Annotated in this window: 40 protein-coding genes; 13 read left to right on the top strand and 27 right to left on the bottom strand. The window is 72.0% G+C overall.

Features of this window, described 5'->3' with window-relative positions; genetic code table 11:
• Window positions 1–173: 173 nt before the first annotated feature.
• From VF746_10320 to VF746_10285, 8 genes are all read right to left on the bottom strand, one after another.
• Window positions 174–503 carry an MmcQ/YjbR family DNA-binding protein gene (locus tag VF746_10320; protein ID HEX8692806.1) on the bottom strand — a complete coding sequence of 110 codons (330 nt, stop codon included), beginning with the start codon at window positions 501–503 and terminating at the stop codon, window positions 174–176.
• 59 nt (window positions 504–562) lie between these two features.
• Window positions 563–1789: a bifunctional 3,4-dihydroxy-2-butanone-4-phosphate synthase/GTP cyclohydrolase II gene (locus VF746_10315; GenBank protein HEX8692805.1), complete on the bottom strand. Its 1227-nt coding sequence runs from the start codon at window positions 1787–1789 to the stop codon at window positions 563–565.
• A 123-nt stretch (window positions 1790–1912) separates the two neighbouring features.
• The gene (locus tag VF746_10310; protein ID HEX8692804.1) at window positions 1913–2545 is read right to left on the bottom strand and encodes a riboflavin synthase; all 633 of its coding nucleotides are present in this window, start codon (window positions 2543–2545) and stop codon (window positions 1913–1915) included.
• Between the two features lie 126 nt (window positions 2546–2671).
• Entirely contained in the window at window positions 2672–3784 is a 1113-nt protein-coding gene (gene ribD, locus VF746_10305; GenBank protein HEX8692803.1) for a bifunctional diaminohydroxyphosphoribosylaminopyrimidine deaminase/5-amino-6-(5-phosphoribosylamino)uracil reductase RibD, read from the bottom strand.
• Window positions 3785–3912: 128 nt separating this feature from the next.
• Window positions 3913–4533: a hypothetical protein gene (locus VF746_10300; protein HEX8692802.1), complete on the bottom strand. Its 621-nt coding sequence runs from the start codon at window positions 4531–4533 to the stop codon at window positions 3913–3915.
• A 235-nt stretch (window positions 4534–4768) separates the two neighbouring features.
• Window positions 4769–5266 carry a DUF1572 domain-containing protein gene (locus VF746_10295; protein ID HEX8692801.1) on the bottom strand — a complete coding sequence of 166 codons (498 nt, stop codon included), beginning with the start codon at window positions 5264–5266 and terminating at the stop codon, window positions 4769–4771.
• 42 nt (window positions 5267–5308) lie between these two features.
• Window positions 5309–5671 carry an MmcQ/YjbR family DNA-binding protein gene (locus VF746_10290; protein HEX8692800.1) on the bottom strand — a complete coding sequence of 121 codons (363 nt, stop codon included), beginning with the start codon at window positions 5669–5671 and terminating at the stop codon, window positions 5309–5311.
• A 123-nt stretch (window positions 5672–5794) separates the two neighbouring features.
• Window positions 5795–6862: a hypothetical protein gene (locus VF746_10285; GenBank protein ID HEX8692799.1), complete on the bottom strand. Its 1068-nt coding sequence runs from the start codon at window positions 6860–6862 to the stop codon at window positions 5795–5797.
• Between the two features lie 281 nt (window positions 6863–7143).
• Here VF746_10285 and VF746_10280 point away from each other — a divergent pair, with 281 nt between their 5' ends.
• The gene (locus VF746_10280) at window positions 7144–8256 is read left to right on the top strand and encodes an IS110 family transposase (protein ID HEX8692798.1); all 1113 of its coding nucleotides are present in this window, start codon (window positions 7144–7146) and stop codon (window positions 8254–8256) included.
• Window positions 8257–8585: 329 nt separating this feature from the next.
• Here the strand turns inward: VF746_10280 and purM are convergent, their stop codons facing one another.
• The 6 genes from purM to VF746_10250 all read right to left on the bottom strand — a co-directional run bounded on the left by purM (window position 8586) and on the right by VF746_10250 (window position 16131).
• Window positions 8586–9620 (bottom strand): phosphoribosylformylglycinamidine cyclo-ligase, encoded by a 1035-nt coding sequence (gene purM, locus VF746_10275; protein ID HEX8692797.1) that lies wholly within the window; start codon window positions 9618–9620, stop codon window positions 8586–8588.
• Complete coding sequence (locus VF746_10270; protein HEX8692796.1) at window positions 9613–10536, bottom strand: PfkB family carbohydrate kinase; 924 nt, start codon at window positions 10534–10536, stop codon at window positions 9613–9615. Before VF746_10270 ends, purM begins: the two co-directional genes overlap by 8 nt.
• A gap of 19 nt (window positions 10537–10555) precedes the next feature.
• Window positions 10556–12262 carry an arginine--tRNA ligase gene (gene argS, locus VF746_10265; GenBank protein ID HEX8692795.1) on the bottom strand — a complete coding sequence of 569 codons (1707 nt, stop codon included), beginning with the start codon at window positions 12260–12262 and terminating at the stop codon, window positions 10556–10558.
• A gap of 4 nt (window positions 12263–12266) precedes the next feature.
• Window positions 12267–12596 carry a zinc ribbon domain-containing protein gene (locus VF746_10260; protein ID HEX8692794.1) on the bottom strand — a complete coding sequence of 110 codons (330 nt, stop codon included), beginning with the start codon at window positions 12594–12596 and terminating at the stop codon, window positions 12267–12269.
• A gap of 594 nt (window positions 12597–13190) precedes the next feature.
• A complete protein-coding gene (locus VF746_10255) occupies window positions 13191–14753 on the bottom strand; it encodes a M20/M25/M40 family metallo-hydrolase (protein ID HEX8692793.1) in 1563 nt (520 codons plus the stop codon).
• 49 nt (window positions 14754–14802) lie between these two features.
• The gene (locus VF746_10250; GenBank protein HEX8692792.1) at window positions 14803–16131 is read right to left on the bottom strand and encodes a DUF4384 domain-containing protein; all 1329 of its coding nucleotides are present in this window, start codon (window positions 16129–16131) and stop codon (window positions 14803–14805) included.
• 951 nt (window positions 16132–17082) lie between these two features.
• On the opposite strand from VF746_10250, the gene mfd reads away from it, so the two are divergent.
• From mfd to VF746_10205, 9 genes are all read left to right on the top strand, one after another.
• Entirely contained in the window at window positions 17083–20439 is a 3357-nt protein-coding gene (gene mfd / locus VF746_10245) for a transcription-repair coupling factor (protein HEX8692791.1), read from the top strand.
• 229 nt (window positions 20440–20668) lie between these two features.
• Window positions 20669–22189 (top strand): peptidylprolyl isomerase, encoded by a 1521-nt coding sequence (locus tag VF746_10240; protein ID HEX8692790.1) that lies wholly within the window; start codon window positions 20669–20671, stop codon window positions 22187–22189.
• A gap of 354 nt (window positions 22190–22543) precedes the next feature.
• Window positions 22544–23842: a peptidylprolyl isomerase gene (locus VF746_10235; GenBank protein ID HEX8692789.1), complete on the top strand. Its 1299-nt coding sequence runs from the start codon at window positions 22544–22546 to the stop codon at window positions 23840–23842.
• Window positions 23839–24135, top strand: a complete 297-nt coding sequence (locus tag VF746_10230; GenBank protein HEX8692788.1) for a S4 domain-containing protein — start codon at window positions 23839–23841, stop codon at window positions 24133–24135. The genes VF746_10235 and VF746_10230 overlap by 4 nt, the downstream gene beginning before the upstream one ends.
• Window positions 24132–25079, top strand: coding sequence for a 4-hydroxythreonine-4-phosphate dehydrogenase PdxA (pdxA, locus tag VF746_10225; GenBank protein HEX8692787.1), 948 nt, complete (start codon window positions 24132–24134; stop codon window positions 25077–25079). The genes VF746_10230 and pdxA overlap by 4 nt, the downstream gene beginning before the upstream one ends.
• Window positions 25080–25321: 242 nt before the next feature.
• Entirely contained in the window at window positions 25322–26092 is a 771-nt protein-coding gene (ftsE, locus tag VF746_10220) for a cell division ATP-binding protein FtsE (protein HEX8692786.1), read from the top strand.
• Window positions 26092–26949 carry a permease-like cell division protein FtsX gene (locus tag VF746_10215; protein HEX8692785.1) on the top strand — a complete coding sequence of 286 codons (858 nt, stop codon included), beginning with the start codon at window positions 26092–26094 and terminating at the stop codon, window positions 26947–26949. The genes ftsE and VF746_10215 overlap by 1 nt, the downstream gene beginning before the upstream one ends.
• On the top strand, window positions 26946–28232 hold the full coding sequence (locus VF746_10210) for a peptidoglycan DD-metalloendopeptidase family protein (GenBank protein ID HEX8692784.1): 1287 nt from the start codon (window positions 26946–26948) through the stop codon (window positions 28230–28232). Before VF746_10215 ends, VF746_10210 begins: the two co-directional genes overlap by 4 nt.
• 373 nt (window positions 28233–28605) lie before the next feature.
• Window positions 28606–29757 carry a hypothetical protein gene (locus VF746_10205; GenBank protein HEX8692783.1) on the top strand — a complete coding sequence of 384 codons (1152 nt, stop codon included), beginning with the start codon at window positions 28606–28608 and terminating at the stop codon, window positions 29755–29757.
• Between the two features lie 83 nt (window positions 29758–29840).
• On the opposite strand, the gene VF746_10200 is transcribed toward VF746_10205, so the two are convergent.
• Window positions 29841–30263, bottom strand: coding sequence for a hypothetical protein (locus tag VF746_10200; GenBank protein HEX8692782.1), 423 nt, complete (start codon window positions 30261–30263; stop codon window positions 29841–29843).
• On the bottom strand, window positions 30260–34558 hold the full coding sequence (locus VF746_10195; protein ID HEX8692781.1) for an RHS repeat-associated core domain-containing protein: 4299 nt from the start codon (window positions 34556–34558) through the stop codon (window positions 30260–30262). The genes VF746_10200 and VF746_10195 overlap by 4 nt, the downstream gene beginning before the upstream one ends.
• A gap of 181 nt (window positions 34559–34739) precedes the next feature.
• Between VF746_10195 and moaC the strand changes: the two genes are divergently transcribed.
• Both moaC and VF746_10185 read left to right on the top strand, forming a co-directional pair.
• Complete coding sequence (moaC, locus tag VF746_10190) at window positions 34740–35234, top strand: cyclic pyranopterin monophosphate synthase MoaC (protein HEX8692780.1); 495 nt, start codon at window positions 34740–34742, stop codon at window positions 35232–35234.
• Between the two features lie 161 nt (window positions 35235–35395).
• Window positions 35396–35968 (top strand): transglycosylase SLT domain-containing protein, encoded by a 573-nt coding sequence (locus VF746_10185; GenBank protein HEX8692779.1) that lies wholly within the window; start codon window positions 35396–35398, stop codon window positions 35966–35968.
• Window positions 35969–36262: 294 nt separating this feature from the next.
• Here VF746_10185 and VF746_10180 read toward each other — a convergent pair whose 3' ends face one another.
• The 10 genes from VF746_10180 to VF746_10135 form a co-directional block, all read right to left on the bottom strand.
• On the bottom strand, window positions 36263–36808 hold the full coding sequence (locus VF746_10180) for a hypothetical protein (protein ID HEX8692778.1): 546 nt from the start codon (window positions 36806–36808) through the stop codon (window positions 36263–36265).
• A 107-nt stretch (window positions 36809–36915) separates the two neighbouring features.
• A complete protein-coding gene (locus VF746_10175; protein ID HEX8692777.1) occupies window positions 36916–37443 on the bottom strand; it encodes an O-acetyl-ADP-ribose deacetylase in 528 nt (175 codons plus the stop codon).
• Window positions 37444–37509: 66 nt separating this feature from the next.
• Window positions 37510–38259 (bottom strand): isochorismatase family protein, encoded by a 750-nt coding sequence (locus tag VF746_10170; GenBank protein HEX8692776.1) that lies wholly within the window; start codon window positions 38257–38259, stop codon window positions 37510–37512.
• 178 nt (window positions 38260–38437) lie between these two features.
• A complete protein-coding gene (locus tag VF746_10165; protein ID HEX8692775.1) occupies window positions 38438–39643 on the bottom strand; it encodes a hypothetical protein in 1206 nt (401 codons plus the stop codon).
• Between the two features lie 79 nt (window positions 39644–39722).
• Window positions 39723–40889, bottom strand: coding sequence for an NUDIX domain-containing protein (locus VF746_10160; GenBank protein ID HEX8692774.1), 1167 nt, complete (start codon window positions 40887–40889; stop codon window positions 39723–39725).
• Between the two features lie 149 nt (window positions 40890–41038).
• Complete coding sequence (locus tag VF746_10155; GenBank protein HEX8692773.1) at window positions 41039–41818, bottom strand: alpha/beta hydrolase; 780 nt, start codon at window positions 41816–41818, stop codon at window positions 41039–41041.
• A 59-nt stretch (window positions 41819–41877) separates the two neighbouring features.
• Window positions 41878–42546: a YceH family protein gene (locus VF746_10150; GenBank protein HEX8692772.1), complete on the bottom strand. Its 669-nt coding sequence runs from the start codon at window positions 42544–42546 to the stop codon at window positions 41878–41880.
• A 113-nt stretch (window positions 42547–42659) separates the two neighbouring features.
• The gene (locus VF746_10145) at window positions 42660–43241 is read right to left on the bottom strand and encodes a dihydrofolate reductase family protein (protein HEX8692771.1); all 582 of its coding nucleotides are present in this window, start codon (window positions 43239–43241) and stop codon (window positions 42660–42662) included.
• Between the two features lie 229 nt (window positions 43242–43470).
• On the bottom strand, window positions 43471–43935 hold the full coding sequence (locus tag VF746_10140) for a gamma-glutamylcyclotransferase (protein ID HEX8692770.1): 465 nt from the start codon (window positions 43933–43935) through the stop codon (window positions 43471–43473).
• A 2-nt stretch (window positions 43936–43937) separates the two neighbouring features.
• The gene (locus VF746_10135) at window positions 43938–45362 is read right to left on the bottom strand and encodes a peptidylprolyl isomerase (GenBank protein HEX8692769.1); all 1425 of its coding nucleotides are present in this window, start codon (window positions 45360–45362) and stop codon (window positions 43938–43940) included.
• A gap of 884 nt (window positions 45363–46246) precedes the next feature.
• On the opposite strand from VF746_10135, the gene VF746_10130 reads away from it, so the two are divergent.
• A complete protein-coding gene (locus VF746_10130; protein HEX8692768.1) occupies window positions 46247–47122 on the top strand; it encodes a TonB family protein in 876 nt (291 codons plus the stop codon).
• 437 nt (window positions 47123–47559) lie between these two features.
• Here the strand turns inward: VF746_10130 and VF746_10125 are convergent, their stop codons facing one another.
• Complete coding sequence (locus tag VF746_10125) at window positions 47560–47880, bottom strand: hypothetical protein (GenBank protein ID HEX8692767.1); 321 nt, start codon at window positions 47878–47880, stop codon at window positions 47560–47562.
• Window positions 47881–48264: the final 384 nt, after the last annotated feature.

Raw genomic sequence — 48264 nt, 5'->3', positions numbered from 1 at the left:
CTCCGGGTCTGACTCAGGAACGGGCTCTCTCGCACCAATGAGCTTACCGACCTCTTTGCCGACGCCACCCGCCCAATTTATGCTCCCACACCCGTTTCATCCTCCCTGGTCGCGCGCAGCGCGGTGGTAGACTCAGGATGACAGCGTTGGAGTGCCCGCGCGGTATTCCACACTCACGCACTTCCCCTCAACCGCTTCGGCGCGGTCCGCCGCCACGCCTCGACGACGATGCCGCGCACGACGTCGGGGTCGGCGGTCTCCAGTTGAGCCGTGACCCAGCCGTAGCGCCCGGTGTAGTGGGCCACGGCGAAGGTTTCCGGGTCCGACGCGATCAGCATCGCCTGCTCCTGCGGCGAGGTCTTCACCCCCGCCTCCCGCCCGTCCTCCGAGAGCGTGGCGAAGATCTTGTCCCGCACCCGGAAGGTGGGGTGCCCCCACGTCTCCCGCTCCTCCGCCCCCGGGAGCGACAGCGCCACCCGCCGCACCTCCTCCGCAGTGATCATCGTACTCCCGTACTCTCGTACTTTCCGCACTTCGCACCCCGCACTTCGCACTTCGCACTTCAATCCGCCGCCTGCTCGTCCCCGCCCGGGAAGAGATGCCCCAGCTTCTCGCGCTTGGCGCGCAGGTAGTGGTCGTTGTGCGGGTTGGGGCGGATCCCCAGCGGCACCTGCTCCTCGATGGAGAGCCCGTAGCCGTCGATGCCGACGATCTTCTTGGGGTTGTTGGTCAGGATGCGGATCGACGACAGCCCCAGGTCCAGCAGGATCTGCGCGCCGATCCCGTAGTCGCGCAGGTCGGGGCGGAAGCCCAGCTTCTCGTTGGCCTCCACGGTGTCGAGCCCCTGGTCCTGCAGGTTGTAGGCGCGCAGCTTGTTCACCAGCCCGATCCCCCGCCCCTCCTGGCGCAGGTAGACGATGGCGCCCCTGCCCTCGGCCTCGATGGCGCGCATGGCCGCCGCGAGCTGCTCGCCGCAGTCGCAGCGCAGCGAGTGGAACACGTCGCCGGTCAGGCACTCCGAGTGCATCCGCACCAGCACGCCCTTTTCGCCCTCCACCTCGCCCTTCACCAGCGCCACGTGCTCGTGCTGGTCCACGTCGTTGTGGTAGGCGATCATCCGCCACTCGCCGTGCGGCGTGGGGATGCGCGCCTCGGCCTGACGGTGCACCAGCCGCTCGCGCTTGAGCCGGTACGCCACGATCTGCGCCACGGTGATGAACTTCAGCTGGTGCCGCCGGGCGAACTCCTCCAGCTCGGGGCGGCGCGCCATGGTGCCGTCGTCGTTGAGGATCTCGCAGATCACCCCGCCCGGCGGCAGCCCCGCGAAGCGCGACAGGTCCACCGACGCCTCGGTCTGCCCCACGCGCCGCAGCACCCCGCCCGGCCGCGCGCGCAGGGGGAAGACGTGCCCGGGCCGGCGCAGGTCCGACGGCGCGCTCGCCGGGTCCATGCACACGCGGATGGTCGTCGCCCGGTCCGCGGCGCTGATCCCGGTGGTCACCCCGAAGCGCGGCGCGGCGTCCACCGAGATGGTGAAGGCCGTCCCCAGCGCCTCGGTGTTCACGTCCGTCATCGGGCGCAGGTCCAGCTCGTCGGCGCGCTCGGGCGGCAGCGCCAGGCAGATGAGCCCGCGCCCGTGCGTCGCCATGAAGTTGATGATCTCGGGGGTGACGAGCGCCGCCGCGCAGACCAGGTCGCCCTCGTTCTCGCGGTCCTCGTCGTCCGCCACGATCACCATCTTCCCCTGGCGGATGTCCTCGATCGCTGCTTCGACGCTGTCGAACGGCATTTATTCAACTCCGGTGCGGTCGCCGGCATGATTCCAAGTGCCCAGGTTCTAGTGCCCAGTGCCCAGTAAACCTCACCGACCGTCGTTCCTGGGCACTTGGCTCTGGGCCCTGGGCACTGCCGTTCAATACCCCCACCCCCGCAACACGTGCTCGCCGCCGGCCGCCGGGGCGCCCAGCAGGTGCCGCACGTACTTGCCGATGGTGTCGCCCTCCAGGTTCACCGCGTCGCCCGGGCGCAGGTCCCCCACGTTGGTGTGCTCCAGCGTGTAGGGGATGATCGACACCTGGCACACGCCCGGCGCGGGCAGCTCGTTCACCGTCAGACTGATGCCGTTCAGCGTGATCGACCCGTGCAGCACCGTCACCGCGGCCACGTCCTCGGGCATGCGGAAGTCGATCAGCGTCAGCTCCTCGCGCGGGGCGACCGAGACCACCTCGCCCAGGCCGTCCACGTGCCCCTGCACGATGTGCCCGCCCAGCCGCTGCCCCAGCGCCAGCGCCCGCTCCAGGTTCACCCGCCGCCCCGCGCGAAAGGCCCCGAACGTGGTCCGCCCCAGCGTGGTCCCCACCGCCTGCACGGTGAAGGCGCCGTCCAGCAGCGACGTCACCGTGAGGCACGCCCCGTCGACGGCCACGCTGTCGCCCAGCCCCAGCCCGTCCAGCACCGTGCGGCAGGCGATGGTGAAGACGACGCCGCCCCCCTCCTCGCGGACGGACTCGACGGTCCCGACTTCCTCGACGATCCCGGTGAACAACGTCCGATGCTTTCCACTCGATCGACTGCGCCTCGCCGGGGCTCTCCCCGGCTCATCCCCGCCGCTCGCGCAAGACGCGGCCTTGCAGTCCGCGAAGGCGGACTTCGTGTGGTTGTTGCCGCGAATTCATTCGCCCGGCATCCCCGGCCTCGCCAGCGTCACCAGCGTGTCCGCGCCGAACGCCTCCGTCGACACCCGTCGCCAGCGCGCCGCGTCGCCGATCGGCGGGCTCTCCAGCGCGGCGAAGGGGTCGAGTCCCCCGGGGCCCAGGAAGAGCGGCGCGTAGAACAGGTACAGCCGGTCCACTAGCCCCGCGCGCAGCAGCGCGCCCGCCAGTCCGGCGCCGCCCTCGCAGAACATGGACCGGATCCCCGCTTCCCGCAACACTCCGAGCGCGCCGCGGAGCCCACCGGACGCCTCCAGCACCCGCACGCCGGCGCGCTCCAGCGCCTCGCGCCGTCCCGCCGGCGCGCCCGTGCGGGTGACGGCGTAGACCGGCACCTCGCCCGCCGTCCGCGCGAGCCGGCCGTCCGGCGGCAGCTCCAGGTCCAGGTCGAAGACGACGCGCGCGGGCGGCACCCGCGGCTCCACGGCGCCGCGCACGGTGAGGAGCGGGTCGTCCGCGAGCGCCGTCCCCGCGCCCACGGCGGCGGCGTCGTAGCCGGCGCGCAGGCGGTGCACCTCGGCGCGCGCCTCCTCGCCCGTGATCCAGGCCGACTTCCCGGCGCGGTCCGCGATCCGCGCGTCCAGCGACAGCGCCAGCTTGAGCGCGACGAACGGCCGCGCCGCGCCCTCGGCGGAATGGAGGTGGAAGAAGACGTGGTTCACGTCGCGCGCGGCCTCCTCCTCCACCCCGCCCAGCACCTCGATCCCGGCCTCGCGCAGCACCTCGCCGCCGCCCGCCGCCTTCGGGTTGGGGTCGTACGCCGCGAAGACGACGCGCCCGACGCCGGCGGCGACCAGCGCGTCGGTGCAGGGCGGCGTCTTCCCCCAGTGCGCGCAGGGCTCCAGCGACACGTACGCCGTGGCGCCGCGCGCCCGCTCGCCCGCGGCGCGCAGGGCCTCCACCTCCGCGTGGGGACGGCCGTACCCGGTGTGCCACCCCTCGCCGGCCACCTCCCCGTCGCGGACGATCACGGAGCCCACCAGCGGGTTCGGCGCCACGCGCCCCCACCCCCGCGGCGCGAGCGCGATCGCGCGCCGCATCCAGCGGACGTCCTCGGGCGTGGGCTCGCTCATGCGGGGCTCGCGTTCGGATCGGCAGGCGTCGGCGTGGCAGGAGAATACGCTTCCAGCGCGTTTCCGCAACAAAAAACGCGAGCGAGGCATCGCCTCGCCCGCGACGGCGGCTCGACCAGTCGGACGCGTTACGGCTTTCCCTTCCCGCCCGGGGCCGGCGGCGCGGCCGGGAAGGCGAAGGAATCGCGCACGCGGGCAAAGAGCGGCTGGTAGGCAGCGAACCTGGCTTCGGTGGCCGCGAACACCAGGGCGTAAACGACGCCGTCCTTGATCGTGAAGTGCACTTCCACCCGCGCGGGCTTGTCCAGCAGGTCCATGCTGCGGCCGCTCAGGTAGCCGCTCCGCTCGCCGGCGAAGGTCCGCACCTCGCGCACGACGTCCTGGAGCTCCGAGCCGTCCTCCTGGAAGCCCTTCAGCATCTCGTTCAGCATGGCGAACATGAGCGAGTCGGAGCCCAGGATCATGTTGCTCATGATGCGCCGCGCTTCGGCCTCTCCGACCGGGAGCCCCGACTCCTCCCCCGCCATCACGTCGCTGGCGGCCACGGCGACCATGGCATCACCGGTCGCAGCGCCCAGGAACTCCCCCTCCTGCTGGATGTTCCATCCTTTCGGCAACTGGACCCGGTAGGCGATGGGACTGCCCACGTGCGGCGTGAGCGGCGTCGAGACCGGCGCCGCCTGGGCGGGCAGCGCGGGCGCGAAGGCGAGCAGCGCGCAGGCGAGCGCGAAGATGGTGGATCGCATCATCAAAGGTCTTCGAGTGGAAGGGTCCGCTGGCGAGAGGAGTGCGAAAGGGACGCGCAGGCGAGCGCAAACGCGCTGCCTGCGCCGGGAAATCTCACCGCGGGACGGCTGGAGCGCAAGCGCCGGCGGCGCCAATACCTGGAGCCGCGAGCCGGTGGATGGGGAGAGGCGGGGACGCGGGGCGGAACCGGGCAGCGCTGCGGCAGCGCCTCCCGCCGCGCATCCATCGGACGCTCGCCTACCGCCTGCGCGGGATCGTCAGCGTCCGCCAGTCCGCGTCGGCCAGCTGCTTGGCCAGGTAGACGATCTGGCCGACGTGGTACGAGTAGTGGTACATCTGCCGCTCGATCGCCTCGATCACCGTGTGGGGCTCCTGCCGGATGGTGACCGTCCGCAGGAGGTCGTCTTCGCTGAGCGAGTCCAGCGCCCCGAAGAAGACGCGCCAGCCCCGCTCCCACACGGCCAGCAGCTCCTCCCGGGTCACCGAATCCACCTCGAACTCTCCGTCGCGGTCGCGGTCCGGCTTCTCCCCGTCGGTGGTGAGGAAGTCGGTCCAGCGGGAGACCATGTTCCCCGCCACGTGCTTGACGATCACGGCGATGGAGTTCGACTCCGCCCCGGGCGACCAGGAGAGCTGCTCGTCGCTCACCTGGGCCATCGCCCGGTCCGCGTAGCCCTTCGCCTCCGCGAACCGTGCCCGCACGACCCTCAGGTACTCGGTGCCCACGTCCGCCATGTGAAGACCTCCCCCGTTACGTGCTGTCGCGTCACACCGGCCTCAGCCGCCGACGAGCGCCTGGAGCTTCTTCGGCGCGACCATGCAGTAGGACTGGACCACCTGCGCCTCGACCTCCGCGTCGTCGACGTGGTCCAGCACGATCCCGATCCACCCCTTCACCCCCACGTACGGGGGCACGAAGTACTTCTCCGGCTCAGAGCCGACGAGGTGCTCCTGCACCCCCAGCGGCGCGTTGCACCAGAGGCAGTCGCGGCCCCCGCCATGGTGGTTGCCGGCGCCGGCGAACATGGCGAACATCTTCTTGCGCACGCGGAACGTCGGCTCGCCCCAGGCCTCCTGCTCCACCGCCTCGGGCAGCGCCAGGCAGATCCGCCGCACCCGGTCCAGGTGGTCCGTGCTCATCGGCAATCCTCCCCCATCCTGCAGCTCACTCCCGTCCTTCGTGGCCGCCGGTCCCGAGCGAAGAAGGGCCCCGGCGCGCCGGAGACCCTCCAGGACGACACGGCATCGTCGCGACGCTCCGGCCTACAGCGACAGCCTGAGGCCCAGGCTCCCGAAGAAGTTCCCCTCGCCGGGGTCGAAGTCGCTGGCCGAGGGGAAGCCCTGGATCGCGTCGCCGCCCGCCATCCACCCGCCCTCGATGGTGAACGTCGCCACCAGGACGGTGAACGAGGAGTTCAGGAACGCCGACCAGCGGCCGTTGTCCACCTCCACCTCGGGGCTGCGGCGCACCCGCGTGAGCGTGGGCGTCCCGGGGAGCCCCGGCTGCTCGTAGCGGAAGGCGTAGCGCACGTCGCTGTCGTACCTGTCGTAGCCGAGCCCGGCGGTGAGCCCGAATCCCAGCAGCCGCTTGCTCACCACCCCGCGGTAGCTCCAGTCGGTGAGGTCGAACTGGAACTCGCCCACGTCGCCCCGGTCGCCGGTGCAGATCCCGTCGCCGCCGCCGGGCGCCGGGCTCTCGCCGCCGGGGCACACCGCGCCGAAGCCCACCTTCCCCAGCCGCCGGTACATCACCGACACCGACACCCCCGGCGTGAGGAACGACTCGCGCAGGAGCCCCACGCGCACCCCCGCCCCGAAGGCGAAGTCCGGCGTCTCCTCGTCGAAGCCCTCCACCCCCAGCGCCCGGAACGGCAGCCAGGTGGCGCTCCCCAGCAGGTCGATGGCGCCCACGCCGCCGATGGTGGGCGCCACGCTGAAGCCCTGCGTGAGCCCCACGGCCACGTTGGCCCCCAGCGCCGGCGCCGGGATGCCCACCACGTCGTTGACCGCCTGCACGGCGCCGCTGGCGTTGTCGGCCACGATGTCGGGGAGCCGCGCGAACACCGCGTTCAGCCGCACTCCGGCGGTGACCCGCGGCACCCAGCCCAGGCGCACCCCGCGCGTGGAGGCGGTGCCCAGGACCGGGTTACCGCCGGCGATCAGGATGCCGAGCTGCGGCTGCGCCGACTCGGCCGCCTGCGCCACGGTCAGGCAGGTCTCCTGCGCCTGCGCCGGCAGCCCCGCGCACGACGCCGCGAGCTCGCTGTCCTGCGCCGCCGCCGGCCCCGCCGCGAGCGCGAGCGCCGCCATCCCCCACACGATTCGCTTCATCCCGTTATCCCTCAGCCCCGCGATCGACGTTCACCCCGGCGAGCCTCGTCCACTGCCGTTTAGAAACCCTGGATCGCACCGCTTCGACTGGGCTTCTGCGCCACCGCGGGGAGCCCCCCTCCCCGGCCCTCCCCCCGCTGCGCGGTGGGAGGGAGAACTACCAGCCTCTCGCGACGAATCCGCCTCCGCGCCACCTCCCGAGCCTCGCGCGCACCGTCCCCCGCGTCCACACCGATGCCCGTCAGCGAGGCTTCCTGCCGTTGATACTTCCAGAAAGGAGAGTGCAGGCCGAAGGTGAGGAGCTGTCTACTCCGATCACTTCTCACCAGGAGGAAGCGATGATGCTCCACGCAATCGACCTGCACAAGACCGTTCTTCAGATCGCCTCGACGCCGGCCGACGGCAATCGGGTGATCGCGGAGAAGCGCCTGCCCGCCACCGAGGCCGCGCTGGCGGCGTACCTGGCCCAGTGGCCCGCGTCGCGGCACCGGATCGTCGTCGAAGCGACCGGCGGCTGGTACTGGATCGCCGACTTCTGCCGGACGCGCAAGATCGAGCTGACGCTTGCGCATCCCTGGAAGCTCAAGGCGATCAGCGAGGCGAAGGTCAAGACCGACGGCATCGACACCCATACGCTGCTGACGATGCTCCGCCTGGACCTGATCCCCAAGGCTCACCAGGTCTCGCCCGAGCGGCGCGAGCCGCGCGATCTGCTGCGCCTGCGGCTGCGGCTGGTCCAGAAGCGGATCTCGTCGCTGAACAGCATCGCACGCCTGCTGGAGAAGTTCAACCGCAGCTCGGTCGAGGAGCTCCCCGAGCTGGTCCAGCTCCAGGCGCGCTTCCACCAGGAGCAGATCGCCACGCTGGAGCGGCAGATCCGCGCGATCGTGAAGACGCTGCATCGCCGGCTCGTCGCCGACGAGGACGTGCAGCGCCTGCTGCGCATCCCGGGCATCGGCAGGATCAACGCCTTCACCATCTACCTGGAGATCGACGACATCAAGCGCTTCCCGGGCGTGAAGAACTTCTTCTCCTACGCCCGCCTGGTGCCGGGGGCCGACAACTCGGCGCACTCGGTCCGCAGCAAGCGCTCGCGGGTGGGCAACCGCTACCTGAAGCTCGCCTTCAGCCACGCGGCCGTGCGCGCCATCCAGCTCTACCCGGAGATCCGCGACGCCTACCGCAAGCGGCTGCGCAAGAAGAACAAGGCGCTCGCGCAGGCCTGGGTGCGCAAGGAACTCGGGCGCATCGTCTACCACGTCCTCAAGGACCGCCGCGACTTCGCCGGCGAGTTCCGCGGACGCAAGCTGAGCCGGACGAAGACCTCGCAGTGGCCCCTCCGGGCAAGCCCCCCGCGGCAACTGGCTCCGGCAGGATCGGAACCGCGCCATTGATTGGGAAGCCCGGTGTGGTGCCCGGCTCGTATCTGGCCGGCTCCGCAGTGCTCGGAGCCACCGTCCGCTCGGACGGCAGTCGCCCCTATGGTGTGTGGCCGCCACTGCCACGGTAGATACCTTCGGGTACCGGCCGACTGCGTAACTCCGCTCTGAGAGCGGAGATCGAACCCTGGAGCAGGGCAAACATGCGAAGAACTTCGTTCTTCGCTATCAGGCGATTTTTATCAAAATCACAGAAAACCCATCGCCCTTGACAGGAACCTTTCTTATGGTGTTGCCGCGGCTTCAGCCGCCTTCGGACCCGAATGCCACCCGACGTCCCACCCTCAGTCCAGCACCACCTTCCCCTCCCCCCGCACCACCTCCCCCGCCACCCACGCCCGCTCCCCCGCCCCGTTCAGCTCGCGGACCGCGGCCTCCGCCTCCTCCGGCGGCACCACGGCCACCATCCCGACCCCCATGTTGAACGCGCGGAACATCTCCCGCTCGTCCACCCCGCCCTCGCGCTGGAGCACGCGGAAGACGTTCGGCACCTCCCAGGTCGAGCGGCGGAAGCGCGCGTCCAGCCCCCCGGGGAGGATGCGCGGCACGTTGTCGAGCAGCCCCCCGCCCGTGATGTGCGCGAGGCCATGCACCACGCCGCGCTCGATCAGCGGCAGCAGCGGCCTGAGGTAGGAGCGGTGGACGCGCAGCAGCACGTCGGCCACGCTGCCGTCCTCCCCCGGGAAGGGGTCGTCCACCCCGAGCCCCATGCGCTCGAAGACGATCCGCCGCGCCAGCGAGTAGCCGTTGGTGTGCAGCCCGTCCGAGGCCAGGGCCACCAGCGCGTCCCCCGCGCGGATCGCCGCGCCGTCCACCACCCGGTCCTCCTCCACCAGGCCCACGATCGTCCCCGCCAGGTCGTACTCGCCGGGCGCGTAGAAGTCCGGCATCTCCGCCGTCTCGCCGCCCAGCAGCGCGCACCCGTTGGCCCGGCACCCGCGCGCGATCCCGCCCACGATCGTCTCCACCACCCCCGGCTCCAGCCGGCCCACGCCCACGTAGTCGAGGAAGAAGAGCGGCCGCGCGCCCTGCACCAGCACGTCGTTCACGCAGTGGTTGACCAGGTCCTCGCCCACCGTGCCGTGGCGCCCGGCCAGGAACGCGACCTTGAGCTTCGTCCCCACCCCGTCCGTGCTGGCCACCAGGACCGGGCGGCGGGCGTCGCGCGGGACGCGGTACAGCCCGCCGAACGAGCCCAGCTCCGAGAGCGTGTCGGGCGTGGCCGTCCCGCGCACCAGTTCGGCCACGCCCTTCAGCGCCTCGGCCGCCGCGTCGATGTCGACGCCCGCCGCGCGGTACGACAGGCCCGCTTCAGACACCGGCGTCCACCGGCAGCTCGAACACCGTCATCTCGCGGAACGCCCTCACCCGCTCCTCCACCTCGTCGGCCGAGAGGTCGCGGAAGCGCTCCACCGAGAAGCGCTCCACCGCGAACGAGCCCAGCGCCGAGCCGTAGACCATCGCCCGCCGCAGGTCGCCCTCCTCGGTGCGGCCGCACTGCGCCAGGTGCCCCATGAAGCCGCCCGCGAAGGCGTCGCCCGCCCCCGTGGGGTCGAACACCTCCTCCAGCGGGTACCCGGGGACGAAGAACGTCGAGTGCGGGGTGAAGAGGATCGCCCCGTGCTCGCCCTTCTTGATGATCAGGTAGCGCGGGCCGCGGTCCAGGATCCAGCGCGCCGCCCGCGCCAGGTTGTGGTCGCCCGAGAGCTGCCGCGCCTCGGCGTCGTTCACCAGCAGCAGGTCCACCCGGCCGAGCAGCTCCAGCAGCCGGTCGCGCTTGATGTCGATCCACAGGTTCATGGTGTCGCAGGCCACCAGTTTGGCCTGGTGCACCTGGTCCAGCACGTTGATCTGCAGCTCGGGGTCGATGTTCCCCAGGAACACCCAGTCGGCGTCGCGGAACTGGTCGGGGATCTTGGGCGCGAAGTCGGCGAACACCCCCAGCCGGGTCTCCAGCGTCTCGCGCGAGTTCAGGTCGAAGGCGTACCTCCCCGTCCAGCGGAAGCTCTCGCCCGGGGCCTGCTCCAGCCCCGCCAGGTCCACCCCCCGCTCCGCCAGGAAGGAGAGCGCGTCCAGCGGGTAGTCGTCGCCCACCACCCCCACCAGCTGCACCGGGCAGAAGAGCGAAGCGGCGGCCGAGAAGAAGGTGGCCGAGCCCCCCAGCGCCTCCTCCGCCCGGCCGAAGGGCGTCTCGACCGTGTCGAGCGCGACGCTGCCAACCACGAGTAACGACATGGAGTTATGAGGTGAGAGTTCAGACGGTTTCGAGAGAGAGTTCGTCGACTTCGCGCTCCATCCGCTCCGGCGCGGCGATCCCCAGCACCGCCAGCCCGTTGCGCAGCACCACCTGCACCGCGCGCGCGAGCACCAGCCGCGCCCGCGTGAGCTCCGGCGGCACCCGGTCCCCGATCACGCGCAGCTCCGGCTCGCGGTTGCCGGCGTGGTACCACGAGTTCACCGCCCCCGCCACCGCTTCCAGGTACTCGCAGACCGCGTGCGGCGTGTGCCGCTCCGCGGCCGTCGCGACCTCCTCGGGGAAGCGCAGGAGCAGCTTCACCAGCTCCGCCTCGCTCTCGTGGCCGAGGAGCGACAGGTCGGCCGAAGACGGGTCGATCCGCCCCGCCTCGACGCCGGCCCTGCGGAAGATGGAGCTCATGCGGGCGTGGGCGTACTGGACCTTGTAGACGGGGTTCTTGTCCGACTGGTCCAGCGCCAGGTCGATGTCGAAGGTGAGCTGGCTGTCGGGGCGGCGCATCAGGAAGAAGAAGCGCGCCACGTCCACCCCCACCTCGTCGTACAGCTCGCGCAGCGAGATGAAGTCGCCCGCGCGCTTGCTCTGCTTCACCTCCTGGCCGCCGCGCATGGCCAGCACCATCTGGTGCAGCACGTACTCGGGATAGCCCTCCGGCAGCCCCAGCGCCCGCAAGCCCGCGCGCACCCGCGCCACCGTGCCGTGGTGGTCGGAGCCCTGCACGTTGATGGCCCGGTGGAAGCCGCGCTCCCACTTGTCCAGGTGGTAGGCCACGTCGGGGAGGAAGTAGGTGGGGAAGCCGCTGCTCTTCACCATCACCCGGTCCTTGTCGTCGCCGAACTCGGTGGTCCTGAGCCACACGGCGCCGTCGTGCTCGTAGACGTGCCCCGTCTCGCGCAGCCGCCGGATCGTCTCCTCCACCTTCCCCGACGTGTAGAGGGAGGACTCCAGGAAGAAGTGGTCGAAGCGCACGCGGAAGCCGTCCAGGTCGCGGTTCTGCTCCTCGCGCAGGCGCGCGACCGCGAAGCGGCGGACCTCGTCCATCGCCCCGGGAGAGTCGTCCCCCTTCAGGCGGTCGCCCACCTGGGCGGCCAGCTCGCGGGCGATCTCGGTGATGTAGGTGCCGCGGTACCCCGCCTCGGGGAACGGCGCGTCCACACCCAGCTGCTGCTGGTAGCGCGCCCAGACGCTCTCGGTGAGCCGGTTGATCTGCTCGCCCGCGTCGTTGTAGTAGAACTCGCGGTGCGCCTTCCACCCGGCCCACGCCAGCAGCTCGGCGATGGCGTCGCCGAGCGCGGCCTGGCGCCCGTGGCCGATGTGCAGCGGCCCGGTGGGGTTGGCGGAGACGAACTCCACGTTCACCGGCTGCCCCCGCCCCGCCTCCGAGCGCCCCCAGCCGTCGCCCGCGGCCAGGATGGCGGCGAGCCCCTGCTGCAGGTAGTCGGCGGCCAGGCGAAAGTTGATGAACCCCGGCCCGGCCACCTCCACCGCGCTCACCCCCGCGGCGGCCGCGTCGATGCGCCGGGCCAGCTCGTCGGCGATCTCGCGCGGTTTGCGGGAGAGCGGCCTGGCGAGCGTGAGGGCCACGTTGGTGGCCCAGTCGCCGTGCTCCGGGTTGCGCGGGCGCTCGAGCGCGACCGGGTGAGCATCCGGGGCGCCCATCTCGCGCAGGACGCGCTCCACCTCCGCCTTGAGCTTCTCGACGGACATCCGCCTACTCGTCCTTCGCCGCCGACGACGAGCCGCCGGACGCCGGCTTCGACTCCGCCTTGGTGGACGGCGCCTCGGACTTCGACCCGGACTTCCCCTCGGACGCGGACGAGCCGCCGCCCTTCTCGGCCTCGGCGGCCTTCTTGTAGCCCTCGCCGCGGTAGTCGGTGATGTAGAAGCCGCTCCCCTTGAAGAGCAGCCCCGCGCCGCCGGACAGCTTGCGCTGGGACTTGGCGCCGCAGCTCGGGCACTCGGCCACGGGCTCGTCGCTCATCTTCTGGAACTTCTCGAACTCCGTCCCGCACTCGGGACAGCGGTACTCGTACGTCGGCATGTCGGTGCTTGGTCTCGAATTGGTGGCAAACCCGCCTAAACTAAGCCTGCCCGCCCGGGGCGGCAACCGAGCGCCCGCGAGAATCCGGCCAGTGCCGGCCCGGCGGCGCCCGGAGCCGCTTCGACCGGCATCGGCGCGGCCGCGGGCAGCCCCCGCCCTGGCGCCTGGCGCGCCTGTCCCTCCCCCGAACTTCAGGGGAGGGACTTCGGCGCTGCGCGCGACGGGGGGCCGCGAGGGTCCTCGACCATCTCCTCTCTCGCGACGGGTTTTCGTACAAGGGGCGAGCATGCGAGTCCGAGCACTGGCGGCATCGGCGCAAGAGGCCGCCTGCCGCGCACGAGCCGGCATCCGCCGGTCGAGGCAGGCCTCGCCCCTACGAGCTGTACCCGGGGCCCACTCGTCACGAGCGAAGCGAGGAGGTCCCTCCCCCAGGTTGTTTTGGGGGAGGGACAGGCGCCTCAGGCGCCAGGGAGAGGCCCCCGCGGCGGCGCCGAAGCTCGCCACGAGCGGCGAGATCCTCCCCGCCCCCACGCGAAGGGCGGGGCCCGCCTCGGACCCCGCCCTTCCGTCGCCCTCGCCGGAAAGGCGATCCGGCTACCGCGTCATCCGCCGGACCTCCTCCAGCCCCTTCGGGTCCCAGCGGGGGCGCTGGGGGTCGTTGGCGATCTCGTTGGCCACGTAGAACACCATCCGCGCGATGCGGGCCGCCTTGTCGGTGTCGATCTTCTCCACCTCGTCGGACGGCTGGTGGTAGTCCGCGTGCACGCCGCTGAAGAAGAAGATCGCCGGCACCTCCTTGCGCGCGAAGTTGAAGTGGTCGCTGCGGAAGAAGAAGCGCTCCTGCGGCCAGAGGTCGTCCGAGAGCGTCAGGTGCAGCTCGCGGTGCGCCGCCGCCACCCGCTCGGCCAGCGGCCCCAGCGACGAGTAGGTCTTCCCGATCACCACCACGCTGTCGGGGTTGTTCCTCCCGATCATGTCCACGTTGATGTTCGCCACGATGCGGTCCAGCGGCAGCGTGGGGTGCTCGGAGAACCACTGCGACCCCAGCAGCCCCTTCTCCTCGCCGCTCACGTGCAGGAACACGATCGAGCGCTTCGGCCGCTGCCCCAGCCGGCTGAACGCCTCGGCCACCTCCAGGATCCCCGTGGTCCCCGAGGCGTCGTCGTCGGCGCCGTTGTAGATGGAGTCGCCGTTCACCGGCCGCCCCACGCCCACGTGGTCCATGTGGGCGGAGACCACGATGTACTCGTTCCTGAGCTGCGGGTCGCTCCCGGGGATCATCGCCACCACGTTGGGCGCGCGCGCGGCGTCCACCGTCTCGATCGGCAGCCCCGCCGTGGCGGTGACCCCGGCGAGCGGCACCGGGCGGAACGAGGCCGCCTCGGCGCCGGTCCAGAGCCGCTGGAAGTCGAGCCCGGCGGCGGTGAAGAGGCGGCGGGCCGCGTCCTGGATGAGGTAGAACTCGGGGTAGGCCAGCTCCTCGCCCAGCGAGCGCATGGGCTGCGGCGTGCCGTACTTCGCCACGCTGTCGGCCGTCCACGTCGGGTCCAGCACGTACACCGCGGCCACGGCGCCGGCGCGGCGGGCGGCGTTCCGCAGCTGCCCCCGCGCGATGCGGAAGTCGCGGTTCATCCGCCCGGGGAGCGCCATCACCGCCACGCGGCCCGCGAGCGTCCCCGCCCCCGTGGCCGACTCCTGCCCCCGGCCCACGAACACCAGGTCGCCGGTGAGCTCCGAGCGCGTGCCGCCCGACGCCCAGAAGTCGCGCCCCAGCGCCATCGACTGCGTGCCGCCGCGGCCGGCGAACTGGAGCCGCGCGCCCGAGGCCGAGAGCCGGCGCAGGGGGAGCGCGTACCACTGGTAGAAGGTCCCGTTCTCGCCCGCGGGCTGGAAGCCCATCAGCTTGTACTGGTTGACCAGGTACCCCGCCACGATCTCCAGCTCGGGGCTGGGCGTGTCGCGCCCGCGCATCCGGTCCGAGGCCACGTACTCGATGCGGGCGTACATGTCCGCGGGAGTGATGGTCTCGGCCGCCTCGCGCAGGCTGGCGGTGCCGTTGGGGGTGGGGGCGGGCGCCGGCGCCTGGGAAAACGCCGGGGCCGCGCCGGCGACGAGCGCCAGCGCGGCCAGGAGGAATGCGGACGGACTTCTGGTCATCGGCACGGCTCCGAAAGGGTTGGGGGCGGGCCTCGTCGGCCCGCCCGGCTCACCCCTCCGTGTTCGGCCGGACCCGCGGCGCCGAGCGGTCCGAAGGGGCGGATCTGGTGCCCTCGCCGCCGCTGCGGCTGGGGGGCGGGTCGCTGCGCTGGGGCGGCGCCTCGCGCACCCGCGGCTCGCTGCGGCTGGGCGGGGCCTCGCGGACGCGCGGCTCGCTGCGCGGGGGCGCCTCGCGGGCGCGGGGCTCGTCGCGCCGGGGCGGCGGGCTCTCGCGCGTGGCCGGCGGAGGCTCGCGCCGCGTGTCCGACGGCGGCCGGCGCGCGGGCTCCGACTCGGGCGGGCGCCGCTGCAGCGTGGGGCGCGGCCGGGTCCGCGACCCTTCCTGCTGCCGCCCCTCCTGCCCTTCCTGGTAGTCGTCGGAGCCGGTGCGCAGCGGCGGCACCGCGGACGACTCCACGAAGGGGCGCCGGTTGGGCGAGCGGCCCGAATAGGTGCGCGGCGCGTCGGTGCGCTCCTTGTACCCGTGCTCGGGCTGCGTCCGGCGGACGTCGTAGCCGTAGTGGCGCCGGTAGTAGCGGCTGCGGTCGCCCCGGTAGTAGCGCGTGTCATAATAGTACGGGCGCTCGCGCAGCAACACCAACACCTGGTTGCAGCCGCCGTAGTAGTGGCCGGTGTCGTTGTACCACGAGCCGTAGCCGCTGTAGCAGGCGTAGCGCGGGTACTCGTAGCGCCGGCCCACGTGGTAGCTGTACCAGTCGCTGGAGTGGTAGCCGTACTCCCAGTCGCGCACCAGGATGCGCTCGATGCGCTCCATGTGGTAGAAGGGGTCGCCGTAGACGTTCAGCCGCCGGTCGAAGCCCACGGTGCGGCGCTGGTAGTAGTCGCGGAAGCGCTCCACGTCCAGCGGCTCGTCGCTGGCCACGGCGAAGACGTAGCCGATGCCGTAGACGCCGCCCAGGCGCAGGTAGCGGCTGCCGCGGTTGCCCACCGACAGCGTGCGGCCGCCCTCGACGTAGCCGTCGTCGTAGTAGCTGCGCGGCCAGAGGAACTCCACGTCGCCGCGCGGGTCGATGTGGATCACGGCCAGGTAGGCGTCGGCGCTGGTGCGCACCAGCACCTCGCTGTGCTCGCCGGCGCGGAAGACGTCGTGCTGGTCGGCCAGCCACACCCGCACGCCGAGGCGCTGGTAGCGCCCGTCGCGGCGGTCGTAGTAGCCGTCCTGGGAGTACCCGTCCTGGGAAGAGCGGTCCTGGTAGCCGTCCTGGAGCGCGAGGGCGTCGCCGGGGAGCTCGTCCCCCGGCGCGTCCTGGGCGGCGGCGACGCCGGCGGACGCCCCGAGGGCGATCAGGGCGAGGCCGGTGAGAAAGGTTGTACGCATCTGGTTCTCCGGGTGGGGCAGGAAGCTCCCCGGGGCGGCAGCAATCCCCGTTCCCCGTTCGGGTGGATTCGCAAGGCGGTGAAGTATATCGACTTACGAGCAGCCGGGCGAGGGTGCGCCGGCTCCCGTGTCACCGTGCGTGGACGTGCCGGTCCGGCCCAGGGGACGGATACAGTATACGGTTTCGGGACGCCGAATTCCCAGGCGCGCGACGCAAACCGTCCCGGCGGCTGCGCCGCCGGGGGCCCTCTCCCCCGCGCGCCCTGGTCCGCTCGTGCCTCGCGGACGGAGGGCGCGCTCCCCTCTCCCAGACTGCGGGAGAGGGGAAACACCTCGGCGCTTCGCGCGACGAAATCAGCGTGGGAAGACAAGGAGGGTGCGCGATTGAAGCCTCGCGGGGTTTGCGAGGCTTTCCGTAGTTCCAGCGGGCGGCTTCAGCCGCTCGCGATGCCGGCACCCCTCGAGATTGCGCGACAGCGGACTGAGTCCGGTGCAGCCGGTGACGCCCCCCTCCCCCGCCTCCCCCGCTGCGCGGTGGGAGGAGCCACACCATCGCGGCGGCAACACCTGTCGCGGTTCGCGCGGACGTTGCATGAGGGATGCGCGCCCGGAGGGCCGGGACGCGGGCGCGCCGGGGGTTTGGCGCGACCGTGGCCCGGCGCGGTTGGGCACGGTGGTATCGTGCCCTACCGCGCGCGCAGCCCGGCCCGGAGCGCAGCGGAGGGACATGCCCAGGCGAGCAGTTCAGGTAGTCCGCCGTTTTCGAGGCATCCGGTCGGGCGATGCGGCCGGTCGGGTGCTCATGAGGCGGGCTTCGGGCGGTTGACGGGAGTCGCCGGGAGGCGGTAGCTTTCCCGTTTGTCCCGCGTACCCCCGGAGCCGTCTCCGAGGTCTCCCCGGCGAGGCGCCGCAAAGCCCCGCCGGGCGGGCGTCATTCCCTGGCGAGAGGCTGTGCCGCACCCGCTGCTGATCGACTCCTTCCAGACGGTCCCCGCCTTCCGGGAGCTGGCCGGGAGCCTGCCGCGCGCGGGAGAGTCGGTGCTGGCCGCCGGGCTGGCCGGGTCGGCGCCCGTGGTGCTGGTGGCCGCGCTGCACCGCGCCCGCCGCGAGCGCATCTGGGTGCTGGTGGAGACCGGCCCCGAGGCGGCCGAGCAGGCCACCGCCGACCTGGAGGCGCTGCTCGGCGAGGGCTCGGTCTTCCTCTACCCGCAGCGCGAGAGCCTCCCGTACGAGGAGGCCGAGCCCCACCTGGAGATCGGCGGGGCGCGGGTGGAGGCGCTGGAGGCGCTGCTCTCCGGGCGCGCCTCGCTCCTGGTGACCACCGCGCGGGCCATGCAGGAGCTCTCCCCCGCCGTGGAGGGGCTCGACGACCTGCGGCTGGAGCTGAAGGTCGGGCAGACGGTGCGGCTCCCCGAGCTGGCGGCCACGCTGGAGGGGATGGGGTTCGAGCGGGTGGCCACCGTCGAGGAGGTGGGGCAGTTCGCGCTGCGCGGCGGGATCGTGGACGTCTTCGGCTTCGGCACGCCCGAGCCCGCGCGCATCGAGCTGTTCGGCGACGAGATCGAGTCGATCCGCTTCTTCGACATCCTGTCGCAGCTCTCGGTGCGCGCGGTGGACGCCCTGGAGCTCCTCCCGGTGGACCTGCGCCCGGCGCGCGACGAGGGGATGGCGGCGCACCGCCCCGCGGCCCCGTCGCCCAACGGGGGCGAGCCGGAGCGGCGCTCGCTGCTGGACTACCTGCCGCCGGACACGGTGGTCGTGCACCTGGCGGGGGCCGGCACGCGCCCCGAGATGGAGCGCACCTGGGCCGAGGTGGAGCGCCTGCACGACGTCGAGGCGAAGCGGGGGACGCGCCCCGAATCTCCCGAGCGCCTCTTCCTCCCGCCGGCCGAGGCGGCGGCGCGCCTGGCCAGGCTCCCGCAGCTCTTCGTGGAGGAGGCGCCCGGCCAGGCGCTGCGCGCGGCCCTTCGCTTCCGCGCGCTGGCGCCCGAGGCGATCGACCGCGACATGGGCCGCCTGGGCGAGGTGCTGCGCGCGGGGGCGTCCCGCGGCGAGCAGACGCTCATCCTCTGCGACAACCAGGGGCAGCTGGAGCGCCTGCAGGAGCTGCTGGACGAGCTGAAGGTGGCGCGCACGGTGGAGCTGGGGATCGGCTCGCTCACCGGCGGCTTCGTGCTGGCCGACGCGCAGCCGCCGCTCCGGCTGCTGACCGACCACGAGATCTTCCGGCGCTCGCGGCGCATCCGCCGGCGGCGGCGCTTCCGCGGCGGGGCGGCGCTGGAGAGCGTGGCGGCGCTCAAGCCGGGCGACTACGTGGTGCACATGGACCACGGGATCGGCCAGTTCCGGCGGATGGAGCGGGTCCGCGTGGGCGAGGAGGAGTTCGAGACGCTGGTGATCGAGTACGCCGGGGGCGAGCTGCTCCGGGTGCCCGTGCACCGCGTGGACCTGATCGAGCGCTGGACCAGCGACGCGGACGAGGCGGCGGCGCCCAGGGTGCACCGCATCGGCGGCAAGGAGTGGTCGCGGGCCCGGGAGAAGACGAAGAAGTCGATCCAGGAGATGACGGCCGAGCTCCTGGAGCTGTACGCGGCCCGGAGCGCCGAGCAGGGCTACGCCTACAGCGCCGACAGCCGGTGGCAGCGCGAGATGGAGTCGGCGTTCCTCTTCGAGGACACCCCCGACCAGCGCCAGGCCACCGAGGACGTCAAGAAGGACATGGAGTCCCCGCGCCCCATGGACCGCCTGATCTGCGGCGACGTGGGGTACGGCAAGACCGAGGTGGCGATCCGCGCGGCGTTCAAGGCGGTGCAGGACGGCAAGCAGGTGGCGGTGCTGGTGCCCACGACGATCCTGGCCGAGCAGCACCTGCACACCTTCAGCGAGCGCCTGGCCGACTTCCCGGTGCGCATCGAGGCGCTCTCCCGCTTCCGCACGGGGAAGGAGCAGGAGGAGGTGCTGCGCCGGCTGGAGAGCGGCGAGGTGGACGTGGTGATCGGCACGCACCGGGTGCTCTCCCCCGACGTCACCTTCAAGGACCTGGGGCTCCTGGTGATCGACGAGGAGCAGCGCTTCGGGGTCAAGCACAAGGAGATCCTGAAGCAGCTGCGCCGCACGGTGGACGTGCTGACGCTCACGGCCACGCCGATCCCGCGCACGCTGCACTTCTCGCTGCTGGGCCTCAGGGACATGACCCTGATCCAGACGCCCCCGCGCGACCGGCAGCCGGTGATCACGCACGTGCTGCCGTGGACCGACGCGATCATCGAGGACGCCATCCGGCGCGAGCTGGACCGGGGCGGGCAGGTGTTCTTCGTCCACAACCGGGTGGAGACGATCACCGCGGTCGCGCAGAAGGTGCAGCGCCTGGTCCCCGACGCCTCGATCGGCGTGGCGCACGGGCAGATGCGCGAGAAGGAGCTGGAGGCGGTGATGACCCGCTTCCTGGACGGCGATCTGGACATCCTGGTGGCCACGGCCATCATCGAGTCGGGGCTCGACGTCCCCCGCGCCAACACGCTGATCGTCAACCGCGCCGACCAGTTCGGGCTGTCGCAGCTGTACCAGATCCGCGGCCGCGTGGGCCGAAGCCACCACCGGGCGTTCTGCTACCTGCTGATCCCCGACGAGGTGCAGGAGGACGCGGAGCGGCGCCTGAGGGTGCTGGAGCACTACACGGAGCTGGGGAGCGGCTACCGCATCGCGCTCAAGGACCTGGAGCTGCGCGGCGCGGGGAACATCCTGGGTGCCGAGCAGTCGGGCTTCGTGCACGCGGTGGGGCTCGACACCTACCTGCGCCTGCTGGAGGAGACGATCCGGCAGATGAAGGGCGACGGGAAGGCGGGCCCGAAGGGGCTGGCCGAGGTGTCGGTGGACGGCGCGGCGCTCATCCCCGACGACTACGTCCCCGACGAGCCGCAGAAGCTGCACTTCTACCGCCGCCTGGCCAGGGAGGAGACGGTGGAAGGGGTGGAGGCGCTCCGCCGCGAGCTGCGCGACCGCTACGGCCCGCTCCCCGAGGAGGTGGAGACGCTGCTGCACACGCAGGCGCTCCGGCTGCTGGGGGCGGAGCTCAGGATCGAGCGGATCCTGGTGCGGCCGTGGGACGTGCGGCTCAATTTCCGCCAGGGGGTGGTGCCGCGGATGTCGAGCCTGCAGAAGACGCTGGGCGCGCGGCAGTTCGCGGTGGAGGTGCGCCGCCCGCTCCCGCTGTCGCTGACGCTCACGCGCCACGGCACGGAGCCGATCCTCCCCACGGCGGTGGCGGCGCTCAGGGATCTCGCCGCGGATCCGGGGCGGGAGGCGTAGGGAGGATAGTGCGAAGTGCGAGGTGCGAAGTGTTTTAGTCCTGAGTCCTTAGTGTTTTAGTGGATCGGCGGTGAGCCGCATCCATGGCCAGGGACTAAGGACTAAGGACTAAGGACTAAGCACTAAGGACTAAGCACTTCGCACTTAGGACTTCGCACTTAGGACTGGTTTTTCGCGGCCGGCGACCATCGCCGCGCCGTCATCATTCAACCCGGGCCGGAGAGCACCGATGAAGTTGTCCCGATGGGCCCTGCTGCTGGCCGCCGTCCCCGCGCTCGCGGGGTGCGGGGGCCTCAGCGGCGCCATGACCGCGCACAAGGACGAGGTGGCCCGCGCCGCCGGCAAGGAGCTGAAGGTGGACGAGGCCGCCAACCTGCTGGCGGCCAACCCGCAGGTCGACCCCACCGCGGACCTGGTCCGCGAGGTGGCCGAGCGCTGGGTGGACTACGTGCTCCTGGCCACCGCGCTGGCCGAGGACTCCACGCTGGCGGTGCTCGACGTCGACAAGCTGATCCAGCCGGAGCGCGAGGCGCAGACCATCAACCGGCTCCTGCAGCAGTCGGTGCGCGCCGACACCAGCTTCACCGACGCGGAGCTGCAGGCGGCGTGGAACACCGAGGGGCCGGGGATGGAGGTGCGCGCCCGCCACGTGCTCTTCCAGCTTCCCGCCGACGCGAAGCCGGCGCAGCGCGACAGCGTGAAGCGCCTGGCCGAGCAGGTGCGCGCCCGCGCCGCCGGCGGCGAGGACTTCGCGCAGCTGGCGCGGCAGTACTCGCAGGACGCCAGCGCCCAGCAGGGCGGCGACCTGGGCTTCTTCGGGCGGGGGCGGATGATGCCCACCTTCGAGCAGGCGGCGTTCGCGCTGCAGCCCGGGCAGGTCAGCAACGTGGTGGAGACCCCCTACGGCTACCACGTGATCAAGGTGGAGGAGCGCCGCCAGCGCGAGCTGGGCGAGGACAAGGAGCGCTTCCGCGGCTACCTGCAGCAGCGCGCGCAGCAGCAGGCGGTGGAGAACTACGTGAAGGCGCTCACCGACCGGGCCGGGGTGAAGGTGCAGCCCGGCGCGGCCGAGCAGGTGCGCGAGATGGCGAAGCAGCCGGGCCTCGCCCTGCGCGGCCGCGCGGCCGAGCGCAAGCTGGTCTCCTTCGAGGGCGGCGACCTGACGGCCTCGGAGATGCTGGAGACGATCCAGGGCGTCAACCCCCAGATGCTGGGGCAGGTGGCCGAGGCGCCGGACAGCATGCTGAACCAGGTGCTGGAGCGCGAGGCCGGCAAGGAGGTGCTCCTGGCCGAGGCGCGGCGCCGGAACGTGGGCCTCTCGCAGCCGGAGGTGGACTCGCTGCGCTCGCAGGCGCGCGGGATCATCCGCCAGCTCACGGCGGCCACGGGGCTGGGCGGCCAGCGCATTCACAAGGGCTCGGCGGGGACGCCGATCATCGAGCAGCGGGTGCGCGAGCTGCTGGGCCAGGCCATCACCGGCCAGCGCCAGATGCCTCCGCTGGGCCCGCTGGGCGTCCAGCTGCGCGGCATCTACGGGCACAGCATCAACGAGAGCTCGTTCCAGCGGGTGGTCGACAAGGTGAAGTCGATCCGCGCGCTGCGCCCCACGCCGCAGGCCCCGGTGGGCCAGCCCGGCCAGCCGCCGATGCCGATGCCGCAGCCGCAGGCCGCGCCCCCGGCGGCGCCGGCCCCCGCGCCCGCCCCGGCTCCCGCGCCGCCGCCGCCCGCGGGCGAGGCGCCGAAGCAGTAGGCAGGGGTACGAAGTACGAGGTACGCGGCATCGTCCGCTGTGACGAAATCCGTTCTTCGTACGACGGGGTTGCGTGAGGGATGCGCGCCCGGAGGGCCGGGACGCCGCCGCCACAGGGGTATCGTGGCGGCGGTGGCCCGGCGCCGTTGGGCACGGTCGTATCGTGCCCTACGGCGCGCGCAGCCCGGCCCCCGGCACGGGGGACACGCCCAGATCCGCAGTTCACAGTTGCTGTTCAGCCAGTTCCGGAACCCGGCCGCGGCTCGCCTGTATCACGGCGGTCCCGTGGGCGTGAGTAGCCGACGGACGGCGGCCCCGGCGGGCCGCCTTCGCTTCTTCTTCCCCGACAATCGCATGCGTTTCCGCTTCCTCCTGGCTTCGGCCCTCGTCGCGCTCGCGACGCCCGCGCTCGCGCAGCAGCCCGCCCAGCCCGGCGAGCAGGTGTGGGACCGGGTGGTGGCCGTGGTCGGCGACACCTCCCTGCTCTACTCCGACATCCTGATCGAGCTGGAGGCGATGCAGGCCCAGGGGCAGCAGCTCCCCACCGACCCCGCGCAGCGCGCGGCGCTCATCCGCGACCTGGTGCAGCGCCGGGTGGACGACCTGATGCTCCTGGAGGCCGCGCGCGCCGAGGGCACGTCCGTGGACGCCACCGAGGTGGTGACGGCGGTGGAGCGGCAGATCAACCAGGTGCAGCAGCAGTTCGGCTCGGAGGAGGCGTTCCGGCAGGCGCTGGCGCGCTCGGGGCGCACGCTGGAGGAGTACCGGCAGACGCTCACCCAGCAGTTCACCGACCAGACCATGGTGCAGCGCTACATCGGCCAGCGGCTGCAGAAGATGGCCGCGCCGCCGGTGGGCGAGGAGGAGATCCGCGCCTTCTTCGAGGAGCAGAAGGGCCGGCTGGGGCAGCGCCCCGCCACGGTGTCGCTGCAGCAGGCGATCATCAAGCCGCAGCCGTCGGACTCGGCGAAGGCGGCGGCGCGCCGCAAGGCCATGGAGGTGCTGGAGGAGCTGCGCAAGGGCGGCGACTTCGAGGTGCTGGCCCGCCGCCACTCGCAGGACCCCAGCGCCTCGCAGGGCGGGATGCTGGGGTGGTTCCGCCAGGGGCAGATGGTGCGCCCCTTCGAGATGGTGGCGTACGCCATGCGCCCGGGCGACGTGAGCGGGATCGTGGAGACGGAGTACGGCTTCCACATCATCAAGCTGGAGAAGGTGCGCGGCCCCGAGCGGCAGGCGCGCCACATCCTGATCCGCCCCGAGGTCACCCCGGCCGACGTGGAGCGCGCCCGCGCCCGCGCCGACTCGGTGGCCACGGCCGCGCGCGGCGGGGCGTCGCTGGTGGAGATGGCCGAGCGGTACGGCACCCCCGCCGACCAGCGCGTGGCCCGCGACGTGGTGCTGGAGCGGCTCCCCGCGCCGTACGGCACCGCGGTCGGCGCGGCCGCCCCGGGCACCGTGGTCGGCCCCTTCGAGCTGGCCGAGGGCGCGGGGACGTCGTTCGTGGTGGCGAAGGTGACGGAGCGTCACGAGGCGGGCGAGTACACGCTCGACGACGTCCGCGAGCAGGTGCGCAGCCGCCTGGTGCAGCAGAAGCAGGTGGAGCGCCTGCTGGAGGAGCTGCGCGGGCGCACCCACGTTCAGGTCTCGCTTTGAGCGACGAGGGCCCGCTCCGCGTCGACGTCCTCCTGCACCGCCTCTGCCTGACGAAGAGCCGCAGCGAGGCGAAGGCGGCGTGCGAGGCGGGGGCGGTGATGCTGGACGGCAGGCCCGCCCGGCCCAGCGACCCGGTGCCGCCGGGGAGGCGGATCGAGGTGCGCTACCCGTCGCGGACGCTGGAGGTGGAGCTGCTGGCGACCCCGGGGAAGAGCGTGTCGAAGAAGGCGGCGCGCGACCTGTACCGCGTGCTGCGCGAAGAGCGCCGCCCCGACGCGGAGCCCTGGGGGTGACCCCCCCGTGGAGACGCCTTCCCTGCATCGCCGTCACCCTGGGCGACCCGCGCGGGATCGGCCCCGAAGTCACCGAGGCCGCGCTGGCCGACCCCGAGGTCGCCGGCGCGGCCTCGTTCGTCCGCGTGGGGCCGCGGGAGCTGCTCCGGTCCGCGGACGACGTCGGGGTCGGACATTGGAGCCCGGAGGACGGGGCGGCCGCGGCGGGGCGGATCGCAGGAGAAGCGGTCCGGCGGGCGGTGGAGCTGGCGCTGGCGGCCGAGGTGGAGGCGATCGTCACCGCGCCGATCGACAAGGCGGCGTTCCACGCGGGCGGCTGGCGCTTCCCCGGGCACACGGAGATGCTGCGCGACCTGGCCGGCGCGGCCGAGGTGGTGATGATGATGGCCGCGGAGCGCACCGCGCTGGGCGGCCCCCTGCGCGTGGTGCTGGCCACCACCCACCTGGCGCTGCGCGACGTCCCCGCCGCGCTCTCCGCCGACCTCCTGGTCGAACAATCGATGCTGACCCACCGCTCGCTGCGCGATCAATGGGGGATCGCGTCGCCGCGCCTGGCGCTCTGCGCGGTGAACCCGCACGCGTCCGACGGCGGCCTCTTCGGCGACGAGGAGGCGCGCATCGTCGCCCCCGCCCTGGAGCGCCTGCGCGCGGCGGGCGTCGACGCCCGGGGCCCGATCCCCGCCGACACCGTCTTCACCCGCGCCGTCCGCGGCGAGTTCGACGCGGTGATCGCGCCGTACCACGACGTGGGGATGGCGGCGTTCAAGACGGCGGCGTTCGGCAGCGGGGTGAACGTGACGCTGGGCCTCCCCTTCCCCCGCACCTCGCCCGACCACGGCACCGCGCTCGACATCGCCGGCAAGGGCCTCGCCGACCCGTCGTCGATGAAGGAGGCGATCCTCCTCGCGGTACGCCTCGCGCGCAGCTCGGCGTGGAATTCGTAGGGGCGAGGCATGCCTCGACCGCCGGAGGGCCGCGACTGCGAGGAGGGTGGGAACGGCAGGATGATCCGGCTCCTCGTGATGGCCTCCGGCCATCCGGGCGAGGCATGCCTCGCCCCTACGAAAAACCGATCTGCGCCATCCCTGCGCCGGGGAGAACGACATTGCTTTGACAGAGCGCAATGTCGCGACTAAATTACGCCGTCCTCCCCACATAGGTCGTCCCCCTCCCCGCGGTCCGTCGCGTGATCAAGCTGACAGCGGTCTACAAGGAGTACCCCCGCTCCGGTCCGGCGCTGAGGGACGTCTCCTTCCACGTCCCCAAGGGGGAGCTGGTCTTCCTCACCGGCCACTCGGGCGCCGGCAAGAGCACGGTGCTGCGCCTGATCATGATGGCCGAGACCCCCTCGGCGGGCGAGGTGCGCGTCTCCGGCTTCTCCAGCAAGCTCATCCGCCGCCGCGAGATCCCGCTGCTGCGCCGCAAGCTGGGCGTGGTCTTCCAGGACTTCCGCCTCCTGCGCGACCGCACCGCCGAGGAGAACGTGGCCTTCGCGCTGGAGGTCACCGGCGTCAAGCGCGCGGCCATCCCCCAGCGCGTGAGCCGCGTGCTCACCCAGGTGGGCCTCGCGCACAAGGCGCAGGCGTACCCCGACGAGCTCTCCGGCGGCGAGCGCCAGCGGGTGGCCGTCGCCCGCGCGCTGGCCAACGAGCCGCTGGTGCTCCTGGCCGACGAGCCCACCGGCAACCTGGACGAGTGGGCCGCGCGCGGCGTCTTCGACCTGTTCCGCGAGATCAACGCGATGGGGATGACGGTGCTGATGGCCACCCACGACCTGGACCTGGTGCGCGCCCACCCGCAGTACCGGGTGATCGAGCTGGCGCAGGGGCAGGTGGTCTACGACTCGTCCGGCGCCGCCACCGCCGCCGCGGCCCCCGCCGCCCGGCCGGCGCCGCCCCCGGCCGAAGGCCCCGCGGCCCTCGCGGAGAAGCCCGCCCTCGAGCGCGGGAGGGTGTGATGCCGTACTCGCTGCGCGAGGCGCTGGCCGCCTTCCGCCGGAGCCCGCTCCTCGCCTCGCTCTCCGTGGTCCTCATCGCCTTCTCCCTCTTCGTCGTTGGCCTCTTCGGGCTCACCGCCTGGAACATCGGGCAGGCGATCCGGCAGGTGGAGGAGAAGGTGGAGATGGTGGCGTACCTGGACGACGAGACCACCCCGGCCCAGCTCGAGCAGATCCAGCAGGAGGTGCGCGCGCTCCCCGAGGTCGGCGAGCTGCGCTACGTGACCAAGCTGGAGGCGCTCGCCACCGCGCGCGCCGAGATGGAGGAGTTCCAGGAGGTCTTCACCGACCTGGAGAACAACCCGCTCCCCGCCTCGCTGGAGGTGCGCCTCGAGCCCGAGCACCGCAACCCCGCCACGGCGCGGCGCGTGGCCGAGCGGCTGGGCGCGTACCCGTTCGTGGAAGACGTGCGCTACGGGCGCGAGTGGCTGGACAAGATCTTCATGCTGCGCCGGATCGCCGGCGCCGCCGCCACCGTGCTGGGCGCCGCCTTCGCGCTGGTGGCCGCCATCATCATCGCCACCGCTGTGCGCATCGCCGTGTTCGCCCGGCGCGAGGAGATCGCCATCATGCGGCTGGTGGGCGCCACCGACGGCTTCGTGCAGCGCCCCTTCCTCCTCGAGGGCCTGATCACCGGCCTCCTGGGCGGCGTGCTGGCGGCGGGGCTCACCTACGCCACGTACCGCCTCCTGCAGGCCACCATGTTCCGCATCGAGTGGCTCCCGGCCGAGTGGATCCTGCTCGTGGTGCTGGTGGGCACCGTCTTCGGCTTCCTCTCCAGCATGGTGGCCGTCAGGCGCCACCTGCAGGCGGTGTGACGGTGCGGCGCGCGCTCGCCGGGCTCGCCCTGCTGCTGCTGGCCGCGCTCCCGACGGGGGCGCCCGCACAGCGCGGGCGCCAGCAGCCGCAGGCGAACCCCACGCAGCAGCTCACCGAGAGCCAGCGCCGCCTGCAGGAGATCCGCGCCGAGCGGAGCGAGCTGCGCAGCGAGCTGCAGCGCATCCGCGGGCAGGTGCACGACGTCTCGGCCGAGGTGCGCAACATCCAGCGGCAGCGGCAGGTGTCCGAGTCGCTGCTCCGGGAGCTGAACATCCAGCTCGCCGAGACCCAGCGGAAGATCGAGGAGACCACCGCCGAGCTGCTGTCGGTGGAGCAGCAGCTGGCCGAGAAGCGCCTGCTGCTGGACCGGCGGGTGCGCGACATCTACAAGCGCGGGCCGCTGCAGACGCAGGAGGTGCTGCTGACCGCGCACTCCTTCAGCGACCTGCTCAACCGCTACAAGTACCTGTACCTGGTGGCCCGGCGCGACCGCCACCTGGTGCGCGAGGTGGCCGAGCTGCAGCGCCAGCTGGCGCTGCGCGAGCAGGAGCTCCGGCGCAACTTCACCGACCTGCAGTACCTGCAGAACGAGCGCGCCCAGGAGAACTCGCAGCTGCAGAACCTGCAGGCGCAGCGCTCGGGGACGCTCTCCTCCCTGCGCTCGCACGAGCGCTCCGCGGCGCGGCGGCTCGACGAGCTGGTGCGCGACGAGCGGCGCCTCACCTCGCTGATCGCCACGCTGGAGGCGCGCCGCCGCGAGGCCGAGCGCCGCGAGCGCGAGCGCCTGGCCGCCGAGCGCGAGCGCGCCCGCACGAGCCCGGGGAGCGCCCCCGCCCGCCCGTCCACCCCGACGACGCGCGCCGCCGCGCCGACGATGACGACCGCGGACGTGGGCGCGCTCAACTGGCCGGTGGACGGGCGCCTGGTCTACCGCTTCGGCCGCGCCGAGCAGTCCAACGGCACCGCCATCCGCTACAACGGCGTGGGGATCGGCGCGGCGCCGGGAACGCCGGTGCGCGCGGTGGAGGGCGGCAGGGTGGAGATGGCGGCGCCGTTCGAGGGGTACGGCCCCACGGTGGTCGTCAGCCACGGCGGCGGCTACTACTCGCTCTACCTGTACCTCAAGGACGTCTCCGTGCAGCAGGGCGCCACGGTGCAGAAGGGGCAGGTGGTCGGCACCGTGGGCGGCGAGCGGACCCCCGAGGGCGCGCACGTGGAGTTCCAGATCCGCGCCCCCGGCGGCGAGGCCGTGGACCCGCTCACCTGGCTGCGCGGCCGGTGATCTTTCGTCGTCGGATGATGAGAAAGACGGAACTGCGTGATTCGGGCATGTCCCTCCGCTGCGCTCCGGGCCGGGCTGCGCGCGCCGTAGGGCACGATACCGCCGTGCCCAACGGCGCCGGGCCCGCGTCGGCCGAAACTGCCCGGCCGCCCCGGTCCCGGCCCTCCGGGCGCGCATCCCTCATGCAACGGCGAGGGAACAGGGGACAGGTTACAGGGAACAGCCAGCAACAACTCCCGTCCCCGCGTCGAGGAGTCCCGTCAAGTACCCTCGCCCGAAGTTGGGAGAGGGTGGACGCCCTAAGGCGGCCGGGTGAGGGCCCCCCGCGCCGGCGCCCGCCGGAGCGCGCGAACCTTCTCCACGGCTTCCGCTGATGGCGCTGCCGCCGGTCTACGGGCACGCGGACGTCCGCGCCAAGCTGATCACCGCCCTGCGCGCGGGGAACCTGCCGCAGTCGCTGCTGGTCCACGGCCCCGCGGGCGTGGGCAAGGAGCGGGTGGGGCTCTGGCTCGCCCAGCAGCTCGTCTGCGCGTCTCCCGCGGCGGACGGAACCGCGTGCGGGCAGTGCCAGCCGTGCCGCATGGTGCTGCGTCTGGAGCACCCCGACGTGCACTGGTTCTTCCCGCTCCCCCGCCCCGACGCGGCCACCCCCGAGAAGCTGCGCGACAAGCTGGAGGAGGCGCGCGGCGCCGAGCTGGAGGCGCGCCGCGGCGACCCCTTCCACGTCCCCGCGTACGACCGGGCGCCCGCCTACTTCCTGGGGATGGTGCAGAACCTCCAGCGCCTGGCCTCCGTGCGCCCCGCCATGGGCCGCCGCAAGGTGTTCGTGGTCGGCGACGCCGAGGCGATGGTGCCGCAGGAGTCCAGCCCCGAGGCCGCCAACGCCTTCCTCAAGCTGCTCGAGGAGCCCCCGGCCGACACGACCCTCGTCATCACCTCCTCGAACCCCGGCGCGCTGCTCCCCACCATCCGCTCGCGCGTCCTCCCGGTGCGCCTGCTGCGCCTCTCCGCCGCCGAGGTCGCCGACTTCCTCGTGCGCGAGCGGGGGATGCCGCCGAAGCAGGCCGAAGAGCTGGCCGCCGTCTCCGAAGGCGCCGTCGGCCGGGCGCTGCGCCTGCTGCCGACGGCCGGGGGCGCGGGGATGCTGCAGAAGCAGCGCGAGACGGCGCGCGGGCTGCTGGTGGCCGCCACGTCGGGCTCGGGGGCGGAGCGCTTCGCGGCGGCCAACGCCGTGGCCCCCGCCGGCGCGCGCGGCGAGTTCGCCGCCGGGTTGGAGGCGCTGGGACTGTGGCTGCGCGACCTGATGGCCGTGGCCGCCGGCGCCCCCGAGCAGGTGGCCTACACCGACGACCCCGCGCTCCTTGCCGCGATCGCGAAGAAGCCGGGCGTGAGCGCCGAGGGCGTGGCGTCGGCGATCCTGCGCGTGCGCGAGGCGCAGGACATGGCCGCCGGCAACGTGAACCCGCAGCTCATCCTGGCAGACCTGCTCGGCGGCATCCGCCGCGACCTGCTGCGCACGGGGTGAGGCGCCTGAAGTCGTGAACGACGAGTCGCGGCTGCCGAACTCGCATCGGCAAACGCGACTTGTGTTTTGATCGTGAGCCGCGGCTACGGAGTTCGCGGCGGATCTTCCTTCATCTCGTACAGCAGCACGACGTCCCCGACCCGCGGCGGGTTCCTGAGCACTTTGGCCGAGCGGTAGTAGGTGAGCTTCAGGGTGTCGGGTGCAAGCCACCGTGCCTCGACCGCCGGCGACCCGATGCGGGAGGCGGTCCCCGCAGTGTCGGCGAAGATGACCGAGAGGGCGTTGCCTTTCCCCTTCGCCTCCCGCCCTGCCTTCACTACCGAGACCTGGGTGTTCACCGACATCCCGAAGCCGCAGACCGCGGAGAACACCACCGCGTCGTACTCACGGTTCGGCGACCGGCTTCGTTCGACCACCCAATTGTCGCAGTCGACGCACCCGGTGATCCCCACCAGCATTCCCACGATCGCGACGACGAAGAGATTACGTCGGTTCGCGCAGCTCATTTCTTGTAACATCCTTCCTCGTAGTAGCGAATCCCCTGTCGGATCCAGGCCTGGTCGACGCGCTCGTCGCCGTACGGGGCCCTTCCCCACCAATGCCCGTCTCCCGCGGCCGATCCCGACGGATTTCTGGATTGGACGTATCCGGCGGCCCGCAGCAGATCTCCCCTCGAAAACCCCACCGCGCGCCCAGTGGCGCCGTAGTTGAAGTTCCCTCCGTCCTCGTACTCGGGGCGCAGCCCTCCCGTGCTTTGCTGATAGTCCCAGGGCTTGTTCTTCCCGACCATGTCACGGAACCAGGCCATCGTCAACAACTCTCCGATCCCCTCGACCCAGCGGAGCCACCATGCACGAAGCGCAAGACTCACGTTGTCGTCGACACTCGCGCCCGGCGGGAGCGGGGGCGGGAGAGGACATTGTCTGTGATTCTTTTCGTCATGTCCCTCGTTCCCATTGCCTCCCTCGGGACAGGTGGTACGCACATACGTTTCGCTGACGACCTGGCCGGTCCTCCGGTTGATGGTGATCAGATACCAGTCGATGCAGCCATCCCGCCGTAGCAGTCCCAGGGGATCAAGGTAGTTCGTGGGACTGTTCCCAACGTAGGCGTACGTGTTGATCCCTCCCGCCAGCCCGATCGGATCATCGCTGACGAAGCGCGCCAGCACCGGGTCGTACCAGCGGTTGCGCACGTAGTACAGCCCCGTGAGCGCGTCCAGTTCCCGCGCCATGTAGCGCAGCGGCTGCGGCACACCCTCGGTGACCACCTCCGTCTCCCCCCACGGGTTGTGACGGTACTCGTTCACCACCTGGTTGCTGGAGTTGAAGAGGCCCGCGACGTGCCCGGGATACTCGGTCGCATAGTAGTAGACCGAGCCGTCCGCCGCGCGCAGGCTGTGCGGACGGTCGATCCCCGGGTAGTGGGCGAACTCCCGCAGCAGGGTGCCGTTCTGGTCCACCTCCAGCAGCAGGTCGTCGCCGTCGTACACCGAGTAGGTGGACGAGCCGCCCGCCACGCTGCGGACCACCCGCTGGCCGAAGCCGTTGTACCCGTAGAAGACGGTCACACCGTTGGTGGTCACGCTCTCGAGCTGGCCCAGGCTGTTCCAGGAGAGCGTCTGGTCGTAGCTCGCGTTGTACTTGCGGGTGAGGTTGCCTTCCTCGTCGTACGCGAAGCCGTAGCCGCGGAAGGTGGCGTACCGGTTGCTCGCGGGCTGCAGCGACGCCCCGGCGTCGGTGCGGTTCCCCACCGCGTCGTACGAGTACGCGGCCGCGTCGGTCTCCACCCACTCGGTCGGCCGGTAGCACGTGCTCGGCTGCCAGGGATTCTCGCACACCAGGTCGCCGGGCGTGGCGACGAGGTGGCTGAAGCCGGTGAGCCGGCTCACCGCGTCGTACGAGTAGCGGCGCTCGGTGCTGCCCGAGGCGTTGTTGCGCAGCAGCAGACGGTCCAGGTGGTCGAAGCCGTACCGGAAGCCGAGCCTGCCGTCCAGCCCCGGCACGCTCCAGCGCGCCTGCGCGGGCAGGTGCGTGCCCGTGTACTGGAAGGTCTGCCGCGCGCCGCTGGGCAGCCAGATGGTGTCGACCTGCGCGTCGTCGTTGTAGTAGAGGTTGGTCCAGGCGCCGAACGCCAGGATGCCGTCGAGCTGCAGCGAGGCGTTGTAGCGGAAGCGGATCTCCGGCAGGGTGCGCCCCGGGGCGTTGTACGCCAGCCTCTCGCGCAGGCCCTCCTCGCTCCAGGTGGACGTGCGCCGGAAAACTCCGCCGGGCACGCCCGGAAAGATCGTCACCTCGTCGGTGGGCCGCCCGCGTTCGTCGAACCGGATCGTGTCGGCGCTCACGTCGTTGTGCGCGTACACCCAGCGCCGGTCCGGGCCATACTCGTAGGTGGTGGTCGCTCCGTCGGCCGTGCGGGCCAGCACCCGGCCCAGGCTGTCGTGGCTGAAGGTGACGGTCCGGTTGCGGCGGTCCGTGGCCCGCACCACGTTGCCCGCCACGTCGTACCCGAAGCTGCGGGGCCGCCCGTTCGGGTCCACCTCCGACGTGAGCCAGCCGAGCGGGTTGTGGTGGAAGGTGTACGCCTTCCCGGCCGCGTCGGTCACCCGGTACAGCTGCGTTTCCTGGTAAGTGAGCCGCGTGGTCCCGGCCGGGTCGCTCACGGCGGTGTCGCGGTTGATCAGGTCGTAGAAACGCTGCACCGTTCCCGCCGCATCGGTGACCGTCGCGGCGCGGCCGTACGAATCGTAGCCGTAGCTGACCACCCGCGTCGAGCCGCTCGCGTCCAGGTCGCGCACCTCGGCCAGGTTGCGGAAGCCGGTGGGCTGGTAGGTGTAGTCGGTGCGGTGGCCGGCGGCGTCCTGCGACCACAGGATGCGCCAGTCCGGCGTGTAGTCGAAGAGCGTGGAGTCGGAGCCGAGCCTGACCTTTCGCAGCTCGCCTCGCGGGCCGTAGTGGTAGGTGGTCACGGCCCCGCCCGACGATACGGTTTCCAGCTGGTTGTAGGCCGTCTCGTAGGTGTAGTCGGTGAAGCCGCCGCTTTCCGCATCCCAGGAGCGCGTCAGGCTGGCCCCTTCCCACTGGTACCGCGAGACCGCCCCGGTGGGGAGCACCACCGTCGTCGGCTGTCCTTGTTCGTTGCGGCTGATGAGCGTGGTGTCGCCCAGCGGCTCCTCCACGCGCGTGGGCTGGAAGAAGCGGTCGAACGCCAGGCGGGTGACGGCGCCCCGCGGGTCGGTCACCTCGGCGCGCGCGGCGGCGCTGTCCACGCGCGGGGCGGCGCCCGGGCCGGGCGAGAGCAGGGCCGTCTCCCACGCGCGGAAGCGCACGGCGGGCCGCGCCTGCGCTCCGCCCTCCAGCGTGACGGTGGGGAGGCTGTCCGCCGCCACCAGGCCCGCCGCGTCGTAGACGTACGTCCAGGTTCCGCCGTCGCGGTTGGCGCGCGAGACCAGGCGGTGGGCGCCGTCGTAGCCGAGCACGAGCCCGACCCCCTGGTCCGCCTCGTGGACGTAGGTGAGGTTGTTCTGCCCGTCGTAGTACGCGAAGCCGGTGCCGCGCCCGCCGGGGTCGTAGATGGCGCCGAGCTTGTACGAGTGGGTCCCGTTCGCCCCGTGGTAGGCGAAGGTGGTCGCCTGCTGCACCGGGTCGACGATCTGGTACGGGACCCGCGCGCCGTCGGCGGTCCAGGTCCAGGAGAAGGAAGTGGTGTTCTGGAAGCGGTCGGTCACGTACTTCAGGTAACCGTCGCCGGAGAAGACCGCCTCGGTGCCGTCGGGCCAGCGGCGGTGCCAGAGCGAGTCGGGCCGGGTCAGCTCGCTCCACTCCCCTTCGGGCCGCTTCCAGATGGTGAAGCCGTTCTTGGCGAAGTAGACCGCCGAGCCGTCGCCGTTGGTCACCATCACGCTGTCGCCGCGGAAGTGCAGGCGCTGCAGCCCCGCCACCGACCACCCCGCCCCGAAGCGGCTCCCCTGCTCGTTGACGATCAGCACCCGCACGGGGACGGTCGAAGTCCGCGTGTCGCCCGCCCAGTGGGAGCGTACCGCCACGAGGTAGGTGTAGGCGCCGGTGGGAAGGTGGGGCGCGGTCCAGGTGGCCGCCAGGCGGTGGGTGGCCGCCCCCTCGACGCTGTAGTGCCGCTCGCCCGTGACCGGGTTCCCGGCGGCGTCCAGCACCTGGATGGAGAGGGTCGCCGGCTTCTCCTGCGAGTTGTCGAAGGCGTCCACCTGCACGAAGGCGCGCGCCTGCGCCTGCGCGCCCGTGTAGACCAGGGTGACCGAGCGCGGCACGTCCTTGCTCACGTACGCGGGAGTCGTGTAGGTCTGCACCGCGTCGAACGGCGAGACCGTCCGCACGCCCTCGCTGTACGGCGCCAGGCTGATGAGCGGGTCCGCGTGCCACTGCGCCGGGGGCGGCTGCGTGTAGGTGTAGCTGCCGCCCCCCGCGTCGCACTTCCCGGTCAGGTCGCAGACGCTGACCTCCAGCGTGTTCACCCCCGGCGCCAGGTCCAGGCCCAGGACGGTGGAGCCCTCCGTCCCCGCGCCGGCCAGCCCGCCCTGGATCACGTGCCCGTTCAGCTTCGCCTGGAAGCTCCCGAAGTTCAGCCCCGAGTCGTCGCTGAACTCCACCGTCACCGTCACGTACGGGGTCGTGTACGTCCCGCCGGCCGGCGTGACCGCCACGAAAGGAGCGTAGTTCGTGCAGCGAGGGTTGAGCGACTGGCACGGTTGCTGGGCGGCCGCGGGCGTGGACCCGGCGCAGACGAGCGCCACGACCGCGAGGAGGGCGGCGAGTCGGAAGAGCATGCGGTACCGGGATCGGGAGAAGGCGGTCGGGTGGAATCGGACAATCATTTATTCACGAACGTATGAATCTCTCCGTGCACTTGCAAGACGGCGGTCGCGGCGAGAAGCTACCGCGGGAGGAGTTGCACGCATCGGAACGGATCGTTACAGCACACGCGCTTCCGCCGAGGGGACTCAGCCGATGACCGAAGCGGGGTTCACCCACCTGGACGAGCAGGGCCGGCCACGCATGGTCGACGTCGGCGAAAAGGCGGTCAGCCGGCGCCTGGCGGTGGCCGAGGGGCACGTCCGCATGGCGCCGGAGACGCTCGCCGCCATCGTGGAAGGGAGGGCGCCCAAAGGAGATGTGCTGGGCGTGGCGCGCCTGGCCGGGATCATGGGCGCCAAGCGCACGGCGGACCTGATCCCCCTCTGCCACCCCCTCCCCCTGGACTCGGTAGAGGTCGATCTGGAGCCCGACGCGGCGCTCCCCGGCGTGCGGGCCGTGGCGACGGCGCGGGTGGAGGCGAAGACGGGGGTGGAGATGGAGGCGCTCACCGCGGTAACGTGCGCGCTGCTCACCGTTTACGACATGTGCAAGGCGCGCGACCGCGGGATGCAACTGGGCGGGATCCGGCTCCTGCGCAAGGAAGGCGGGCGCTCCGGAACCTGGACGGTGGAAACGGAAGGCGGCTGACGGGGCACGTCCCTTGCCTCTGTGCCCCACGCCAACCCTGAACCGGAGGAGCCGGAATGCAGTCACTCCTGTTGAAGCTGCAGGCCGACGTCGAAGCGCGCAAACATCAGCATTGGGACATCTCCGCCACGGTCAAAAGCGCCATTCTGGGCATCGGAACGGTGGTTCTCGCGTTCCTGCTTGGACTTCGGGCGTCCGGGGCGGGCGAGGTGGAGGGTGGGACGCTGATGCGGCAGTTCGGGGCGCCCACGCTCCAGGGCGTGGTCGACCTGCAGCGCGTGCAGATCGAGCGGCTGGAGCGGGTCACCGCAAACTCTTCCACCTACGGAATTCCTGCCGACCTGGCCGCGCGGATCGAGGAGATCGCGCAGGCGGAGGGGATCGACCCGAAGCTGGCCTTCGGGCTGGTGGCCACGGAAAGCGAGTTCAACCACCGCGCGGTGAGCCCGGTGGGCGCGGTGGGCTACACGCAGCTCATGCCCTCCACGGCGCGCTACTTCCGCCCCGGCGTGGCGCGGCACGAGCTGTTCGACCGCGACACCAACCTACGCATCGGCTTCCGCTTCCTGCGCACGCTGATCGACAAGTACGACGGGAACGTGCGGCTGGCGCTGCTGGCCTACAACCGCGGGCCCGAGAAGGTGGACCAGCTCCTGCGCGCCGGCGAGGACCCCGACAACGGCTACCCGCGCCTGGTGCTGCGCGACTGGAGCAAGGGCCGCAGGCCCCGCTGAGCGGCCGCGCCGGATCCCAGCATCGAACGACAGGACGCCGCGCCCGGGACTCGGATCCGAGTCCCGGGCGTGGTCGCTTTCGAGCCGGGTGTACCGGGTCGTGACGGTAATCCGTAGGGGCGAGGCCTGCCTTAGGCCTGCCTCGACCGGCGGATGTCGGCTCGTGCGCCGAAGGCGGCCCCAGCGCCGGTGCTACCTGTGCTCGGACTCGCAGGCTCGCCCCTACCAACAGCGAAACGGACGCGCCCGCCCCTTCGCGGAGGCGGGCGCGACCGTTCAAGTGCGTCCGGAACGTCAGCTGCCCTGGAGCTTGCTCTCGACCAGCTCGGCGCCTTCCTGGGTGAGCGCGTACTGCTTCCGGGCCTGGCGGGTGGTGCCCATCTTCTTCTTCTGCACCATGAGCGGCGGCTTGGCGCGCAGGTTCGACTCGATGGCGCGGGTGATGTTGGGGACCGGGAGGCCGTTGCGCTTCAGCTCGGCGTTGATGGCCTGGCTGGTGACGGTGCGGTCCGGCCGGCCGCGGGCCAGCACGTAGGCGCCCAGCAGCGCGCGCTCGGCCATGGTCTCGGGGCGCCAGCGCTCCAGCAGCGCGCTCACGTTGGCGCCGCCGCGGCGCGCGCCCGTGGTGCCGCGCGGGCGCCCGCGCCGGCGCGGCGCCTCCTCGCCCTCGCCGGCCGCCTCGCCGCCCCCGGCCGCCGCACGCGCCCGCGCCCGCCCCGCCGAGCCGAAAGCGCGCTCCAGCAGGATGTCGCGCGCCTGCTCTTTGAGGATGGGGTCGTAGCTCGAGATTATGGCGTTGATCTCGTCGAGCATCTCTTTGACTTCGCGCAGCTCTTCCATGGGGGCTCCGTTGCGGCGGTCCAGGCGTGTACGGCCGCGGCTCGCGTCCGCGTGTTCCGTTGATGTCGGGGGGACATGGACTGCAATGTCTCCGGTGTGAACATCATTTAAACCGCCTCTTGCACCGCCGTCAAGTATTCTCTGTATGCCTCCTCTCCGAACGTGCAGAAGATCACCTTCTGGGGATAGGGGTTTCGGGCCAGAAAGTCCGCCGCTTCACGCACCGCAATGCGCGTGGCGCGCGCCAGCGGAAAGCGGTATGCACCGGTGCTGATCGACGGGAACGCGACGGTGCGCATCTCCTTGCCGGCGGCGAGCTTGAGCGAGCTGCGGTACGCGGACGCGAGCAGCTCGTCTTCTCCCTTTTCACCACCCTGCCATACCGGCCCGACGGTATGGATCACCCACCGCGCGGGGAGCCGGTAGCCGCCGGTGAGCTTCGCCTCGCCGGTGCGGCAGCCGCCGAGCCCCCGGCACTCCTCCAGCAGCCCCGGCCCGGCCGCGCGGTGGATCGCCCCGTCCACTCCCCCGCCCCCCAGCAGCGAGGTGTTCGCCGCGTTGACGATGCCGTCGACGTCGAGCCGGGTGATGTCGCCCTGGACGACTTCCAGGCGCGCGGCGAGTGGCGTGGTCATGAAACCCCAGTGCTAAGTGCGAAGTGCTAAGTGCGAAGTGCGAAACCGCGAATGGACGTGCGTGATCTACGCCGCGGCCCGGGGCTCCTGGCTCCGCAGCTCCAGCCCGCGCGTGGTGATGAGCGCGGCGCCGGCGCCGCTCCAGCGCTCCAGGCTCACGGCTTCGTCCTCCAGCCCCAGGCCCCAGGTGGCGTCGGTGATCACCGTCACCGCGTAGCGGCGCACGGGGGCGAGCATCCCCTCCACCGCCTGCTTCACGCACACGTCGCGCGCCACGCCCGCCACGTAGATCTCCAGCGGCGCGCCGAGGCGATGGCGCAGCTCGCGCAGGAGCGCGTCGGTGGCGGGGTTGCCCTCGAAGACGTCGAAACGGTCCTTGCGGATGAAGACCGGCCGCCGCTCCTCCACCGCGCGGCGGGCGACCTCGCGCGCGTCGGCCTCGGTGGCGCCGCGGTCGAGCACCAGCGGGTCGGCGGGGCGGATCGGCTCGATGACCTCGGCTCCCAGCCGCTCCCCGGGATCGGGCGAGAGCCCCATGCAGTGCGGCGGGTAGGTCCCCTTCCGCGCGTCCGGCGCCACGGTGTCGATCTCGGCGTCGCCGTAGGCGTGCCAGTCGCCCGTGTAGACCATCACGTCGCAGTGCTCCTCCATCCACCGCACCGCCCGCGTCAGCGCCGGCACGCAGAGGCGCGCGCCGGGGTCCCTGCCGCCGTCGAACAGGTCGTGCACGTAGAGGCGCCCGCTCTCCTCCGGGGGGAGCAGGAAGTCGTTCTGCGCGTCCACCACCCACCCGACCCGCGCGATCCGCTCGGCCATGGCTCTATCCTCCCGACGGCTCGCCGCCGTCCTTCATGTGATGTGTCGCGCAGGGGCGAGCATGCGAGTCCGAACCGAGCCGGCATCGGCGCAGGAGGCTGCCTGCCGCGCACGGGGCCGACGTCCGCCGGTCGAGGCATGCCTCGCCCCTACGAACTAATCGCACTTCGCACTGCCGTTACTCCACCCGCCCCCAGTCCAGCGTGACCATGCGCGGGTTGTCGCGGTAGCGGCGGCCGACCTTGCCCTCGTCGCGGCCGTCGACCTTCACCAGGTCGGCGGTGAAGTCGAAGTCGTTCAGCAGGCTGCCCGAGCCGTCGCTGTGGCCCAGCAGGCTGCTGCCGATCCCGTACGCCATCACCGGCACGCCCTCGGCCTCGAAGCGCCGGATCTTGGCGGGCGTGAAGCCGCCGCTCGCCACGATGCCGACGTAACCGAACCCCTCCGCGTCCAGCGCGTCGCGCAGCTTGCGCACCAGGTAGGGGTTGACGCCGGTGAGCTTGGCGCGGCCCCACAGCTCCTCGTCCTTGAGCAACGCGTAGTCGATCAGCCGCTCGCTGGTGTCCACGCGCACGGCCGAGAGCACGCCGTCGCCGAACTCCTCGCGCATGGCGCGCGCGACGGCGAGCGAGGTGCCCACCGAGTCGTTGTCGTAGTCCACCAGGCTCATCACCTGCACGTCGGGCTCGCAGTCGCGCAGGTAGCGCGCGAAGGCCAGCGTGGCCGCCACCGTGTCGCCTCCGAAGGCGGCGATCATGGCGTGCGGCATGGTGCCCACCCCGCGCGCGCCCCACCAGGCGCCGGCGGCGTCGCTGGAGACGCTCTGCGCGCCGCCGACCTGCGCGGCGTAGCCGTCGGGCGTCTGCACGCGCCAGTCGTCGTGGCGCGGCGCCATGAAGATCACCGGCTTCCCCCGCGCGGCCTCGACCACGGTGCGCGTGTTGGTGGCGATCAGCGAGCGGCGGGCGAGCACGCCCAGGAGCGGCGTCTCCAGGTGCGCGAAGCCGCGGTAGCGCCCGGTGACGTGCATCACCGGCTCCCAGTCGTCGTCGCCAGCGCGGTTGATGGCGTCGCCCTCCAGGAGGGTGCGCACCTCCAGCTCGCGCGCCTCGTAGCCGGGGACCAGCTGCGTCTGCAGGAGCCGGATCGCCTCGTAGACTCCGGCCAGCACCCCCTGCTTCTTGGCGAAGACCTGCATGGTGACCACGGGGTCGCGGCCCGCGTGCGCCAGCGTCTTCTCGGTGCGCACGAAGTAGCGGTCGGAGAGCCACCCGCCGCACATGCGCGGGTCGAAGCGGAAGAGCTGCGCCGGGAAGCGCCACAGGCCCGCGTGCAGCGCCTCGGCCCGCTCGCCGGGGTGGTCGGGGGGGACGGTGGCGGTCATGCGCCTCCGGGTGGCAATGTGATTCTCGAAACGAGAACAATGCGTCTCGCGGGAGAGATAGCGCGCGCTGGAGCGGGCGTCAAGGAGACCCTTCCTCCGGCCCGGCGGCCACGCCCAGGAAGGGGAGCCGCAGCGAGGGGTCGAGCCGGGCGCGCACGGCGTCGGGGCGGAAGCGGAAGAGCTCGGGGGCCACGCCCGGCTCCCCCGCCGCCCGCTTGCGCCGCCGGCCGGTGCCGGAGACGATGCGCGGGGTGCGCGTCTGGCGCTCGTCGCGGGCGGCGGCCACGGTGCGGCGGAAGTTGGCGCGGTGCAGCGGCCGCCCGGCGATGGCCTCGCAGGCGGACTGCAACTCGTCGAGGGTGAAGTCCTCGCCGGTGAGCGCCATCAGCGACGCCGGCAGGTACTTGATCTTCCCCCTGAGCCGGGCCAGCGCGTCGCCCAGGATGCGGCGGTGGTCGAAGGCCATCTCCCGCCCGGGCGCGGCGTCGGTCTCCCCCGCCTCGGCGCGGCCCCAGGCGTCGCGGCGGCCCTCGGGGACGAGCCCGGCGTCGAAGAGGAGGCGCCAGCGGTCGCCCACGCGCTCCTCGTTCCACTCCTTGAGCCCGAAGCCGAACGCGTAGTCGATGCGCTCGCGCGCGTCGCCGCCCGCGGCTTCCGCCCAGGCGGAGAGCCCGGCCAGGGCGCGGCGGGCGGCGGCGCGCCCGGCCTCGGCGCGCAGGTCTTCCCAGGGGAGGTAGGCGTAGACGTCGGTCCAGCGCGCCTCGGAGACCTCGCCCTCCTGCGCGGTGGGCGCGCTCGAAGGCCTGCGCATGAGCACCAGGTACGCGTTGGTGGCCACGCGCACGCCGCGCGGGACCCATTCGCCCGTCCGCTCGTCGCGCCGGCCGGCGAACTGGCGCGGGTCGCGGCCGTGCTGGGTGTAGCTCCCCAGCGGCTCCACGTACTCGGGCGCGTCCACCCCGGTCTCCTCGGCCAGCTCGCGGACGGCGGTCTCGCGGGTGGTGGGGTCGGCCTCCCAGTCCATGAAGCCGCCGGGAAAGGCGTCGAGGCCGCGGAACGGCTCTGCGTCGCGGACCACCACCAGCACCTGGAGCGCGGCCTCGCCCCCGTCCCGGTCGAGCGCGAACGCCACGGCGTCGCCGGTGACGGCGAAGCGCGGGAACTCGCTGGCGTCGTAGCGGAGCGCCCACTCGGGGACGGGGCCGTCGTCCGGCGGGGCCGGCTTCTTCTCGGCGGAGTCTGACATTGCGTCGGCGGTCACGAGGGCGTTCTCGACGCGAGAATCAGGCCCGGGGTCAGGAGTGCGAAGTGCGAGGTGCGAAGTGCCAAAGCCCGGCTGCACCGCTCATCTCAGAGCCGGTGATCGGATGGCCCCGCGCTCGCGGCAACACCGTGTCAGGCTGCGCCGCGCGCGACCCGGTCACAGAACGAACCGATGGCAGTCGCGAGATCTTCCGTCGTCGCCGGAAGCGCCGAGCAATTCGCTATGCTCGCCGCGTAGAGATCGGACACCCCGGCGGGATGCTGCGGATCGTCCCCGCGCACCAGCAGGGTGGGAACCCCGATCGAGCGCAGGTCCGCGCTCGAGGCGAACGGCTGCACCCCCGAGGCGATGAACCGGCTCGTCGCCGCCACGCTCCCCGGATCGAACTCCGCCGCGACCTCCCACGCGCGCTCCCGGAAGCCTTCCGGCAGCCGGGCGTACAGGGCCCGCAGCACTTCGATCCCTTCCGCGGGGGCGCGGCTCGCGACCGAGTCCATTGCGGCGAATGCAGCCTCCTGGCCGCTCGTGTAGCCGGCGTCCGCCCCGGCGTAGACGGGCTTCACGAGCACGAGGCCGCGAACACGGGAGGGATGCCGGAGCGCGAAGCGAACCGCGACACCGGTCCCGCTCGAAACCCCGCCGACGATCGCCCGGTCGATGGAAAGATGGTCGAGGAGCTGGGCGACGTCGTCCGCGAGGCGGTCGAAGGTCAGGGGTTCCGGCGACCACGAGCGCCCGCTGCCACGGAGATCCGGCGCGATCACCCGGTGCCGCGCCGTGAGGGGCGTCAGCAGGGGCAGCACGGCCTGGTGGTTCGCCAGTCCGCCGTGCAGCATCACCAGCGCCGGGCCGTGGCCGTCTTCCACCGCGAACAGCCGGACGCCGCCGAGGGGAATCCAGACCTCGCGCATGCCGTGAATCCTCGGAGGCTCGTCGTCGGTCCGCACGTCGCCCGCGACGCGGCCGGTCCCTACTGGAACTGTGTCCGGAACGCGTCGAGCTCGGCGCGCAGCGCCGCCACCTCGACCCGCAGCTCCTCCACCGTCCGCTCCAGCGCCGCGACCCGGTCGTCCTCCGCCTCGCCGCGGCGGAAGGGCGCGGTCCGCTCTTCCGCCGCTGCGGGCGCATCGTCCTGCGCCGCCTCGCCGCCCAGCAGGTGCGCGTAGCGGACCTCCTTCTGCCCCGGCCGGCGGGGAAGCCGCGCGACGAGCGGCTCCGGCTCGCGCGCGATCAGCGAATCCAGCACCGATTCCAGGTCGGCGAGGCCGGCGAACGGATGCAGCCGCTCGGTGCGCGCGTGCAGCTCGCCCGGCGTCTGCGGTCCGCGGAGCATGAGCACGCCGAGCACCGCGAGCTGGCGCGCGTCGAGCTTCAGCTCGTCCGCCAGCGTTTGCTCGTACTTGGTCACCCGCGAGCCCACCGGCTGGATCTGGCGCACGAAGCCCCGGCGGCGGAGCACGACGGTCGCCGGGACCACCGCGTCCTCGTCGAGGCGCATCACCGGCTCCCGGTTGGTCGTCTGGTTGCACGCCGCCAGCAGCGCGTTCAGGGAGAGCGGGTAATAGTCCGGCGTCGTGACCTCCTTCTCGAGGAGCGAGCCGAGGATGCGCACTTCGACGTCGGTGAGCGGGGGATTCACGATCCGTCTCCTGTCTCCTGGAACCGTTCCCGATCGCCCTCGTCCGGCGTCAGGACTGAACAGCAAGGACGTGCGCGCCGAGAAGGTCCGCAGCCCCGGGGGTACGAACGGCGCTACCGTCGCAGCGCATAGTGCAGGCCGACCACGCCGGTCGGGTACGGCGTCGCGGACTTCAGCTCGAACGTCGCGTGCACGCCGTCCGGCAGCACCCGCTTGCCGCTCCCGAGCGTGATGGGATACACGAGCAGGTGCAGCTCGTCCACCAGGCCGTGCTCGAGCAGGGCGTGCACGAGCTGGCTGCTGCCGTCCGTCAGGATGTTCCCGCCGGGCTGCTCCTTCAGCGCGCGCACCGAATCGATCACGTTCTCGCGGATGATGGTGGTATCGCGCCACATCGGCTGCTGGAGCGTCGTGGAGACGACGTACTTCTTCGGTGCGTTCATCATGTCCCCGAAGAAATCGCCCGCCGGCATCGGCTCGAACGCCTCCGCGTGGGTGACGTACGTGCGCCGCCCCAGGAGGAACGCATCGCAACCCTGCATCAGCTCGAAGAAGCTCTTCCCGATGTCGTCGTGCCAGTAGGGAAGCGTCCAGCCACCGTGCTCGAACCCTCCGTCCCGGTCCTCGTCCTTGCCGCCGGGCGCCTGCATCACGCCGTCCAGGGTCACGAACTCGGAGACGATCAGCTTTCTCATGAGGCCTCTCTGGTCAGGGTCGATTGCCCGCTGCGTCACTCAGGCGTCGAACGAGGGCCCCGGAAATCGACACGGCACCGCTCCCGGACCCCGGCGAGCGCGAAGCGGCGCGAAGACGCCGAACCGCGTCACACCGCGCTTCCGGCCTGGCACCCGATCCATGCGTGCGAGCGGGAACCTCCTCCCGGAGATGGACGCCGGGAGGAGGCTTCTCCTGTCGCGGGCAGCGTCAGCGCACTTCGGGCTCGGCCGCGTAGAGGTTCGCGACCGTGTACAGCCGCCGCTCCTCGGCCGGGCCGGGGCTGAACACGGGGACCAGGATGCGCCGATACCCCGGACCCTCGAAGTCGTCGAGCTCCGGCCACGCCGCGGCCAGCGTCGGGGCCGTCAGCACGTGCACCGGGACGGCGGGGCCGCCGGGACGCGGGAGGAACGCGGGGTAGCCGTACGTCGCCGCCCATCCCACGGGATGCAGGTCTCCCTCGATCACGCCCTCCGTCCACTCGCCGCCCAGGGGCGCGACGACGTGATGATTGGGCCGGCCCGGAGCCAGGGTGCCGTAGACCGCCAGGGTCTGGCTGGTCCGGAACAGGGCGTCGAGCCGCCGTTCGGCATCGGCCGCGTCCGGGTCGCCCGCGCGCGCCGCATTCGCCGCGGCCACCAGGCGGGTCACTTCGGCCAGGGAGAAATCCACCCTCAGCGCCCGGCCGGCTCCACGCGCATGGTGGCGACGACGTCTCCCTCCAGGATGGCGTCGACCGCGCCGATCCCCTCGATCACCTCGGCGAAGACGGTGTAGTCGCGCACCAGGCGGGGGTTGTCCTTGAGGTTGATGAACCACTGGGCGTCGCCGGTGTCGTGCCCGCGCGTGCTCATCCCCACCGTGCCGCGGGGGTGCGCGACCGTTCCGAGCTCGTCGCGCAGGTAGTGGGCGTAGCCCACGTACTCGTTCGTCCCCGGACCGCCGCCCTGGATCACGAAGTCCGGCTCCACGCGGTGCCAGCTGCCGCCGTCGTAGTAGCCTTCGCGCACGAGCGCCAGCACGCGCGCCGCCATGATCGGCGCCACGTCGCCGCGCAGCCGCACCACGAACGACCCTCCGCCGGCGCCGGGCGACATCGTGACGCGGACGCGCACGTCCCGGCCGAGCGCCAGCGCGACCGCGTCGGGCGGGAGATCGAAGCGCGGGGGAGGCGGGCGGTCGTCGCCGGCCGGGCGCCCGACCGCCTCGAGCAGGGCCACGCGGACGTCGCGCTCCGACTCGTTCGCGCGGCGCACCCACCGCTCGAACGCGGCGTTCGCCGCCGCGCGCGCGGCGGGCGCGGGAGACCCCTTCAGCGCGACGGCGGCGGCGCGGACGGCCTGCGCCTGGTCGCCCTGCAGGGCGGCCAGGTACACGTCGTCGGCGCCGTGGCCCACCAGCTTCGACAGCGCGTCGATGGCCGCCTCCTGCACGTTGCCGTCCGGGTCGCGCGCGAAGGCGCGCAGGCGGGGGGTGTCGGCCAGCACGGCGGCGGCGCGGGCGGCGTACAGGCGCACGTGCCAGTCGGCGTGCGCGGCGAGCCTCCCGAGCCGCGCCCGCGCCAGGCCGGGCGCGATCCGCGCGAGCGCGACCTCCGCGTGGGCGGCCGCGTGCCACGACACCCCGCCCGCGGCGCGCCGGCGCGTGTCGCGCGGCAGCTGGTCGACCCACCGGGTCAACACGCGCACGAACGCCGAATCGGCTCCACACCGCGCCTCCGCCAGGTCTGCCGCGCGGAGCCGCACCTGCCACACGAGGTCGTCCAGCGCGGCGCGCAGCGCCGCGCAGTCCCCGCGCCGGTCGGCGAGCGCCCGGTAGCGGAGCCGCCACCCCGGCTCGGGCCACGCGGGAGCGGCGGCGGCCGGCGGCAGCGAATCGCGCGCGGCGAAGCGCGGATCGCGGATCCGCCCCAGCGCCCGGCCGGCGATCAGCCGCACCCGCGGGTCGCCGTGCCGCAGCCCCGCGGCGATGGCCGCGTCGGTGGAGTCGCGCCGGTCCTCCGCGGCCAGGATCCGGCCGACCAGGGCCGAGTCGGCGCGCGTCTGCGCCTGGGCCGGCGCCGGGGCGAGCAGCAGGAGGAGAATCCAGGACTTTTTCATGGCTCCAGGGGACGCCGTCCGCGGCGGTGACGCAGGTGGGAACTCCCGCCGTCCATCCGGCGGGGAACAGGCTGCGCGTACAGTGTCGCGACCCGGCTCCTGCCGCGCCACCCCCCGGCCGAACGCCCGCGCGAACTCAGGGAGATGGAATCGGCAGGGTCGGCGAGGGAGTTTCCCTGCCGACTCCGCGGGAGCAAGCGCAGCTCATCGGCCGGAGTGGTCCCCAGCGTCCTGTGCCGCCGCGCGAAGTTGTACCCCATGAAGTGCAGGGACACGGCGTGGCGAAGGTTCTCCTCCTGTCTTGCTCGCTCCTGATCGCTCCCCCTCTGCGCGCGGGGAGCTACGGATGTGTTATACGGAATCCGGAAAATCAGTTGGTGTTCGCTGTCATTCTGAGGCCCGATCACACAGGACCGGCATCCGCACGGATGGCCGCAGGGCCGAAGAATCTTCTCACCCTGCCAGGTAGGTTGGGCGCGGTAGCGGCACGGATGCCCGCTCGCTTCATCCCCCGATAGCCAAGCTGTTTATCCGGATCTGGTATTATCCCACAGCCGGGTGCGAGAGACGACGACGGGGGAGCGGCGGCGCACAGAAGGGCCTCTTTGGCCGGAGCCGGGAATCCGGGGGAGACGTGGGAGACGTGGGAGACGTGGGAGACGTGGGAGACGGGAGGCGTCGCGACCGGGTCCACATTCGTGTGAACACAGCGCGCATGCGTCGGACTGGAGGGCCGCGGAGCCGCCTTCCTCGCTCCGTTCGCCGCCTGCGGGGGGACTGGTGATCTAAATTGCGGATCTACAATCATTTACGACGGCACGGTACCTGCAAATGTTCCATGACTCGCATCCGACGGATCTCGGAGCCCAAGCAGGAGCGTCAGCATGTTCTCAGTCTACGGCCCCGGACGACGCAGGAAGCACTGGAGCAAAGGCACCGTCGCGGTTTCGGTCCTGGCGCACGCGACCGCGATCGGCGCGATCGCCGTGTCGGCGCGGTACGCCCAAGCGAAGACGGTGGAAGAGGTGGTGATCGCCGAGTGGGAGCTGGAGGAGAAGCCCGTCAAGCCCACGCCGCCGCCTCCGCCTCCTCCTCCGCCACCGCCCGAGGAGGAGCCGCCGCAGCTCAAGGAGGCGCCGAAGGTAGAGCTCGCGAAGGAGCCCGAGCCCCCGCGCGTCCGGCGTCAGCCGCCCGCGCCGGTGAAGGGGAACTTCGTCTCGCCGCGGCCGCCCGAGAACCCGCCGGTGGGGGTCCCCGCGCCCGACATGAACGCGCCGACGCTCACGCAGGCGGACGTGAGCGGCATCGGCAAGGAAGGCGACGTGGTGGGCCCCGTGGACGCGTCCGACACGCGCGCGCCCACCGGCCACACGGAGCCCGTCCCGCCCACGCCCGAGCCGGCGCCGGTGGCGCCGACCCCCGAGCCCGAGCCCGTGAGCAACGAGCCGATGGCCGAGAGCGCGGTGGACGTCCGCCCGTCGCTCCGCAACGCCGGCGACGTGCAGCGCGCGCTGGACCGCGTCTATCCGGAGTCGCTCCGCGAAGCCGGCGTGACCGGGCAGACCGTGCTCCAGTTCGTGATCGACGAGAACGGCCGGGTCGAGCCGGGCTCGGTGGAGGTCGTGTCGTCGTCCAACGACGAGTTCGCCGCCGCCGCGCGGCGCATCGTGAGCTCCATGCGGTTCAGCCCCGCCAAGTCGGGCGGGCGCAGCGTGCGGGTCACCACCACCCTCCCGGTGACCTGGACCATCGGGCGCTGATCGGGACCGCCGGATCGTGATGCCGAGCGGCCGTCCGGACCCTCCGGGCGGCCTCTCGGCTCGTTGCCCTCGCCGAGAGGACAACGTCGAGAATCATACCATCTTGCAGGGCATCGTTCGGGAACAGGTTCTGAGAGGGCTCACACAGAGAAACGGAGGAACAGAGGACTTCGGGTTTTCTCTGTTCCTCTGTTTCTCTGTGTGATTCCAATCTGTTTCTGTTCTGTTTGGAACCAGAACAATGCTCGGCAACGTGGTATCACACGGCGGTCCGGCATCGGCGGATTGCGGCACGGCGCACACGGCGGCAGCTTCGCGCGCCTGAAAGCCATCTCCCGCCCTTCATCGATGCCGAACGGAACATCGAGGATTCACAACGAGTTATCGCGCTCCCGCGGATTCACGTGCTGCCTCTGCGCGAGCCGATGTTTTCTGGATCAGTTGCGCGTGGGCGTCCAGCCGAGTCGCTCGACGGTGCGCTTGTGGCCCAGGGGAGAAGGGCTGGCCGGGTAGACGGAGACGAGGTGCGCCTCGGCCGGGGGCGGCGCCTCCATCGGCAGGCCGTCGAAGCGCACGCCGGCCACCAGGAGCGCGCCGCGCTCGAAGAGGCGCTGCTCCTCGGCGGTGCCGTACACGGCGGCGTGGTAGGCGCCGTCGAGCAGGTAAAGCCCCGCGCTCGGCAGCACGCCGTCCCGCCACCTGGGCGTGGTGCGGCGGTCCTCGTAGAACCAGTTCGGGTCGAGCGGCCTCTTCTCCATGCAGCCTGCGGCGGTGCGGGAACGTGGGAGCGGGGACGGAGGCCGTATACCCGCGAACCCCGGTTTGGGTCGCGTCAAAGCAGCGCGGAGCGGCCAGGTGGGAAATGCCGATCCGAAACTGCTCGAGCAAACTTGGGGATGAGGCAAGCGGTCTTCCGCGTCGCTACCGCGCCCGACCCACGTGGCACATCGGCTAGATCCTTCGGCCCTGCGATCATCCAGGCAGATGCTGGCTCCCTGTGGTCGGGCCCAGACCGTGTGAAAACCTCCGCGACTGGGAGTTGCGACGGTTTTCAAGAAGAGCGAGACGCGAAATTCGGGGTGAGCGGCCTGAGCAGCGTCTCAGATGCGTCTGGAGGGAGAACCCGCTCCTCTGGAGCCTTG

Origin of the sequence: Longimicrobium sp., from assembly GCA_036389795.1 — a bacterium.
Taxonomy (GTDB): Bacteria; Gemmatimonadota; Gemmatimonadetes; order Longimicrobiales; family Longimicrobiaceae; genus Longimicrobium.
Note: the sequence above shows the minus strand (reverse complement) of the source record. Positions and strands in the feature narration are given on the sequence as shown.

Coding starts and splice junctions, on each gene's coding strand:
- VF746_10125 (HEX8692767.1), bottom strand. CDS start 47,880: ATGGAGAAGAGGCCGCTCGACCCGAACTGGTTCTACGAGGACCGCCGC.
- VF746_10240 (HEX8692790.1), top strand. CDS start 20,669: ATGAAGTTGTCCCGATGGGCCCTGCTGCTGGCCGCCGTCCCCGCGCTC.
- VF746_10165 (HEX8692775.1), bottom strand. CDS start 39,643: ATGACCGCCACCGTCCCCCCCGACCACCCCGGCGAGCGGGCCGAGGCG.
- VF746_10180 (HEX8692778.1), bottom strand. CDS start 36,808: ATGGAAGAGCTGCGCGAAGTCAAAGAGATGCTCGACGAGATCAACGCC.
- VF746_10295 (HEX8692801.1), bottom strand. CDS start 5,266: ATGGCGGACGTGGGCACCGAGTACCTGAGGGTCGTGCGGGCACGGTTC.
- VF746_10175 (HEX8692777.1), bottom strand. CDS start 37,443: ATGACCACGCCACTCGCCGCGCGCCTGGAAGTCGTCCAGGGCGACATC.
- VF746_10205 (HEX8692783.1), top strand. CDS start 28,606: ATGGCGCTGCCGCCGGTCTACGGGCACGCGGACGTCCGCGCCAAGCTG.
- VF746_10155 (HEX8692773.1), bottom strand. CDS start 41,818: ATGCGCGAGGTCTGGATTCCCCTCGGCGGCGTCCGGCTGTTCGCGGTG.
- VF746_10160 (HEX8692774.1), bottom strand. CDS start 40,889: ATGTCAGACTCCGCCGAGAAGAAGCCGGCCCCGCCGGACGACGGCCCC.
- VF746_10285 (HEX8692799.1), bottom strand. CDS start 6,862: ATGAAGCGAATCGTGTGGGGGATGGCGGCGCTCGCGCTCGCGGCGGGG.
- VF746_10215 (HEX8692785.1), top strand. CDS start 26,092: ATGCCGTACTCGCTGCGCGAGGCGCTGGCCGCCTTCCGCCGGAGCCCG.
- VF746_10270 (HEX8692796.1), bottom strand. CDS start 10,536: ATGTCGTTACTCGTGGTTGGCAGCGTCGCGCTCGACACGGTCGAGACG.
- VF746_10255 (HEX8692793.1), bottom strand. CDS start 14,753: ATGACCAGAAGTCCGTCCGCATTCCTCCTGGCCGCGCTGGCGCTCGTC.
- VF746_10145 (HEX8692771.1), bottom strand. CDS start 43,241: ATGAGAAAGCTGATCGTCTCCGAGTTCGTGACCCTGGACGGCGTGATG.
- VF746_10250 (HEX8692792.1), bottom strand. CDS start 16,131: ATGCGTACAACCTTTCTCACCGGCCTCGCCCTGATCGCCCTCGGGGCG.
- VF746_10290 (HEX8692800.1), bottom strand. CDS start 5,671: ATGAGCACGGACCACCTGGACCGGGTGCGGCGGATCTGCCTGGCGCTG.
- VF746_10135 (HEX8692769.1), bottom strand. CDS start 45,362: ATGAAAAAGTCCTGGATTCTCCTCCTGCTGCTCGCCCCGGCGCCGGCC.
- VF746_10315 (HEX8692805.1), bottom strand. CDS start 1,789: ATGCCGTTCGACAGCGTCGAAGCAGCGATCGAGGACATCCGCCAGGGG.
- ribD (HEX8692803.1), bottom strand. CDS start 3,784: ATGAGCGAGCCCACGCCCGAGGACGTCCGCTGGATGCGGCGCGCGATC.
- VF746_10260 (HEX8692794.1), bottom strand. CDS start 12,596: ATGCCGACGTACGAGTACCGCTGTCCCGAGTGCGGGACGGAGTTCGAG.
- moaC (HEX8692780.1), top strand. CDS start 34,740: ATGACCGAAGCGGGGTTCACCCACCTGGACGAGCAGGGCCGGCCACGC.
- VF746_10300 (HEX8692802.1), bottom strand. CDS start 4,533: ATGATGCGATCCACCATCTTCGCGCTCGCCTGCGCGCTGCTCGCCTTC.
- VF746_10170 (HEX8692776.1), bottom strand. CDS start 38,259: ATGGCCGAGCGGATCGCGCGGGTCGGGTGGGTGGTGGACGCGCAGAAC.
- VF746_10200 (HEX8692782.1), bottom strand. CDS start 30,263: ATGAGCTGCGCGAACCGACGTAATCTCTTCGTCGTCGCGATCGTGGGA.
- argS (HEX8692795.1), bottom strand. CDS start 12,262: ATGTCCGTCGAGAAGCTCAAGGCGGAGGTGGAGCGCGTCCTGCGCGAG.
- VF746_10320 (HEX8692806.1), bottom strand. CDS start 503: ATGATCACTGCGGAGGAGGTGCGGCGGGTGGCGCTGTCGCTCCCGGGG.
- VF746_10235 (HEX8692789.1), top strand. CDS start 22,544: ATGCGTTTCCGCTTCCTCCTGGCTTCGGCCCTCGTCGCGCTCGCGACG.
- VF746_10195 (HEX8692781.1), bottom strand. CDS start 34,558: ATGCTCTTCCGACTCGCCGCCCTCCTCGCGGTCGTGGCGCTCGTCTGC.
- VF746_10130 (HEX8692768.1), top strand. CDS start 46,247: ATGTTCTCAGTCTACGGCCCCGGACGACGCAGGAAGCACTGGAGCAAA.